The sequence below is a fragment of the Limnohabitans sp. WS1 genome (assembly GCF_003063265.1).
GTDB lineage: Bacteria > Pseudomonadota > Gammaproteobacteria > Burkholderiales > Burkholderiaceae_C > Limnohabitans_A.
The window spans coordinates 57672-114025 of record NZ_NERU01000004.1 but is presented as its reverse complement, the minus strand read 5'-3'; the positions used below and the strand labels follow the sequence as shown (position 1 = coordinate 114025).

Annotated in this window: 53 protein-coding genes and 2 pseudogenes (2 of these 55 cut by a window edge); 46 read left to right on the top strand and 9 right to left on the bottom strand. The window is 59.4% G+C overall.

The window, feature by feature from the left end; translation table 11 throughout:
- The 4 genes in view from B9Z48_RS07580 to B9Z48_RS07565 are tightly spaced (at most 56 nt apart) and all read left to right on the top strand, a layout consistent with a single transcriptional unit that may run on beyond the window.
- Window positions 1-385, top strand: partial view of an ABC transporter permease gene (locus B9Z48_RS07580; RefSeq protein ID WP_089960747.1) — the 3' end only. The gene continues 548 nt to the left of window position 1, outside the view; the window shows 385 of its 933 coding nt (coding positions 549-933); the start codon falls outside the window, past its left edge; it ends in the stop codon at window positions 383-385.
- A gap of 12 nt (window positions 386-397) precedes the next feature.
- Window positions 398-1375, top strand: coding sequence for an ABC transporter ATP-binding protein (locus tag B9Z48_RS07575; protein WP_108377701.1), 978 nt, complete (start codon window positions 398-400; stop codon window positions 1373-1375).
- A 56-nt stretch (window positions 1376-1431) separates the two neighbouring features.
- A complete protein-coding gene (locus tag B9Z48_RS07570; protein ID WP_108377800.1) occupies window positions 1432-2412 on the top strand; it encodes an ABC transporter ATP-binding protein in 981 nt (326 codons plus the stop codon).
- Window positions 2413-2416: 4 nt separating this feature from the next.
- Window positions 2417-3382, top strand: a complete 966-nt coding sequence (locus B9Z48_RS07565) for an isoaspartyl peptidase/L-asparaginase family protein (protein WP_199233475.1) — start codon at window positions 2417-2419, stop codon at window positions 3380-3382.
- Between the two features lie 519 nt (window positions 3383-3901).
- Here the strand turns inward: B9Z48_RS07565 and B9Z48_RS07555 are convergent.
- The gene (locus B9Z48_RS07555) at window positions 3902-5800 is read right to left on the bottom strand and encodes a class I SAM-dependent DNA methyltransferase (RefSeq protein ID WP_368665917.1); all 1899 of its coding nucleotides are present in this window, start codon (window positions 5798-5800) and stop codon (window positions 3902-3904) included.
- Between the two features lie 132 nt (window positions 5801-5932).
- Window positions 5933-6736: pseudogene (locus B9Z48_RS22095) on the bottom strand (type IIL restriction-modification enzyme MmeI); the annotation flags it as partial.
- A 193-nt stretch (window positions 6737-6929) separates the two neighbouring features.
- Between B9Z48_RS22095 and B9Z48_RS07550 the strand changes: the two are divergent.
- Together B9Z48_RS07550 and B9Z48_RS07545 are read left to right on the top strand one after the other, a co-directional pair.
- Window positions 6930-7196 (top strand): Arc family DNA-binding protein, encoded by a 267-nt coding sequence (locus B9Z48_RS07550; protein WP_108377700.1) that lies wholly within the window; start codon window positions 6930-6932, stop codon window positions 7194-7196.
- Window positions 7197-7198: 2 nt separating this feature from the next.
- On the top strand, window positions 7199-7612 hold the full coding sequence (locus B9Z48_RS07545) for a type II toxin-antitoxin system VapC family toxin (RefSeq protein WP_368665916.1): 414 nt from the start codon (window positions 7199-7201) through the stop codon (window positions 7610-7612).
- 81 nt (window positions 7613-7693) lie between these two features.
- Here B9Z48_RS07545 and B9Z48_RS07540 read toward each other — a convergent pair whose 3' ends face one another.
- Window positions 7694-8629, bottom strand: coding sequence for a LysR family transcriptional regulator (locus B9Z48_RS07540; RefSeq protein WP_108377698.1), 936 nt, complete (start codon window positions 8627-8629; stop codon window positions 7694-7696).
- 107 nt (window positions 8630-8736) lie between these two features.
- Between B9Z48_RS07540 and B9Z48_RS07535 the strand changes: the two genes are divergently transcribed.
- The 3 genes from B9Z48_RS07535 to B9Z48_RS07525 all read left to right on the top strand — a co-directional run bounded on the left by B9Z48_RS07535 (window position 8737) and on the right by B9Z48_RS07525 (window position 11665).
- Window positions 8737-9897: a nitroreductase family protein gene (locus tag B9Z48_RS07535; RefSeq protein ID WP_108377697.1), complete on the top strand. Its 1161-nt coding sequence runs from the start codon at window positions 8737-8739 to the stop codon at window positions 9895-9897.
- Between the two features lie 114 nt (window positions 9898-10011).
- Window positions 10012-11229 carry a CaiB/BaiF CoA-transferase family protein gene (locus B9Z48_RS07530; protein WP_108377696.1) on the top strand — a complete coding sequence of 406 codons (1218 nt, stop codon included), beginning with the start codon at window positions 10012-10014 and terminating at the stop codon, window positions 11227-11229.
- 40 nt (window positions 11230-11269) lie between these two features.
- Window positions 11270-11665, top strand: a complete 396-nt coding sequence (locus B9Z48_RS07525; RefSeq protein WP_108377695.1) for a VOC family protein — start codon at window positions 11270-11272, stop codon at window positions 11663-11665.
- Between the two features lie 194 nt (window positions 11666-11859).
- Here B9Z48_RS07525 and B9Z48_RS07520 read toward each other — a convergent pair whose 3' ends face one another.
- Entirely contained in the window at window positions 11860-12885 is a 1026-nt protein-coding gene (locus tag B9Z48_RS07520; RefSeq protein ID WP_108377694.1) for a tripartite tricarboxylate transporter substrate binding protein, read from the bottom strand.
- 193 nt (window positions 12886-13078) lie between these two features.
- Here B9Z48_RS07520 and B9Z48_RS07515 point away from each other — a divergent pair, with 193 nt between their 5' ends.
- A complete protein-coding gene (locus tag B9Z48_RS07515) occupies window positions 13079-14269 on the top strand; it encodes a YbfB/YjiJ family MFS transporter (protein WP_108377797.1) in 1191 nt (396 codons plus the stop codon).
- A gap of 30 nt (window positions 14270-14299) precedes the next feature.
- On the top strand, window positions 14300-16090 hold the full coding sequence (gene ycaO / locus B9Z48_RS07510; protein ID WP_233261048.1) for a 30S ribosomal protein S12 methylthiotransferase accessory factor YcaO: 1791 nt from the start codon (window positions 14300-14302) through the stop codon (window positions 16088-16090).
- Between the two features lie 3 nt (window positions 16091-16093).
- Here the strand turns inward: ycaO and B9Z48_RS07505 are convergent, their stop codons facing one another.
- Both B9Z48_RS07505 and B9Z48_RS07500 read right to left on the bottom strand, forming a co-directional pair.
- The gene (locus tag B9Z48_RS07505) at window positions 16094-16801 is read right to left on the bottom strand and encodes a VOC family protein (protein ID WP_108377693.1); all 708 of its coding nucleotides are present in this window, start codon (window positions 16799-16801) and stop codon (window positions 16094-16096) included.
- Entirely contained in the window at window positions 16798-17346 is a 549-nt protein-coding gene (locus B9Z48_RS07500; RefSeq protein WP_108377692.1) for a C40 family peptidase, read from the bottom strand. Before B9Z48_RS07500 ends, B9Z48_RS07505 begins: the two co-directional genes overlap by 4 nt.
- 123 nt (window positions 17347-17469) lie before the next feature.
- On the opposite strand from B9Z48_RS07500, the gene B9Z48_RS07495 reads away from it, so the two are divergent.
- The 11 genes and pseudogenes from B9Z48_RS07495 to B9Z48_RS07440 all read left to right on the top strand — a co-directional run bounded on the left by B9Z48_RS07495 (window position 17470) and on the right by B9Z48_RS07440 (window position 31037).
- Window positions 17470-18075: an isochorismatase family protein gene (locus B9Z48_RS07495; RefSeq protein WP_108377691.1), complete on the top strand. Its 606-nt coding sequence runs from the start codon at window positions 17470-17472 to the stop codon at window positions 18073-18075.
- A 583-nt stretch (window positions 18076-18658) separates the two neighbouring features.
- A pseudogene (locus B9Z48_RS07485) lies at window positions 18659-20558 on the top strand (propionate--CoA ligase).
- A 216-nt stretch (window positions 20559-20774) separates the two neighbouring features.
- The gene (locus B9Z48_RS07480) at window positions 20775-23642 is read left to right on the top strand and encodes a 2-oxoglutarate dehydrogenase E1 component (protein ID WP_108377689.1); all 2868 of its coding nucleotides are present in this window, start codon (window positions 20775-20777) and stop codon (window positions 23640-23642) included.
- Window positions 23643-23711: 69 nt separating this feature from the next.
- Complete coding sequence (gene odhB, locus B9Z48_RS07475; RefSeq protein WP_108377688.1) at window positions 23712-24965, top strand: 2-oxoglutarate dehydrogenase complex dihydrolipoyllysine-residue succinyltransferase; 1254 nt, start codon at window positions 23712-23714, stop codon at window positions 24963-24965.
- Window positions 24966-24979: 14 nt separating this feature from the next.
- Window positions 24980-25249, top strand: coding sequence for a DUF4160 domain-containing protein (locus B9Z48_RS07470; protein ID WP_108377687.1), 270 nt, complete (start codon window positions 24980-24982; stop codon window positions 25247-25249).
- On the top strand, window positions 25246-25527 hold the full coding sequence (locus B9Z48_RS07465; RefSeq protein WP_108377686.1) for a DUF2442 domain-containing protein: 282 nt from the start codon (window positions 25246-25248) through the stop codon (window positions 25525-25527). The genes B9Z48_RS07470 and B9Z48_RS07465 overlap by 4 nt, the downstream gene beginning before the upstream one ends.
- Before the next feature lie 107 nt (window positions 25528-25634).
- Window positions 25635-27062 carry a dihydrolipoyl dehydrogenase gene (gene lpdA, locus B9Z48_RS07460; protein WP_089960773.1) on the top strand — a complete coding sequence of 476 codons (1428 nt, stop codon included), beginning with the start codon at window positions 25635-25637 and terminating at the stop codon, window positions 27060-27062.
- Between the two features lie 114 nt (window positions 27063-27176).
- Window positions 27177-28274 carry a cell division protein ZapE gene (gene zapE / locus B9Z48_RS07455; protein ID WP_108377685.1) on the top strand — a complete coding sequence of 366 codons (1098 nt, stop codon included), beginning with the start codon at window positions 27177-27179 and terminating at the stop codon, window positions 28272-28274.
- Window positions 28271-28687 (top strand): hypothetical protein, encoded by a 417-nt coding sequence (locus B9Z48_RS07450; RefSeq protein ID WP_108377684.1) that lies wholly within the window; start codon window positions 28271-28273, stop codon window positions 28685-28687. The genes zapE and B9Z48_RS07450 overlap by 4 nt, the downstream gene beginning before the upstream one ends.
- Window positions 28684-28914, top strand: coding sequence for a YdcH family protein (locus B9Z48_RS07445; RefSeq protein ID WP_233261047.1), 231 nt, complete (start codon window positions 28684-28686; stop codon window positions 28912-28914). The genes B9Z48_RS07450 and B9Z48_RS07445 overlap by 4 nt, the downstream gene beginning before the upstream one ends.
- Before the next feature lie 95 nt (window positions 28915-29009).
- Complete coding sequence (locus tag B9Z48_RS07440; protein ID WP_233261061.1) at window positions 29010-31037, top strand: ATP-dependent DNA helicase; 2028 nt, start codon at window positions 29010-29012, stop codon at window positions 31035-31037.
- Here B9Z48_RS07440 and B9Z48_RS07435 read toward each other — a convergent pair.
- A complete protein-coding gene (locus tag B9Z48_RS07435) occupies window positions 31006-31812 on the bottom strand; it encodes an outer membrane protein assembly factor BamD (protein WP_108377682.1) in 807 nt (268 codons plus the stop codon). The two genes, B9Z48_RS07440 and B9Z48_RS07435, sit on opposite strands and share 32 nt — an antisense overlap.
- A 94-nt stretch (window positions 31813-31906) precedes the next feature.
- Here B9Z48_RS07435 and B9Z48_RS07430 point away from each other — a divergent pair, with 94 nt between their 5' ends.
- The 22 genes from B9Z48_RS07430 to B9Z48_RS07325 all read left to right on the top strand — a co-directional run bounded on the left by B9Z48_RS07430 (window position 31907) and on the right by B9Z48_RS07325 (window position 53302).
- A complete protein-coding gene (locus B9Z48_RS07430; protein ID WP_108377794.1) occupies window positions 31907-32860 on the top strand; it encodes an RluA family pseudouridine synthase in 954 nt (317 codons plus the stop codon).
- Window positions 32861-32993: 133 nt separating this feature from the next.
- A complete protein-coding gene (gene scpB / locus B9Z48_RS07425; protein WP_108377681.1) occupies window positions 32994-33734 on the top strand; it encodes an SMC-Scp complex subunit ScpB in 741 nt (246 codons plus the stop codon).
- A 5-nt stretch (window positions 33735-33739) separates the two neighbouring features.
- The gene (locus B9Z48_RS07420; protein ID WP_108377680.1) at window positions 33740-34939 is read left to right on the top strand and encodes a pseudouridine synthase; all 1200 of its coding nucleotides are present in this window, start codon (window positions 33740-33742) and stop codon (window positions 34937-34939) included.
- A gap of 122 nt (window positions 34940-35061) precedes the next feature.
- A complete protein-coding gene (gene ndk / locus B9Z48_RS07415) occupies window positions 35062-35487 on the top strand; it encodes a nucleoside-diphosphate kinase (protein WP_089960667.1) in 426 nt (141 codons plus the stop codon).
- A 32-nt stretch (window positions 35488-35519) separates the two neighbouring features.
- The gene (gene rlmN, locus B9Z48_RS07410; protein ID WP_108377679.1) at window positions 35520-36686 is read left to right on the top strand and encodes a 23S rRNA (adenine(2503)-C(2))-methyltransferase RlmN; all 1167 of its coding nucleotides are present in this window, start codon (window positions 35520-35522) and stop codon (window positions 36684-36686) included.
- Window positions 36664-37677 carry a helix-turn-helix domain-containing protein gene (locus tag B9Z48_RS07405; protein ID WP_158273232.1) on the top strand — a complete coding sequence of 338 codons (1014 nt, stop codon included), beginning with the start codon at window positions 36664-36666 and terminating at the stop codon, window positions 37675-37677. Before rlmN ends, B9Z48_RS07405 begins: the two co-directional genes overlap by 23 nt.
- A gap of 2 nt (window positions 37678-37679) precedes the next feature.
- Window positions 37680-38969 carry a flavodoxin-dependent (E)-4-hydroxy-3-methylbut-2-enyl-diphosphate synthase gene (ispG, locus tag B9Z48_RS07400; protein ID WP_108377677.1) on the top strand — a complete coding sequence of 430 codons (1290 nt, stop codon included), beginning with the start codon at window positions 37680-37682 and terminating at the stop codon, window positions 38967-38969.
- Window positions 38966-40303 carry a histidine--tRNA ligase gene (gene hisS, locus B9Z48_RS07395; protein ID WP_108377676.1) on the top strand — a complete coding sequence of 446 codons (1338 nt, stop codon included), beginning with the start codon at window positions 38966-38968 and terminating at the stop codon, window positions 40301-40303. Before ispG ends, hisS begins: the two co-directional genes overlap by 4 nt.
- A 24-nt stretch (window positions 40304-40327) precedes the next feature.
- The gene (locus B9Z48_RS07390) at window positions 40328-41008 is read left to right on the top strand and encodes a tetratricopeptide repeat protein (protein WP_108377675.1); all 681 of its coding nucleotides are present in this window, start codon (window positions 40328-40330) and stop codon (window positions 41006-41008) included.
- Window positions 41005-42138 carry an outer membrane protein assembly factor BamB gene (gene bamB, locus B9Z48_RS07385; RefSeq protein WP_108377674.1) on the top strand — a complete coding sequence of 378 codons (1134 nt, stop codon included), beginning with the start codon at window positions 41005-41007 and terminating at the stop codon, window positions 42136-42138. The genes B9Z48_RS07390 and bamB overlap by 4 nt, the downstream gene beginning before the upstream one ends.
- Window positions 42139-42157: 19 nt before the next feature.
- On the top strand, window positions 42158-43498 hold the full coding sequence (der, locus tag B9Z48_RS07380; RefSeq protein WP_089960645.1) for a ribosome biogenesis GTPase Der: 1341 nt from the start codon (window positions 42158-42160) through the stop codon (window positions 43496-43498).
- A gap of 69 nt (window positions 43499-43567) precedes the next feature.
- Window positions 43568-43831 carry an RNA chaperone Hfq gene (gene hfq, locus B9Z48_RS07375; protein WP_082431612.1) on the top strand — a complete coding sequence of 88 codons (264 nt, stop codon included), beginning with the start codon at window positions 43568-43570 and terminating at the stop codon, window positions 43829-43831.
- 27 nt (window positions 43832-43858) lie between these two features.
- Window positions 43859-45070: a GTPase HflX gene (gene hflX, locus B9Z48_RS07370; RefSeq protein ID WP_108377673.1), complete on the top strand. Its 1212-nt coding sequence runs from the start codon at window positions 43859-43861 to the stop codon at window positions 45068-45070.
- A gap of 56 nt (window positions 45071-45126) precedes the next feature.
- Window positions 45127-46515 (top strand): FtsH protease activity modulator HflK, encoded by a 1389-nt coding sequence (gene hflK / locus B9Z48_RS07365; RefSeq protein ID WP_108377672.1) that lies wholly within the window; start codon window positions 45127-45129, stop codon window positions 46513-46515.
- A gap of 11 nt (window positions 46516-46526) precedes the next feature.
- Window positions 46527-47426 carry a protease modulator HflC gene (hflC, locus tag B9Z48_RS07360; RefSeq protein ID WP_089960635.1) on the top strand — a complete coding sequence of 300 codons (900 nt, stop codon included), beginning with the start codon at window positions 46527-46529 and terminating at the stop codon, window positions 47424-47426.
- A 3-nt stretch (window positions 47427-47429) separates the two neighbouring features.
- Window positions 47430-47615: a DUF2065 domain-containing protein gene (locus tag B9Z48_RS07355; RefSeq protein ID WP_089960632.1), complete on the top strand. Its 186-nt coding sequence runs from the start codon at window positions 47430-47432 to the stop codon at window positions 47613-47615.
- 66 nt (window positions 47616-47681) lie between these two features.
- Window positions 47682-48842 carry an ATP phosphoribosyltransferase regulatory subunit gene (locus B9Z48_RS07350; protein ID WP_108377671.1) on the top strand — a complete coding sequence of 387 codons (1161 nt, stop codon included), beginning with the start codon at window positions 47682-47684 and terminating at the stop codon, window positions 48840-48842.
- Between the two features lie 17 nt (window positions 48843-48859).
- The gene (locus B9Z48_RS07345) at window positions 48860-50188 is read left to right on the top strand and encodes an adenylosuccinate synthase (protein ID WP_108363069.1); all 1329 of its coding nucleotides are present in this window, start codon (window positions 48860-48862) and stop codon (window positions 50186-50188) included.
- Between the two features lie 56 nt (window positions 50189-50244).
- Window positions 50245-50769 carry a phosphoribosyltransferase gene (locus tag B9Z48_RS07340; protein WP_089960622.1) on the top strand — a complete coding sequence of 175 codons (525 nt, stop codon included), beginning with the start codon at window positions 50245-50247 and terminating at the stop codon, window positions 50767-50769.
- A 72-nt stretch (window positions 50770-50841) separates the two neighbouring features.
- Complete coding sequence (locus B9Z48_RS07335) at window positions 50842-52098, top strand: PLP-dependent transferase (protein WP_108377670.1); 1257 nt, start codon at window positions 50842-50844, stop codon at window positions 52096-52098.
- Between the two features lie 180 nt (window positions 52099-52278).
- Window positions 52279-53094 (top strand): DUF2189 domain-containing protein, encoded by an 816-nt coding sequence (locus B9Z48_RS07330; RefSeq protein ID WP_108377793.1) that lies wholly within the window; start codon window positions 52279-52281, stop codon window positions 53092-53094.
- A 10-nt stretch (window positions 53095-53104) separates the two neighbouring features.
- Window positions 53105-53302, top strand: a complete 198-nt coding sequence (locus tag B9Z48_RS07325; RefSeq protein ID WP_089960617.1) for a hypothetical protein — start codon at window positions 53105-53107, stop codon at window positions 53300-53302.
- Window positions 53303-53461: 159 nt separating this feature from the next.
- On the opposite strand, the gene mnmH is transcribed toward B9Z48_RS07325, so the two are convergent.
- Window positions 53462-54538: a tRNA 2-selenouridine(34) synthase MnmH gene (gene mnmH / locus B9Z48_RS07320; protein ID WP_089960614.1), complete on the bottom strand. Its 1077-nt coding sequence runs from the start codon at window positions 54536-54538 to the stop codon at window positions 53462-53464.
- A complete protein-coding gene (locus tag B9Z48_RS07315; protein ID WP_108377669.1) occupies window positions 54535-55185 on the bottom strand; it encodes an arylesterase in 651 nt (216 codons plus the stop codon). The genes mnmH and B9Z48_RS07315 overlap by 4 nt, the downstream gene beginning before the upstream one ends.
- On the opposite strand from B9Z48_RS07315, the gene B9Z48_RS07310 reads away from it, so the two are divergent.
- Window positions 55184-55870 (top strand): ABC transporter ATP-binding protein, encoded by a 687-nt coding sequence (locus B9Z48_RS07310; RefSeq protein ID WP_089960605.1) that lies wholly within the window; start codon window positions 55184-55186, stop codon window positions 55868-55870. The two genes, B9Z48_RS07315 and B9Z48_RS07310, sit on opposite strands and share 2 nt — an antisense overlap.
- Window positions 55871-56098: 228 nt before the next feature.
- On the top strand, window positions 56099-56354 hold the beginning of the coding sequence (gene rlmB, locus B9Z48_RS07305) for a 23S rRNA (guanosine(2251)-2'-O)-methyltransferase RlmB (protein WP_089960603.1). It continues 479 nt past the right edge of the window; the window shows 256 of its 735 coding nt (coding positions 1-256); the start codon lies at window positions 56099-56101; the stop codon falls past the right edge of the window.

Here is a 56354-nt window from a genome sequence, read left to right as displayed (position 1 = left end):
GATGCCGGTGGCCCGTCTGGTGCGTGCCCAGTTCTTATCGCTGCGCGAAAAAGAGTTTGTTGAGGCCGCTCGGGCTTTGGGGGCCAGCCCCTGGCGGCAGGTCACGGTGCACATCTTGCCCAATGCCATGGGGCCGGTGATTGTGGCGGCCACCATCGACGTGGCAGCGGCCATCATTGCCGAGTCCACCTTGTCGTTTTTGGGCCTGGGTTTTCCGCCCGACATCCCGACCTGGGGCCGCATTTTGTTTGACGCCAAGGACCACATGGACATTGCGCCGCACTGGGCCTTGTTTCCTGGTTTGTTGATTTTCATCACCGTGTTGGCCATCAACTACATCGGTGACGGTCTGCGCGATGCCTACGATCCGCGCCGCGTGCTTTAAAGAGGTTGACGGATGAGCCAAGCGTTGTTGAAAGTCCAGGACCTGCAGGTGCACTTTGACACCGATGACGGTGTCTTGCATGCGGTCGATGGGGTGAGCTTTCACATCGACCGCAGCGAGACGCTGGGTGTGGTGGGCGAATCCGGTTGCGGCAAAAGCGTCACGGCCATGACCATCATGAAGCTGCTGGCCATGCCGCCGGGGCGCATTGCCAACGGTCAGATCTGGTTCGAAGGCCGTGACCTGGTGCAGGCCGATGCGCAGGCCATGCAAAAAATCCGTGCGCGAGAAATCGCCATGGTGTTTCAAGAGCCCATGACCTCGCTCAACCCGGTGCTCAGCGTGGGCGAACAAATCGGCGAGTCCTTGCGGCTGCACGAGGGCTTGACGGCCCAACAGGCCAAGGCCCGCGCCATCGAGATGCTGGGCCTGGTGAACATTCCCAAACCCGAGCAACGTGTTGACGATTACCCGCACCAGTTTTCGGGCGGCATGCGCCAGCGCGTGATGATTGCCATGGCTTTGTCGTGCAACCCCAAACTGCTGATTGCCGACGAGCCCACCACGGCGCTGGACGTGACGATTCAGGCGCAGATTCTGGATTTGCTCGATCGGCTCAAGTCGCAGATGGGCATGTCCATCTTGCTGATCACCCACGCCATGGGTGTGGTGGCCGAAACCTGCCAGCGGGTGGTGGTCATGTACGCGGGCCGTGTGGTCGAAGAAGCCTCGGTCGAAGACCTGTTTGGCGCACCCGCCCACCCCTACACCCAGGGCCTGATCCGATCCATTCCCCGGCTGGACCTGGACAGTGCGCACAAGCAGCGCCTGCACGCCATTCCCGGCTCGGTGCCCAAGTTGATCCTTCCACCCCCCGGCTGCCGCTTTGCGCCCCGGTGCCCGCACGCCAACGCCCGTTGTGCGTCCGAGATGCCCGAACTGCGCGAATTGACATCGGGTCACCGGGTGGCTTGCCACTTTGCGATATGACTTCAGACACTGCTTCCATTCCCCACGCTGTGCCCGCAACCGCTGCGCCCATCCAAATGCCCGTCCAAGCGCCCGACCTCTTGCAGGTCAAGGGCCTGACCAAATACTTCCCGATCAAAGGCGGTCTGCTCAGCCGTGAAGTGGGCCGTGTGCACGCCGTGGACGGCGTGTCGCTCAGCATTGCAGCGGGGGAGACCCTGGGCATGGTGGGCGAGTCCGGTTGTGGCAAGTCCACCACCGGGCGCTGCATTTTGCGGCTGATCGAGCCCAGCGCGGGCGAAGTGCGCTTCAATGGGCAAGACGTCACCGCCATGAACCCGCAAGCGCTGCGCGAAGTGCGGCGAGACATGCAGATCATTTTTCAGGACCCGTTCGCCTCGCTCAACCCGCGCATGACGGTCGAAGCCATCATTGGCGAGGCGTTGACCATCCATAAGCTCACCAAGTCGGCCTCTGAATACCAGGCCCGCGTGGTCGATTTGCTGGAAACCGTGGGCCTGAACGCCGACCACATGCGGCGCTTTCCGCACGAGTTTTCGGGCGGGCAACGCCAGCGCATCGGCATTGCCCGCGCCTTGGCCGTGTCGCCCAAACTGATTGTGTGTGACGAGCCGGTGTCGGCCCTCGATGTGTCGATTCAGGCGCAGGTCATCAACTTGCTCGAAGACCTGCAGGCCAAAATGGGCCTGACCTATTTGTTCATTGCGCACGATTTGTCGGTGGTCGAGCACATCAGCAACCGGGTGGCCGTGATGTACCTGGGCCGCGTGGTCGAGATCGCGCCCTCGCGTGAGCTCTACACCCATCCCAAGCACCCCTACACCGAGGCTTTGCTCTCGGCCGTGCCCATTCCGGACCCCAAGGCCAAAAAGAAGCGCATTGTGCTCACCGGCGATGTACCCAACCCCGTCAACCGGCCCACGGGCTGCCACTTTCACCCCCGCTGCCCCAAGGCCACCGAGCGCTGCAAGGTGGAAGAACCCGTGCTCAAAAACGTGGGCACGCAACACCAGGCGGCTTGCCATCTGAACGATTGATCGGATGACCATGCCAGCCCCGGTGACTTTGTTGGTGCATGGCGGTGCAGGCACCTTGACGCGTGCCAACCTGAGCCCGGCGCAAGAACTGGAATACCGCGAAGCCTTGGGTCAGGCCTTGAGGGCAGGGCAGTCACTGCTGCTGCGGGGGGCTTCGGCTGTTGATGCGGTGGTGGCAGCGGTGAGCGTGCTCGAAGACTGCCCCTTGTTCAACGCAGGCAAGGGCTCGGTCTTTACCCACGAGGGTCGCAACGAAATGGACGCCGCCGTCATGGACGGTGCCACGGGCCAAGCCGGTGCGGTGGCGGGTGTGGTGTCGGTGCGCAACCCGATTTTGGCGGCGCAGGCTGTCATGCAGCAAAGCGGCCATGTCCTGCTGATCGGCCAAGGGGCAGAAGCCTTTGCCCAGTCGCAAGGCTTGGCCATGCAAGGGCCTGAATACTTTCACACGGCGCACCGCTGGCAACAACTGCAAGCCGCGTTGGCGCACCAGCAGGTGATGCTGGACCACGACGGGCAGCACCCACAGGGCCAGCCCGAACCGATTGACCGCAAATTTGGCACCGTGGGGGCGGTGGCGCTGGATGCACACGGCCACTTGGCCGCTGCCACGTCGACAGGCGGCATGACCAACAAGATGTTTGGCCGCGTGGGCGACTCACCCCTGATTGGCGCAGGCACTTACGCTTGCGATGCGACGGCGGCGGTGTCGGCCACCGGTGCGGGCGAGTTTTTCATGCGCGGCGTGGTGGCGCACGACATCGCCGCCCGCATGGCCTACGGTGGCTTTAGCCTGGCCCAGGCCACCCAAGCCACGGTGCGCGACAAACTCGACGCCACAGGCGGGCGCGGCGGGGTGATTGCGCTGGATCGGCATGGCCACTACCAGTTGGCCTTCAACACCGAGGGCATGTACCGGGGCGTGGTGCAAGGCGATGGCGCGCCGCAAATTTCGATTTATCGGGATTGAGCGGCCCCTCGATCTGACCTTTGTAGGAGCGGCGCCCCCGCCGCGATACCCCCCCGCAGACCACCCCTTTCTTTGTAGGAGCGGCGCCCCCGCCGCGATAGCCCCCCGCAGACCACCCCTTTCTTTGTAGGAGCGGCGCCCCCGCCGCGATAGCGCCCCGCAGACCACCCCTTTCTTTGTAGGAGCGGCGCCCTCGCCGCGATGGTCATTCAAAGCTCGCCGGTTCGACCGTGTGCTTGTCCCGTGGCAAGTCCAGTTCGATGCCGCCCAGTTGTTGGCCAATCGCCACCAAAGCTGAGCCCAAGCCGATTTTTGGGGCCACGGCATTTTCCAAAATCAGGCTAATTTCGGCCTCGGTGCTTCGGCCACGCTGGGCAGCGCGCAGCTTAAGGGCTCGGTGTGTCGCCTCGGGCAAGTTTCTGACAATGACTAGATGCCATGGCCTGCGCTCCTCAAAATGGGCCTGAATGATGTCAATCCATGGATTCACGACCCATTGAGCGACGCCTTTCCATGAACTTAGCGGGCTTTGCTGCTTGTCGTTTTGCGTGGCTTTTTGGCAGGGCTGGCCGTCTCGGCGGGCTCCAGCATGGGGGCCAGGGCCAGTTTTTCGTAGAGCTTGAACAAATAGGCGACGCGGTGGGTGTCGTCGTTGCTTTCTTCGTAGCCATAGGCATCGTCCACAGCTTCGTCCACCGCGTCGTGCGCGACTTGCAGGCTTTTATTTTTGCGCAGGTTCTCTGGGTCGTACAGCCAGGCCAGGCTTTGGCCCGGGTGCTGGGCGCGGGCGTCGAGCACCGCCTGGGCAGCAGTTTCAATGGCGGCTTGCTGCGCCGGGCTGGGTGTGGGCCAAGGGTAGTTGTTGTAGACGATGCTGCTGGAGTAGCTGTAATCGCTTTTCAAACGTCCACAGGTGTAACGCATCCAGGCGTTGTGCATCGTGCTGCAAAGAACGCCAAACTGGAAAAGCGTTCCATTGGATATGGTTTGTATTTTGTTGCTCGGAATAATATTTGCACTCAAAAAACCGATGGGTATAAATGTTCGGCGTTCTGACGAAACTTCGGGAATTGCAATGAAGTCTTCTTTGGGTTGTCGAATTTCGCCAAACAAATGTGGCACTGCGGCCAGTTTTTGGGTCGGTACTTTGGGGCTGGCCAGGCGCATGGCTTTTACGCCCGCGATGCGTCTTTGCAATTCGGGCGATGCGGCCAAATCGGCGTTGGTCATGTGCGCCAGCCACAGGCAAAAGCGCGGCGTGTTGTTGATAAATTCTTCCGCGCCCAAGAAGGGCCGGATATAGCGCGCCGCAATCGGGTCGGTGTCGCGGATGGCCTGTTCGTCATCGGCGCTCAGCAGCAGGTGGCCGCCGTCGGTGGGTTGGCTGCCTTTGTTCATGGGCGACACCTTGCACAGTGGTTCACGCCGATTGGACAGAAAAATGGCCGGCGCATCCACCAAATACGCATTGATCCGCCGCGTCTTTTGCAATTGCCCGTCACCACCAATTTTCTGGCCGTAGTCCCACAAATCACACTTTTTGGGTTTGTCCAGACCAAAGCCCACGATCACGCAGTGGACCGCCGCCACGCCCGAGCCTTCGTTGCTCCACTTGAATGTGCGGTGCGCAAAGTGGATGTGCAGACCTTGGTCAAACAGCGGTTGCCACAGCACCGAGACCTGTTCGCCTTGGGTGATGCTGTTGGTGGACACAAAAGCGGCTTTGATCTGCGGGTTAAGTTTGATGAGCGCAAAGGCTTTGACGTACCAGGCGGTCACGTAGTCCAGCACGCCAGTGCCCTGGGTTTTGCCAAAGATCAGGGCCATGTCGGCTTTTTGCTCGGCGCTTTGCTGGGTGTAGCCCAAAAACGGTGGATTGCCCACGATGAAGCTGAGCTTGGAGGCCGCAATCACGGCGTTCCAGTCGAATCGCAAAGCATTGCCTTGGTGGATGTTGGCTTTGCTCACCAGCGGGATGCGTTTGTAGCCGCTGGCCCAGCGTTGGTTCATTTGGTGGTCGGTCAGCCACATGGCCACGGTGGCAATCTCGGCGGCGGTGGGGTCGATCTCGATGCCGTGAAACTGGTGCACGTTGCACAGGGGCATGGTTTGCTGTGCGCCGGGGGTGTTGTTCAGCTCCAGCAGGGTTTGCTGCTCCAGCCAGCGCAGTTCGCGGTAGGTGACCACCAAAAAGTTGCCACAACCGCAGGCGGGGTCAAAAAAGTGCAGGCTGGCCAGTTTGGTGACAAAGTTCTTGAGTTTTTTGGCGTCGCCCTTGCACAGCGCCAACTCGGCTTGCAGGGCCTCCAAAAACAGCGGATCGATGGCGCGGCGGATGTTGCGCTCGCTGGTGTAGTGGGCTCCAAAGTCACGGCGCTTTTTGGTTTTGCCTTGGGCCTCTTCGTCGTCCCAATGCATGATGTGCTGGAACAAAGTGCCAAAAATGTCAGGGCTGATCTCGGACCAGTCGATGGCGCAGCAGCCCAGCAGGGCCTGGCGCGAGGCAGCGTCGAAGTCGGGGTCTTCGATGCGCTTGGTAAAAAGGGCACCGTTCACATAAGGAAAGTCCAGCAGGTAAGCGTATTGCCCGTCCGTGCGTTGTGTGCTGGCACCGTCCTTGGCCGAAGTGTGGGGGTTGGTGTCCAGTCGCCGAAAAATGCGTTGCAGTTTGCCGCCCAAATCGTCGCCTGCGCTGTTGCTGTTTTGCACGGCCAGCTTAAAAGCGTCTTCTTTGTTGAACAGCGCGGTGTCGTCGGCAAACAGGCAAAACAACAAACGCACCAACAGGGTTTGCAGGTCTTGGCCCCGGTAGCCGGTTTGCTTGATGGCATCGTGCAGATTGCCCAGTCGGCTGGCTGCTTCGATGCTGGCGGCGGCTTGGCGGTCCTGGTAGATGCGCTCGTAGCCGAGCAAAAAGTCCAAATCGTTGACGTGGCTTTTGAAGTCGGCCAGCTTGAATTGGATGGGCGCTTGCTCGCCAGTTTCGTCGTACAGGTGCAGGTTTTGAAAGTCGCTGACCAGGATTTAGCGCGGCTGGTCTTCTTTGTTTTTGAGCTTGGGGATGTAGCCCTTGGCCTGATCATAGGCTTCGGCCAGGTCTTTGCCCTTGGATTTCATCTCCACCAAGAGCAGGCCCGGGAAAAAGCCGTCGATGCGCAAATTGCCGATTCCGCTGTCTTTGGCCACCCGCCGTTCAAAGTCCACCGAGCGCAGGTAGTTCAGCCCATACACGCCGCACAACTCACGCACAAAGTTTTGCCCTTGGCCCATTTCGTAATTGGCGTCGGCAAACTCCTTGCTGAAGGCTTCGGCTCTGTCGTTGAGCAGGTCCTGCTGTTCTTGAGGATGAATCATTTGAATCTAGCGCTCTCGTGAAAATGAATAAGGGGGTATTCATTCGATTCTAGAGGTCAGATTTATTATTTAGTTTTCAAATTTTTAAAAAGAAGACGCTTTGATGCTGCATTTGACTTGGCGATAGATGTGTCTGCCTTGACAAAAATGCTTTCATTGCTAGCATTGCTGTCAAACCCAAAGGAGGAGCTCCATGTCAACCTTGACCATCCGCAACATCGAGACCGAGATCAAGGACAAGCTGCGTTTGGCCGCAGCGGCCAACGGCCGGTCCATGGAGGAAGAGGTGCGAACCATCTTGCGCAGCGTGTTGTCGCAGCCCGCTGCGGCCAAGGGTTTGGGCAGTCGGTTGCACGCCCGGTTTGCGGCAATAGGCGGTGCGGACTTGCCACCGCCAGAACGCAGCGAGCCTGCCCGTGCGGCGGACTTTGGCAACGAGGCTTCAGGGGTCGGCCTGTGATCGTGCTGGACACGAATGTGGTCTCGGAGCTGATGCGGCCCGTACCCAACCCGGCGGTGCTGGCTTGGGTGGATGCGCAGTCGGACCGGGATTTGTGGCTGTGCAGCGTGGTGGTGTCTGAGCTGCTCTACGGACTGGCCCGTTTGCCATCTGGGGCTCGCCGGTTGCAGTTGACGCAGGCCTTTGAGGCCATGCTGGCCGAAGACTTTGCTGGCCGTGTGTTGGCCTTTGATTTACCCGCAGCGGTGGTTTATGCCGATTTGGTGGCGGCGCGGGAGCAATTGGGTCAGCCATTGGCGATGGCCGACGCGCAAATTGCGGCCACCTGCTTGGCGCACGGTGCGCGATTGGCAACGCGCAACACAAGGCATTTCGAGGGTTTGGGTTTGGTTTGGTTGAACCCCTGGCAGGCCTGAGGCGGTTTCAACCTGAGGCATTCCTGCTCGAACTGATCAAACTTCACAGGATTGGATCCATACCGATCTGGCCCGAGTCAATCAGAGAGGGCCACTCTCATTCAGGCGGGTTGGGTTGGCTGGCTGTTTTTGCAGCGCCTGCCCCACCTCATCCGCCAAAAAGTCATACACAGCCCGGATGCGGGCGCTGGTGCGCAGTTCGCGGTGCACCGTGAGCCAAACAGGCAGGGTTGGCAGGGTGAGCATGGGCAGGACGGCCTTGATGGCGGCGTCGCTTTGCATCTGGTGCTCGCTCATGAAGCCGATGCCCAGCCCGGCCCGCACGGCAGCCCATTGCACATTCATATCGTCGGTGCGCAGCCCAAAATGCAGTGCGCTGGCCGGGTAGCCCATGGCTTGAAAGCCTTGCTGGATGTCGGTGTTCGTGTCGCCCGCGATCAGGTCGTGTTCGGCCAAATTTTCGGGCACTTGCGGGGTGCCCCGGCGTTGCAAGTAGTCCTTGCTGGCACAGGCGCGCAGCCGCACCTGGCCAATTTGCCGCGCCACCAAGCTGCCTTGTTCTGGCCGCACCATGCGCAAGGCGATGTCGGCTTCGCGCAGCAGCAAGTTGCTGACCGAGTTGCTCACCACCAACTCCACCGTGACCTGAGGCAGGGTTTGACGCATGCGCGTCAGGATGGGCGGCAGCAGATGAAAAGCCACTGGCTGGCTGGCCGACAGGCGCACGCTGCCTTGCACCGATTGCCCAGCCCCCGAGGCCAGCCGAGAAAAATCGGCTGCGCCCGCGTGCATGGCGCGTGCCGCATCGGCCAGTGCCAGCGCGTGACTGGTGGCTTGCAGGCCGCGCCCGGTGCGCTCAAACAGCAGCAGGTTCAGCTGGCTTTCCAGCTCGGCGATGTGCCGCCCCAAGGTGGACTGGCTCACGCCCGTGGCGCGCGCTGCGCCCATGAGGCTGCCGTGTTCCAGGGCGGCCAAAAAGGACTGGATCAGGGCCCAGTTGAAGTTGGACTTATTCATTCATGAATGGCTGTTGCTTGAATTTATGCAATTGTGCAATAGCCACCGTCTCCAGACAATCGTCCTCAACCCTCACAAACCCTTGACGAACCCTCTGGAGAAACACCATGAACAGACGACAAATTTTGCACATTGCAGGCGGCGGCTTCATCGCCGCAGCCACCGTGACCAGCTTGACCGCTTGCGACAGCAGCATGCCCGCCGAGGCCATCGCGGCCTGGCAGCCTCCGGCCGATAACCTCGACATCCGCCGCTGGGTCTTGTCACACGCTTTGCTGGCCCCACACGCGCACAACCTGCAGTCGTGGCTGGTGGACTTGGACATGCCGGGCACCATCGTGCTGCGCATGGACATGAAGCGTTTGTTGCCCGAGACCGATCCGCTGTCGCGCCAGTTGGTGATCAGCCAGGGCACCTTCATTGAAGTGCTGGACCTGGCCGCCCGCCAGCGCGGCTACCGCACTGAGGTCACGCCTTTCCCCGAAGGCGAGTTCAGCGCCACGGCCCCCGACACCCGGCCCACCGCCCGCATACGCCTGGTGCGCGATGCGCAGGTGCGGCCCGACCCGCTGTTTGCGCAAGTCTTCAATCGCCACACGCACAAGGGCGTGTACGAAGCGCGCACGCCCGATGCCGCGGTTTTGCAGGTTGTGCGCGACAGCGTTAAAGGGTTGCCTGTCACATTGGGCCTTGTTACACGGGGAGAAGATGCGGCCATGGCCCGCCATGCGCAAATCGCCATGGATGCCTGGCGCACCGAGTTGGTCACGCCGCGCACGCTGCTGGAGTCTTACCATGTGCTGCGCATTGGCCCCAAGGAAATCGCCCAGCACCGCGACGGCATATCGCTGAACTCGCCCATGGTGCGCGCCTTGAATGCCTTGGGCTTGTTTGACCGCACCCAAGCCTCAGCGCCGGACAGCTCGGAAATCAAGGGTCAGCTGGAGCGTTTCAATGCCGCGATCGCCAGCACCCCGGCTTATTTTTGGCTGAGCACCGCGCGCAACGACCGCATCACTCAGCTGCAAACCGGGCGTGCCTATGTGCGGGCCCAACTGGCCGCCACGGCGCAGGGCTTGTCGATGCACCCCTTGTCGCAGGCCTTGCAGGAATACCCCGAGCAGGCGGCGCACTACCAGGCTGTGCATCAGTTGTTGGGCGCTGCCGAACGCGGGCACACGGTGCAGATGTGGACCCGCCTGGGTCACGGCCCCGCGATTGGCCCGGCTCCGCGACGCGGGCTGGAAGCGCATGTTCGCAAGGCGTGATGGGGCTGTCGTGGCGGTGGTCTTTGCCAAGCCGTGCATGGGCGGCGTTGGGGTTTCGTGGCACCTGTTCATTTCGATCAAGTCATGCCGTGCGCATTGCCTACACTGGAGGCCATGAACGAAGACAAAGCTTTTTCCCCCGCCACCGGCCCTTTGACCGGTCTCAAGGTCCTCGAATTGGGCCAACTGATCGCAGGCCCGTTTGCCGCCAAAACCTTGGGCGATTTTGGGGCCGATGTGGTCAAGATCGAGCCCCCCGGCGCGGGCGACCCCTTACGCCAATGGCGCTTGATGAAAGACGGCACCTCGGTCTGGTGGCAGGTGCAGTCGCGCAACAAACAGTCTTTGGCGCTGGACCTCAAGCAGCCCGCCGCGCAGGACATCGTGCGCCAGCTGGCGGCGGAGAGTGATGTGCTGATTGAAAACTTCCGCCCCGGCGCGATGGAAGGCTGGGGCCTGGGGCCTGACGATTTGCTGGCGCTCAATCCCCGCCTGATCATGCTGCGGGTGAGCGGCTACGGCCAGACCGGCCCTTACCGCGACCGCCCGGGTTTTGGCGTGGTGGGCGAGGCCATGGGCGGCATTCGCCACCTCACGGCCGAGCCCGGCCGGGTGCCGGTGCGTGTGGGCATCAGCCTGGGTGACACGCTGGCGGCTTTGCACGGCGTGATTGGCATTTTGTTGGCTTTGCACGAGCGCCGGACCTCGGGCCGGGGGCAGGTGATTGACGTGGCTTTGTACGAGGCCATGTTCAACTGCATGGAAAGCCTGCTGCCCGAGTACAGCGCTTTTGGGGCGGTGCGTGGCCCGGCGGGCAGTGCCTTGCCGGGCATTGCGCCGAGCAACGCCTACCTGTGCAAGGACGGCGGCTACGCCCTGATTGCGGGCAATGGCGACAGCATCTTCAAGCGGCTGATGGCCGAAATCGGCCGCGACGACCTAGGGCAAGACCCGGCCCTGAAGGACAACACCGGCCGTGTGGCCCGCGTGGCCGAAATCGATGGCGTGATTGGCCAGTGGACGGCGCAGCACACGGTGGACGAGGTGCTGGCGGCGCTGGACCGCGCCAGCGTGCCGGCCGGGCGCATCTACACCGTGGCCGACATCGCCCAAGACCCGCACTACCTGGCGCGAGACATGTTGCAAACCGTGCGCATGCCAGACGGCAGCGATTTGATGGTGCCCGGCATCGTGCCCAAGCTCTCGCGCACGCCTGGCGGCCACCGCCGCAACGCACCGGGCATCGGTCAGGACAGCGACGCGGTGCTCAGTAGCATGGGCCTGAGTGCCGCACAAATCCAGGCCCTGCGCGAGCAGGGCATCGTGGCCTGAGCGCTGTTGCAGACGCCGAATACACAGAGGAGTTTTTTCAATGATCGACCACCTGGACCATCTGGTGCTGACCACCTGCGACGAGGCCGCTTGCATCGACTTTTACACCCGCGTGCTGGGCATGCAGCTCGAAACTTTTGTGGGTGGCACGCCCCCGGTTCAGCGCCAGGCCTTCAAGTTTGGCCACCAGAAAATCAACCTGCATGTGCGCGGCCGGGAGTTTGAGCCCAAAGCCCATTTGCCGGTGCCAGGTGCCTTGGACCTGTGTTTCATCGCCAGCGTGCCGTTGGATGAGGTCATGGCCCGTGTGACCGAGGCCGATTGGCCCATCGTGGAAGGCCCGGTCATGCGCACCGGTGCCACCCACAAGATCCGCTCCATTTACCTCAGAGACCCCGACCTGAACCTGATCGAGATCTCTGAGTTGGTTGACTGATCCGGCCCTGTGACGTTTGAAGTGCAAGGCTTGCCTTGGGGACAGCGATCAGCGATGGGGGCATTGTGGGAGCCCCGCCCTCGGGGCGATTCTTGGTGGTCTGCGGGGCTTTATCGCGACGAGGGCATCGCTCCCACAACAAAGGCGTTCATTGACCTCAGCGAGGGGTTGCTGAGTCTTTGAAGCATGCTGCATCACTGCGCCTTGGCGCCCGAGTCCTTCACCACTTTGGCCCACTTGCTGATTTCGCTGGCCTGGTAGCGCGCCAACTCTGCAGGGCTGGAGAGCACGGGGTCGAGGCCCAGGGTCTTCAGGCGCTCTTGGACTTCAGGCAGTTTGAACACCCGCACCACTTCGGCGTTGAGCTTGTCGATCACAGGGCGGGGCACGTTGGCCGGGGCAAACATGGCAAACCAGGTGGTGGCCTCAAAGCCGGGCACCGATTCGGCCACGGTGGGCACATCGGGCGCGGCCGGTGAGCGGGTAGCGGTGGTTTGTGCCAAAGCCCGGATCTTGCCCTCTTTGGCCATGGGCAGGGCCGAGGGCATGTTGTCAAACATGACCTGGATGCTGCCGCCGATCAGGTCGGGGATGGCGAACTGACGGCCCTTGTAGGGCACATGCTCCATGGTGGTGCCGGTGAGCGACTTGAAGAGTTCGCCCGAGACGTGCACCGAGGTGCCGATGCCCGGGGAGCCAAACGAGAGCTTGTTGGGGTTGGCCTTCATGTAGGCGATCAGCTCGGGCACGTTTTTCACGGGCAGGGCGTTGTTCACCACCAGCAAGTTGGGGGCCGAGGCGATCAGCGAGATGGGGCTGAAGTCCTTGACCATGTCGTAAGGCATTTTTTCGTACAGCGCCCCGTTGATGGAATGGGTGCCCACGGTGCCCATGACCAAGGTGTGGCCGTCGCCGGGCGACTTGGCCACGTTGTCCGCGCCGATGTTGCCGCCTGCGCCGGGTCGGTTGTCCACCACCACCGGAAAGCCCAGCTGCGCTTTTTCGCTGAACAAGCGGGCCAGGATGTCGGGCGCACCGCCCGAAGGAAAGGTCACCACCAGCCGCAAGGGCTTGGTGGGAAAGGCTTGGGCCACAGCGCTGGTGGTGCTGAAGGCCCCCAAGCTCAGCAGCAAGAGGCTCAGACCAAGCTGCCGTTTGAGCGGCGAAGTCAGTTGGGTGAGGGTCGGGGTGATGCGTGAACGGAAGTGTTTGATGGGCATGGTGGGTCTCCTTGGGAGTTTTCACTTTAGGACGCGTGGCCCGTGCTGTGCAGGGTGAAAACCCTTTGGACCAGGCCCCAAGCTGTCATCTGCGTGACGCGTCAAGCGGGTGCAAGCGCCCGTGCGCTTGGTCCGTTTTTTGAATCGGGCCAGCCTCAGGCCACAATGGTGGAGATTGACCGACACCCTGCCCATGCCCTCCACACCCATCACCCGTCCCCTGCAAGCCTGGCAAGTCATGTTGGGGGGCATTTGTGGCCTGGTGCTGACCATTGGCCTGGCCCGTTTTGCCTACACGCCCTTGTTGCCCGCCTTGCAGGCACAAACCGGTTTGAACGATGCCGCTGCCGGAGGCTTGGCCGCCATCAATTACGCGGGCTACATCGTGGGGGCCTTGGTCACGGCCTGGATGGACGATGTGCGTTGGCGTCACCGTTTTTACAGTGCAGGCCTGTGGATGGCCTTGCTCACCACGGCGGCCATGGCGCTGTCGAGCTGGTTGCCCGCCTGGGGGCTGTGGCGCTTTTTGGGCGGTTTGTGTGGGGCCACCGGCATGCTGCTGGGCTCGGGGCTGGTGCTGGGCTGGCTGATGCGCCAGGGCCGCAGGCCAGAGCTGGGGGTGTTGTTCATTGGCCTGGGGCTGGGCATTGTGGTGTCGGCGCTGGGTGCTTGGGTCTTGTCGTCTATTTGGACGCTGTGGTCGGACCAGTGGTTGGCCTTTGCGGCTTTGGGGTTGGTGTTTTTTGTGCCGGCCTGGTTGTGGCGTCCGCCCGTGCCGCCCGCGCCCATCGCCGCAGCCGCCGCCCAGGCGCAGCCCCAAGTCTCACGCCGCTGGATGGCGACCATGGCGCTGAGCTATTTTGCGGCGGGCTGGGGTTTTGTCATCAGCGCGACCTTCACCGTGGCCATAGTCGAGCGCGAACCGGCTTTGGCCGGGCAGGGCGCTTTGGCTTGGGCGCTGGTGGGGCTGGCGGCCATGCCGGCCGTGTTTTTGTGGGACCGCGTGGCCCGAAGGTTGGGCGATATCCCGGCCTTGCTGTTGGCCTTTGGCCTGCAGACCGTGTCCATCGTGCTGCCCGCTTTGTCGGGTTCACTGACTGCAGCGCTGATCGGTGCTCTGGGTTATGGGGCGACTTTCATCGGCATCGTGAGCTTGACCTTGGCCTTGGTGGGGCGGCGTGCGCCCCAAAACCCGGGCAAGGCCATGGCCCGTTTGACGCTCAGCTATGGCGCCGCGCAAATGATCGCGCCCGTCGTGGCCGGTGCCATGGCGCAGACCACGGGCAGTTTCAAAGGGGCTTTGTGGCTGACGGCCGCCGTGATGGTTGTGGGCATGGCGCTGTTGACCACTTTGCCCAAAGACGCCGGGCCATCACTTGATTGAAAACGGCCCTGGCTGAGTTTGGCAGGCAAAATGCAAGCTCGTCCAGATGGACGCAACCCCGACAAGGCCCTTGCCGTGAATCCTCAAAGTTACATTCCTGGCAAAGACGCACCGCTGGAAGCCACGATCCAAACCCTGCAGGCCAAGCTGCAATCGATGGGCTTTCACATCGAAGAAAAAAACTGGCTCAACCCGGTCGAGGGCATTTGGTCGGTGCACATCCGCGACCGTGATTGCCCGATGTTGTTCACCCTGGGCAAGGGCACCAGCCGCTTGGCTTGCTTGGCCAGCGCTTTGGGGGCATTTGTTGAGCGCCTGTGGACCAACTCTTTCTGGACCCACTGTTACCTGGGGCCCGACATCGCCAACCACGATTTTGTGCATGACCCGCAAGAGCGCTGGTTCGATCTGCCCGAGGACGATGTGTGGCCCCCAGGCATCCTGAACCAAGAGCTGCATGCGTTCTACAACCCCGAGGGCAGCATTCCGGCCCGCAGTTTGGTTGACTTCAACTCGGGCCACGAAGAACGCGGCATTTGCACTCTCCCGTACGTGCGTCAGCGTGATGGCAGCACCGTGTACATGCCGGTCAACATCATGGGCAATTTGTATGCGAGCAATGGCATGTCGGCGGGCAACAGTGCGGCCGAGGCCCGCACGCAAGCCTTGTCCGAGGTGTTTGAACGCCACATCAAGGCCCGCATCATCGGTGAGGGCCTTTGTTTGCCCGACGTGCCCGAGGCCGTGATCAAGCGCTACCCGCGCATTGCCGCAGGCGTGGCCGCGTTGCGGGCGGAAGGCTTTGGCATTTTGGTCAAAGACGCTTCGCTGGGAGGGCAATACCCGGTGTTGAACATGACCTTGTTGCACCCGCAAGACCAAGGCTGTTTGACCAGTTTTGGGGCGCATCCGCGGTTTGAGGTGGCCCTTGAAAGGGCACTGACCGAGTTGCTGCAAGGCCGTGCGCTCGACAGCCTCAAGGGCTTTGCGCCACCCACTTTTGACCTGGAAGAGGCGGCCAGCGCCAGCAACATCGAGCGTCATTTTGTGGATTCAAGCGGCAAGATCCACTGGAACTTCCTGAGTGAAATTCCGCACCATGTGTTTGTGGACTGGAACTTTTCGACCACCACGACCCAAGACTATGTCTGGTTGATCAGCAAAATTCACGAGGAAGGCTTTGACATTTACATCTCGGATTTGGAGCACTTGGGTGTGTATGGCTGCCGCATTTTGGTGCCCGGCATGTCTGAGATTTACCCGGTGGATGACCTCGATTTTGAGAACAACAGCATGGCCAACCCGATGCGCGAGGCGATTTTGAACCTGAGCGATTTGGGCGATGACGAGTGCGAAGATTTGTTGGCCAGTCTGAACGAGTCAAGCCTGCCCGACCCAGGCCCGGTGGCCGCTGCCATCGGCATGGTGGCCGATGCCGGGACGTTTTGGGCCGATTTGCGGGTGGGTGAGCTCAAAACCCTGCTGGCGCTGGCCTCGGGCAATGAAGAAGCCACGCTTGAAGGCTGTGAGTGGATTCGCCATTTTGAGCTCATCGCTGCGCAGCGGCGTGCGGTCTATGCCTGTGTCGAGACCTTGATTCAGCTGTCAGACGGGGGCAACACCGGGCCTTATTTGTCCGCTTTGCGCCAGTTGTATGGGGCCTCTGCTGTGGGACAAGCCCAAGCCTTGATTGCACAAACTGACCGATTCATGGGCCTGTCGGCCCCGGGTTTGCAAATGGACGGCTGCGCCATGCACCAAAAACTGCTGCTCGCTTACAGCAAAGTGCAGTCCATGAAAGCCCAAGACCTCAGGGCCTGATGCTCACAGCCCCAGGCTTTGCAGTTGAACCAAGCCTTTGGGGGTTTGCAGGGTGGCCACGATGTTGGGGTCACCGGCTTGAACGCTGACACCTTGCAAGCCGATCGATTCGTAGGCAGCTTGCAGTTTGGTGGCGCTTGGGTGGCTCACCGTCAGGCTTTGCAAGGTCACGCCCGAGCGTGGCAGGCTGTTGCGGGGGTGCAGTCGCAGGGGTTCGGCTGCATCGGGTTTGCCCCACTGAATCAGGGTGGGCAAAGTGCCGTTGAACAAGCGCTCACCGTCATCCCGCACGGTGATTTGCCAGTTCAGGGTGCCTTTGCTGGACTTGCGGCTGGCGTGCACCACCTGACCGCGTTCGATGCCTTGGCTGCGCAACTGGTGCCTGGCGGTTTTGATGTCGTCGGTGCTGCTGACAAAATGAATCAGCCGTGGGCCTTGTTGTATGGCTTTTTGCAGCGAAACATCGTCCATGTCGAACCAGCGAGGCACTTGTGAGCGCTTGGGAATCACGGCATCGGGGTTGATGGCAATGATTTCAAAGTAGGCCAAGGGGTAGTTGGGCGTGGCGATCTTGAACAAGCGGTTGTGGGTGCCGTATTTTTCGTGTTCACCACCCGCTGCAGGGGTGATGCCCAAAGTGTCTTGGCACCACTGCACGCCAACGTCCAACGACGAGGCCATGACCACCAAGTGGTCGATTTGTGTTTTCATGGTTTTGTAGGTTCGCTGTCCAAAGGGAGCCGACGTGCCCCGTTGAAGCGTTTTTGCCAATAAGCGCTGCGCATGTCTTCGATCTTGACCGATTTGCCTGCACGGGGGGCGTGAATGAATTTGCCATCTCCGACGTACATGCCGACATGGCTGAAGGCTCGCCTCATGGTGTTGAAAAATACCAGATCACCCGGTTTGAGTTCTTCTCGCTCAATGACTTCGGTGCTGCGGGCTTGCTCTTCGGCACGACGAGGCAGCAGTTGGCCGACCGATTTTTCGTAAAGGTGGCGCACAAAACCACTGCAATCAAAGCCCGAGCTTTCGCTGGAGCCACCGCGCTTGTAGGGGACGCCCAACAAGTCCATGGCCTGCATGACCATCACAGTGGCTTTGCTGCTGGCTTTGTCTTTGGCTTGGCTCAGTTGTCCACCAAATTGGGTCACCAAACCGGTTTCAAGCGCTGCTTGCACCTCCTCATCGGACGGCGCAGACAAGGCCACGGGGCTGACCAAGCAAATAACAGTGAGGGGGATCCACCAACGCATAGTGTTCAAGCATAACTGATGTTTTTCTTTTTTTGACTCGCAAGTGGGCGACCTAGGGGATGCCCTGAATGGAAAGATGGCGGTGCTGCGACAATCCAAGCTCAAAAGCTATCGGGAAAAAACATGTTGATCAATGCAGACGAAAGCCAATTGGTGTTGGTGGATTTTCAGGCTCGCCTCAAGCCTGCAATGCTGGACGCCGATGCGGTGTGGGCCAATGCCGCTCGCTTGGCGACTTTGGCGCAGGCCTTGGAGGTGCCGACTTGGGGCACAGAGCAAAATCCGTCGCGTTTGGGTGAGATGCCCCCCGACATCCGAAGTCAATGCCGCCAGGTGCTGGCCAAAATGCAATTCAGTGCTGTTGAAGAAGGTCTGGGTGAATGGTTGCAACCCGAGCCACCCCAGGCCCCGCGTGGCAACGCCCGCAGTTTGCCGCGCCACCTGCAAAAGCCCCAAGCCGCTGCGCAGGAACGCAAAACGATTGTGTTGGCCGGTTGTGAGGCGCATATTTGCTTGATGCAAACCGCCCTGGATTTGCTGGAAGACGAGTTTGAAGTGTGGGTGGTGACCGATGCCTGCAGTTCGCGCACCGAGCGCAACCGCGATGCAGCCTATGACCGTTTGGCCGGGGCGGGGGCCGAACTGGTGACCGCTGAGATGGTGGCGTTTGAGTGGGTCCGAACGGCTGAGCATCCCGATTTCAAGCTGTTGCAATCTCTTTTCAAATGAATTGATTTGTAGGCCCGGGGTTGCAGGAGCCCGTCCCCGGGGCGATGGGCCGTGGTCTGCGAGGCTTGATCGCGACGAGGGCGTCGCTCCTACAGGTTCAGTCATTGGTCAACGGCCCCGGCATCCACTATTTATAGGGGAGCCCCGCCCCCGGGGCGATGGGCCGTGGTCTGCGAGGCTTGATCGCGACGAGGGCGTCGCTCCTACAGGTTCAGTCATTGGTCAACGGCCCCGGCATCCACTATTTGCAGGAGCCCCGCCCCAGGGGCGATGGGCCGTGGTCTGCGAGGCTTGATCGCGACGAGGGCGTCGTTTCAACAAGTTCAGTCATTGGCCAGCGACCCGGCATCGACTTTTTGTAGGAGCCCCGCCCCCGGGGCGATGGGCCGTGGTCTGCGAGGCTTGATCGCAATCAGGGTGTCGCATCGACAGGGCAGGCGTCCTTTTTAACTTCATTGGCTGGCCGTTAAAGTCAGCTTATTGCAAGTCCCTTGGCCATAATTATGAATTCAGAAGTGCAGGGTGGTGCGTGACCATCGCCCCCTTCCTCGGTTTCAACTTGGTGGGTTTTCAGGAGACATCCATGGGCAATTTCGCAGAATTTCACGCCCGGTCGATCAACGACCGTGACGCTTTTTGGGCCGAGCAGGCCAAACTGGTGGACTGGAAAGTTCAGCCGCAGCAAATCTGCGATTACAGCAATCCGCCCTTTGCCAAGTGGTTCGTGGGGGGCGAAACCAACCTGTGCCACAACGCCGTGGACCGCCATTTAGCCGATCGCGCCGACCAGCCTGCATTGATCTTCGTTTCGACCGAGACCGATCAGGAAAAAACCTACACCTACCGTGAACTGCATGCCGAAGTGCAGCGCATGGCTGCCATCTTGCAAGACCTGGGCGTGGTCAAGGGCGACCGCGTGCTGATTTACATGCCCATGATCGCCGAGGCGGCTTTTGCCATGCTGGCCTGTGTGCGCTTGGGGGCCATCCACTCGGTGGTGTTTGGTGGTTTTGCCTCGCACTCGCTGGCCACCCGCATCGAGGACGCTTCGCCAAAGGTCATCATCAGCGCCGATGCCGGTTCGCGCGGTGGTAAAGCCGTTTCCTACAAGCCGCTGCTTGACGAAGCCATCAAGCTCTCGGCCCACAAACCGGCCAACGTGGTCATGGTGGACCGCCAACTGGTTGCTTTCACGCCCGTGGCCGGCCGCGATGTGGACTACGCCACCGAGCGTGCCAAGCACATGGATGCGGTCGTGCCTTGTGTGTGGGTCGAATCCACGCACCCCAGCTACACGCTCTACACCTCGGGCACCACCGGCAAGCCCAAGGGCGTGCAGCGCGACACCGGGGGGCTACACCGTGGCCTTGGCCGCCAGCATCCCCAATGTTTTTGAAGGCAAGCCCGGCGGCACCTTTTTCTGCACCAGCGACATCGGCTGGGTGGTGGGCCACAGCTACATCATCTACGGCCCGCTGATTGGCGGCATGGCCACCATCCTCTACGAAGGCCTGCCGATTCGCCCCGACGGCGGCATCTGGTGGAGTTTGGTCGAGAAGTACAAGGTCCAGGTCATGTTCAGCGCCCCCACGGCCATCCGGGTGCTCAAAAAGCAAGACCCTGCGCTGCTCACCAAGTACGACCTGTCGAGCCTGCAGGCCTTGTTCCTGGCTGGTGAGCCGCTGGACGAGCCCACTGCCAAGTGGATTTCAGAAGGACTGAACGGCAAGGCCATCATCGACAACTACTGGCAGACCGAAACCGGTTGGCCGATCTTGAGCATCTGCAACGGCGTGGAAAAAGCGCCCAGCAAGTTCGGCTCACCCGGCAAGGCCATCTATGGCTACAACGTCAAGCTGGTCGACGATCAGACGGGCGAAGAACTCACCGGCGCCAACCAGAAGGGCGTGTTGACCATCGAGGGCCCATTGCCACCCGGCAACCTGCAAACCATCTGGGGCGACGACGAGCGTTTCGTCAAGACCTACTGGAAAACCGTCCCCAACAAGCTGGTTTACAGCACCTTCGACTGGGCGGTGCGTGACGAAGACGGCTACTTCTTCATCCTGGGCCGCACCGACGACGTGATCAACGTGGCCGGCCACCGCCTGGGCACCCGCGAGATCGAGGAAAGCATCTCCAGCCACCCCAACGTGGCTGAAGTGGCCGTGGTTGGTGTGGCCGATCAGCTCAAAGGGCAGGTGGCCATGGCGTTTGCCATTGCCAAGGACACCTCGGGCCTGACGGATGCGGCAGCACGCCTGAAGCTCGAAGGCGAAGTCATGAAAGTCGTGGACAGCCAGCTCGGTGCGGTGGCCCGTCCGTCGCGTGTGTTCTTTGTGACCGCATTGCCCAAGACCCGCAGCGGCAAACTGCTGCGCCGCGCTATTCAGGCTGTGGCCGAAGGGCGCGATCCTGGCGACCTGACCACCATGGACGATCCGGCCGCTTTGCAGCAGATCGTCGATCAGATCAAAGGCTGATGCCCTGGGCCCCGTTTTGTCGGGGCCTTTTTTTATTCTGCAAAGGTTCTCTCTAAACGCCTGTAAGTTAGACATCGGACAAGCCATGGCACAATGCGCGCTGTACTTAGGCCCTTCCCCTGCCACAGTCGCATCCGCCAACCGGTCCAGCCGTGTCGCGGAAGGTATATATCAACCAACTAATGTTTCCCAGAGGGAAACGGAGGTCAGCGAATCATGAGCGAGACAAATTCCGTCTACTCCGCCTATTCAGGCAATACCCATCTCTTCGGGGGCAACACCCCCTACGTCGAAGAGATGTATGAAAACTATTTGGCCAATCCTGGCAGCGTGCCCGATTCCTGGCGCGACTACTTTGACGCCTTGCAGCACGTTCCCGCAGTCGATGGCTCCAACGCCAAAGACGTGCCCCACCAGCCGGTCATCAATGCTTTTGCCGAACGCGCCAAAGCCGGCGGCACCAAAGTTGTCATGGCCAGCGCCGACGTTGAAATGGGCCGCAAGCGCACTGCCGTTCAGCAGCTGATCGCCGCTTACCGCAACGTGGGCCAACGCTGGGCCGACCTGGACCCGCTCAAGCGCACCGAGCGCCCCAATATTCCTGACCTCGACCCCGCTTTCTTCGGCTTCACCGATGCCGACCAGGAAACCGTGTTCGACACCAGCAACACGTTCTTCGGCAAGAACAACATGTCCTTGCGCGAGTTGCTCAACGCGCTGCGCGAGACCTATTGCGGCACCTTGGGTGCCGAGTACATGTACACCACCGACCAAGCTGAAAAGCGCTGGTGGCAGCAAAAGCTCGAGAGCATCCGCAGCAAGCCCAACTTCACATCGGACAAGAAAAAGCAGATCCTCGACCGCCTGACGGCCGCCGAAGGTCTGGAGCGTTATTTGCACACCAAATACGTCGGCCAAAAGCGTTTCTCGCTCGAAGGGGGCGAGAGCTTCATCGCCGCCATGGACGAGTTGATCCAGTCGGCAGGTGCCCAAGGCGTTCAGGAAGTCGTGATCGGCATGGCCCACCGTGGCCGCTTGAACGTTTTGGTCAACACCATGGGCAAGCTGCCGGCCGACTTGTTTGCCGAGTTCGACCACACCGCCCCGGAAGACCTGCCTGCCGGTGACGTGAAATACCACCAAGGTTTCAGCTCGGACGTGAACACCGCTGGTGGTCCTGTCCACTTGTCGCTGGCCTTTAACCCCTCGCACCTGGAAATTGTGAACCCTGTGGTCGAAGGCTCGGTGCGTGCCCGCATGGACCGCCGGGGTGACCCTCTGGGCAAGCAAGTGCTGCCCGTGTTGGTGCACGGTGATGCCGCCTTCGGTGGCCAGGGCGTGAACCAGGAAACCTTTGCATTGGCCCAAACCCGTGGTTACTCCACAGGCGGCACCGTGCACATCATCATCAACAACCAGATCGGTTTCACCACCTCTGACCCGCGCGACATGCGCTCGAGCGTGTTCTGTACCGACATCGTCAAGATGGTCGAAGCACCGGTCTTGCACGTCAACGGTGACGATCCCGAGACCGTGGTCCTGGCCACTCAGCTGGCTTTGGAATACCGCATGACGTTCCAAAAAGACGTGGTGCTGGACGTGGTGTGTTTCCGCAAACTGGGTCACAACGAGCAGGACACCCCTGCGCTGACCCAGCCGCTGATGTACAAAAAAATCGGCGCACACCCTGGCACGCGCAAACTGTTTGCCGACAAACTGGCCACACAAGGCTTGGGCGAAACCATTGGCGACGACATGGCCAAGGCCTACCGCGCGGCTTTGGACGCAGGCAAGAACACCACCGAGCCGGTGTTGACCAACTTCAAAACCAAGTTCACCGTGGACTGGGCGCCCTTCATGGGCAAGAAGTGGACCGACGCAGGCGACACCTCCATCCCCTTGGCCGACTGGAAACGTCTGGCCGAGAAAATCACCACCATCCCTGAGTCGGTCACACCGCACCAGTTGGTCAAAAAGGTGTACGACGACCGCGCAGCCATGGGCCGTGGCGACATTCCGGTCGACTGGGGCATGGGCGAACACATGGCTTTCGCCTCTTTGGTGGCCAGTGGCTACCCTGTGCGTTTGTCGGGCGAAGATTGCGGCCGAGGCACCTTCACCCACCGCCATGCCGTCATTCACGACCAAAAGCGCGAAAAGTGGGACACCGGCACCTACGTCGCCCTGCAAAACGTCTCTGACAAGCAGGCCCCCTTCACGGTGATCGACTCGATCCTGTCCGAAGAAGCGGTGCTGGGTTTTGAATACGGTTACGCCTCCAACGACCCCAACACCTTGGTGATTTGGGAAGCGCAGTTCGGCGATTTTGCCAACGGCGCTCAAGTGGTGATCGACCAGTTCATTGCGTCGGGCGAAGTCAAGTGGGGCCGTGTGAACGGCCTGACCTTGATGCTGCCGCACGGCTACGAAGGCCAGGGCCCTGAGCACAGCTCGGCCCGCGTGGAGCGCTTCATGCAGTTGGCGGCCGACACCAACATGCAGCTCGTGCAGCCCACCACGGCCAGCCAGATCTTCCATGTGCTGCGTCGCCAGATGGTGCGTGACCTGAGGAAGCCCTTGGTCATCTTCACGCCCAAGTCGCTCCTGCGCAACAAGGATGCCACCAGCCCGGTGTCCGAGTTCACCAAGGGCAGCTTCCAGACCGTGATCCCCGAGAACAAGGCGCTCAAGGCCGACAAGGTCAAGCGCGTCATTGCCTGCTCGGGCAAGGTGTACTACGACCTGGTCAAGCAACGCGAAGCCAAGGGTGCTGACGACACCGCGATCATCCGCGTGGAACAGCTCTACCCCTTCCCGCATAAGGCTTTCGCGGCCGAGATCAAGAAGTACCCCAACGCCACCGACATCGTGTGGTGCCAGGACGAGCCGCAGAACCAGGGCGCCTGGTTCTTCATTCAGCACAACATCCACGAGAACATGCTCGAAGGTCAAAAGCTCGGTTATGCCGGTCGCGCAGCGTCTGCGTCACCTGCGGTGGGTTACTCACACCTGCACCAAGACCAGCAAAAAGCACTGATCGAAGCGGCCTTCTCGAAGCTCAAGGGCTTCGTGCTGACCAAGTGAACCAGCGTCTGGCGCTGAGGGTTCAGCGCCAGACCCCTCGATAAACGACCAACGCATAACGGAAACATCATGGCCATCGTAGAAGTCAAAGTCCCCCAACTGTCCGAGTCAGTGGCTGAAGCCACCATGCTGCAGTGGAAAAAGAAAGTCGGTGAAGCGGTTGCTGCCGACGAAATCCTGATCGAAATCGAGACCGACAAGGTCGTGCTCGAAGTGCCCGCGCCCGCTGCTGGCGTGATCTCTGAAATCCTCGTGGCCGATGGCGGCACCGTGGCCGCAGAGCAATTGATTGCCCGCATCGACACTGACGGCAAGGTCGGTGCCGCCGCTGCACCCGCTGCAGCTGCCGCCCCCGCTGTGAGCGCAGCAGCCCCTGTGGCCGCCGCAGCCGCCACGGGTGGCAGCATGGCCGGTGTGGCCATGCCCGCCGCTGCCAAACTCATGGCTGACAACAGCTTGGCCGCTGGCTCGGTGGCCGGTTCTGGCAAAGACGGCCGTGTGACCAAGGGTGACGTGCTGGCCGCTGTGGCCGGTGGCGTCAAGTCCACCGCTGCCGTGATTCCTACAGGCGTGCCCACCAAGACGCTGCCTCAGGTGTCGGCCCCCGCCGTCAACCTGGGCGACCGCCCAGAGCAGCGTGTGCCCATGACACGTCTGCGTGCCCGTGTGGCCGAGCGTTTGCTGCAGTCGCAGTCGACCAACGCCATCCTGACCACCTTCAACGAAATCAACATGGCCCCGGTCATGGACATGCGCAAGCGCATGCAAGACCGTTTCGAGAAGGAACACGGTTGCAAGCTGGGCTTCATGAGCTTCTTTGTCAAAGCCGCTGTGCACGCCCTGAAGAAATTCCCTGTGCTCAACGCCTCGGTCGACGGCAACGACATCGTGTACCACGGCTACTTTGACATCGGTATCGCGGTGGGTTCCCCACGCGGTTTGGTGGTGCCGATTTTGCGCAACGCCGACCAGATGAGCTTTGCCGAGATCGAAAAGAAGATCGCCGAATTCGGCCAGAAGGCCAAGGACGGCAAGTTGGGCATCGAAGAGATGACCGGCGGTACCTTCTCCATCTCCAACGGCGGTACTTTTGGCTCGATGATGTCCACCCCCATCATCAACCCACCTCAGTCGGCCATTTTGGGCGTGCACGCGACCAAAGACCGCGCCATGGTGGAAAACGGCCAGGTTGTGGTTCGCCCCATGAACTACTTCGCCATGTCGTACGACCACCGCATCATTGACGGCCGTGAAGCTGTCTTGGGCTTGGTGGCGATGAAAGAGGCGCTGGAAGATCCAGCTCGCCTCTTGTTCGACATCTGACATCAAACCGAGGCATGCCAACCATCTCGATGTTCTATGGTGTTTTGGTGTCCATGTATTTCATGGACACCAGTGAACACCACATGCCACACATCCATGTGTACTACCAAGACTTCGAGGCGGTTTTTGCCATTCCCAGCGCGGAGCAATTGGCAGGGAACTTCCCTAAAAACAAGCGGCGCTTGGTCGAGGCCTGGATCGAAATTCATGCCGAAGAGTTGATGGCAGACTGGTCATTGGCCATTGAAGGGCGTGACCTTTTCAGGATCGATCCACTCAAATGACTGAAACCCGCCCCCTTTTGCCGCGCGTGACCAAGGTGAAGACCTTGGACAATTTTGAACTGTTGCTTGAATTCAAGGATGGCGCAGTCAAGTCCTTTGACGTCAAACCCTACTTGGAGTTTCCGGCGTTTCAACGGCTGAAAGTGGGAGGGATGTTTGCCAAGGCCCATGTCTCACACGGCACGGTGGTCTGGGATGACATGCTGGATTTAGCCCCTGAAACGCTCTATCTGAAAGGGGTGGCCCATGCCGGTCTGCCCCCAATGAATCAGACCTGAACTACACACGATCGGGACAATTTTTGTTCGGCACGAAGCCTCATGGGGCTGAGAAGCTGGCACCGGGACTGTCTCAATTCAATGAATGACTGAATAGAAAGAAACCTATGAGCAAACAATTCGACGTCGTTGTCATCGGCGGTGGCCCCGGTGGCTACATCGCAGCTATCCGCGCTGCACAACTCGGTTTCCAAGTCGCTTGCATCGACGAGTGGAAAAACGCTGCCGGTGGCCCAGCGCCTGGCGGTACCTGCACCAACGTGGGTTGCATCCCCTCCAAGGCTTTGCTGCAGTCCAGCGAGCACTTTGACCATGCCAACCACCACTTCGCCGAGCACGGCATCACTGCCACGGACGTGAAGATGGACGTGGCCAAGATGATTGCCCGCAAAGACACCGTGGTGAAGCAAAACAACGACGGTATCTTGTATTTGCTCAAGAAAAACAAGGTCACCTTCTTCCACGGTCGCGGCAGTTTTGTGGGCAAGGCCGAGGGCGGCTACACCCTCCATGTGGCGGGCAAGGCCGAAGAGGACATCACGGCCAAGCAAGTCATCATCGCCACGGGCTCCAACGCCCGTGCGCTGCCTGGTACGCCGTTTGACGAAGTCAATGTGTTGTCCAACGACGGCGCTTTGCGCGTGGGTGCTGTGCCCAAGAAGCTGGCCTTGATCGGCTCTGGCGTCATTGGCCTGGAAATGGGTTCGGTTTGGCGTCGCCTGGGTGCAGAAGTCACCATCCTCGAAGGCCTGCCCACATTTTTGGGCGCAGTGGACGAGCAAATCGCCAAAGAAGCCAAGAAGGCATTCGACAAGCAAGGCTTGAAGATCGAGCTGGGCGTGAAAGTCGGCGAGATCGTCAACGGCAAGAAGGGCGTCACGGTCAACTACACCAACGCCAAGGGCGAAGCGGTGGTTCTGGATGCCGACAAGCTGATCATTTCGATCGGCCGTGTGCCCAACACCATCGGCTTGAACACCGAAGCCGTGGGCTTGCAGCTGGACGAGCGCGGCGCGGTGGTGGTGGACGCCGATTGCAAAACCAACTTGCCCGGCGTGTGGGCGGTGGGTGACGTGGTGCGTGGCCCGATGCTGGCGCACAAAGCCGAAGAAGAGGGCGTGGCCGTGGCCGAACGCATCGCGGGCCAACATGGGCACGTCAACTTCAACACCATCCCTTGGGTCATCTACACCAGCCCCGAGATCGCTTGGGTCGGCCGCACCGAGCAGCAGCTCAAGGCCGATGGCGTGGCCTACAAGGCCGGTTCGTTCCCGTTCCTGGCCAATGGCCGTGCACGCGCCTTGGGCGACACGACCGGCATGGTGAAAATGCTGGCCGATGCCACCACCGATGAAATCCTGGGCGTGCACATCGTGGGCCCACAAGCCTCCGAGCTGATCGCCGAGGCTGTGGTGGCCATGGAATTCCGCGCCAGCGCGGAAGACATTGCCCGCATCTGCCACGCACACCCCAGCTTGAGCGAGTCCACCAAAGAGGCCGCTTTGGCGGTGGACAAGCGCAGCTTGAACTTCTAAGACCTTGACGCTCCCGACACTGCAGCGCCGGGTGAGTTGGGTTAAAGTTCTGCATCCCTGAAAACCCGGGCCTGGTCCCGGGTTTTCTCATTTGATTTGAAGAGCAAGCCATCCATGTCCGTTCGTGCAGTTTACGAAGAAGAACTCCTAAAACGCGGTTATCAAAGCGACCCTGCTCAGCTGCGAGCCATCGAAGCACTGGAGCGCTGTGCCAGCGAATGGGCGGCTTACAAATCCAAACGCTCAGGTCTGCTGGGCAAGTTTCGCAGTCGTCCTGAAATCCCCAAGGGGGTGTACATGTTTGGCGGGGTAGGGCGAGGCAAAAGCTTCTTGATGGACTGTTTTTTTGCTGCTGTGCCCATTCAGCGCAAAACCCGCCTGCACTTTCACGAGTTCATGCGCGAGGTGCACCGCGAACTGGCGGCCATTCAGGGCACCGTCAACCCCTTGGATGAGCTGGGCAAGCGCATGGCCAAGCGCTATCGCTTGATTTGTTTTGATGAGTTTCATGTGGCCGACATCACCGACGCCATGATCTTGCACCGCTTGCTGGTGGCACTGTTCGACAACGGCGTGGGTTTTGTCACCACTTCCAACTTCGAGCCGGATGGCCTGTACCCCGACGGCCTTCACCGCGACCGCATCTTGCCCGCCATCGCTTTGCTGAACCAGCGCATGCAGGTGCTCAATGTGGACAACGGCACCGACTACCGACGCCGCACCCTGGAGATGGTCAAGCTTTACCACACGCCTTTGGGTGATCAGGCTGATGCCGAGATGAACGATGCCTTCACACGGCTGGCCACTGGACCTGATGAAGAACCGGTGCTGCGCATCGAAGCGCGTGACATCACGGCCAAACGACGGTCAGGCGATGTGGTTTGGTTTGATTTCCGTGCGATCTGTGGGGGTCCTCGCTCACAAAATGATTACCTCGAAATTGCCACGCAGTACCACACCGTTTTGTTGAGCAATGTGCCGCACATGCCCGTCAGCATGGCCTCTGAAGCGCGGCGCTTTACCTGGTTGATCGACGTGTTGTATGACCGCAGGGTCAAGTTGATCATGTCAGCGGCCGTGCCACCCGAGGGCCTCTACACCAGTGGTCCCATGTCACATGAGTTTCCGCGCACGGTGTCTCGTTTGCATGAAATGCAGTCCAGCGAGTTCCTGGCACTTGAGCACCGCACAGTGGACACCCAACTGACATGATGCGCAGACTTGGCTGGTTCATGGTGATGGCGTTGTTGGTGCACACAGGCCATGCATGGGCCCAAAGTGCACGTTCCGTCAATGACACCGTGCTTGACACTCCTTTGACCGCAATGGAGCAGGCGCAGCCGGTGCCCGTTGATGACTTGCCTGAGGTCATGGCTCGCCAAAGAGCGCTTTTGCAAGGGGAGAGAGAGGCCGTCTTGGTGGTTTATGAATCGCAAAAGAAACTTTGTTGGCAAAAATTTGCGGTCAACCCTTGCCTCAACGATGCCCGTCGTCAGCGTCGGCAAGCCTTGCATCCACTGAAGGAGCAGGAGTTGTCCTTGAATGCCCAAGAGCGTTTGTGGCGCACCGAGCAGCGCAATGTGCGTTTGCAAAACAAAGCGCCAGAGCCCAAGGATCCGTCATGAGCGATGCTCGTTTTTTAGGGGTGTTGCAAGACCTGCGATCTCCCCAGCGTCAGTTGATTGAGTTGCAAATGGAGCACGCCGATCTGGACGCCCTGATCGATCAAGCGGCTTTGTCGGCCAAGCCATTGGACGATTTGAGTTTGCGCCGATTGAAAAAAAGACGCCTGGCCTTGCGTGATCACATGGCGCAATTGAAATGGCAACTCTCGCCCAAGGAGCCCGCTTGAATTTGTTGGACCAACGTGTGGCAGACACTTTGTCGGACCAGGGGGTTTTGGCCCAAGCGGTGCCTGGGTTTCAGCCGCGACAAGGGCAAACCGACATGGCCATGGCCGTCAGCCGCGTGGTTCAAGAGGGGGGGCAGTTGGTGGTGGAGGCCGGCACAGGCACGGGCAAAACATACGCTTACCTGGTGCCGGTTTTGCTCAGTGGGCAAAGGGCGTTGGTCTCGACGGCCACCAAAGCCTTGCAAGACCAATTGTTTTCTCGCGACATTCCCCGTTTGGTCCAGGCCCTGGGCTTGCCCATCCGCGTGGCGTTGCTCAAAGGACGGTCCAACTATTTGTGTCTGCACCGCATGGGTCAAGCCCGGCACAGTCCCGAGTCGGCTCAGCCAGGGGTTCAACAGGCCTTGGCCAAAATTGAACTGTGGTCCCAGTCCACCCGCACGGGCGACATGGCCGAGTTGACTGGGCTCGACGAACGTTCGGGTCTGTGGCCATGGGTCACATCGACCCGGGACAATTGTTTGGGTTCAAGCTGTCCCAGTTACCGAGCTTGCCACGTCAATTTGGCCCGCAAAGAGGCCATGGCTGCCGACGTTGTGGTGATCAACCACCATTTGTTTTTTGCAGACATGGCGGTGCGTGAGTCAGGTGTTGCCGAGCTTTTGCCCACGGTGAGGGTCACGGTGTTCGATGAGGCACACCAACTCAATGAAATCGGGGTCAACTTTTTGGGCCAACAATTGTCAACGGTGCAGTTGCACGAGCTGTGTCGCGACGTGCTGGCCGCGGGCTTGCAACTGGCGCGTGGATTGGTGGATTGGCCACTGATTTGCAGCAGCTTGGAAAAGGCGACCCGTGATTTGCGCTTGGCCGCTGGCCAGCACCGAGGTTCTGTGCGACTGCGTTGGATCGGCGCTCATCCTGAGGGTTTGGAGCCTGAGGCATGGTCTTTGGCCTTGCAAGCCCTCTCTCAGGCGCTGATGAATGTGCAACAAGGCTTGGACATGGTCACCGAGTTGGCCCCCGATTTTCAACGCTTGGCGGATCGCACCCGCGAATTGTTGGAGCGGGCCGCTTTGTTTGCGGATTTGCCCAATCCCGAAGGGGTACGTTGGGCCGAGGTCAGCTCGAGTTTGACCTTGGTGGAGTCTCCACTGGACATTTCTCAGGCTTTTGAAGCCTTGACCCGCACCCCGACGCCTCCAGTCGACACTGCTGGGGTGCACCCATCGGCTGAATGCGAGCTGGACCCACTCGACGATGCTCTTGAGGCTGGCCAAAACCCGTCGGCCGAGACCGAGGCGCCTTCCGCAGCGGCTCATCGGGCCTGGATTTTCACATCGGCCACCTTGGGGGATGAGCCGAGCCTGCGTTGGTTCACCGAGCCTTGTGGCCTGAACTCAGCTCAAGTTCTGCAGGTCGGCAGTCCTTTCGATTACGCACAGCAAGCGGCCTTGTATGTGCCCACCCATTTGCCCCGACCGGGGGACCCTGGGCATGCCCAGCAAGTGGCGGAGTTGGTTTTGGCCGCCGTGCAGATTTTGGGGGGGCGCACATTGGTGTTGACCACCACCTTGAATGCCATGCGCCAAATTGGTGAGCACCTGCAGGCCCATGGCGATGCGGCCAAGAACATCGAGGTGCTGGTACAAGGCCAAAGCCCCAAGCGTCGCTTGATGGAGCGCTTCAGGCAGGGCGGTGGCTCTGGCGATGCCCAAGGATTAGGTGGATGCGTTTTGGTGGCCTCTGCGTCTTTTTGGGAGGGTTTTGATGTGCCGGGAGATGCGCTGCAGTTGGTCATCATCGACAAGCTGCCCTTCCCACCCCCTGGTGACCCACTGTTTGAGGCCCGCAGTCAGCGCATCACACAGCAAGGCCGCAGTGCATTTGCCGACCATTCATTGCCCGAAGCGGCGGTGGCGCTCAAGCAAGGGGCAGGGCGGTTGATCCGCAGTGAGACTGATCGGGGGATTTTGGTGGTTTGCGACAAGCGCTTGGTGGGCATGTCCTACGGTCGCAGGTTGGTCAAGGGCTTGCCGCCCATGCGCCGCCTGGAGGACCATGAGTCGTTCCTCGAGGCTTTGTATCAACTCACCACAGACGCCACCCACGCGCGTTCTTGACCGCTCCTTCGGACTTGAGGTAGTCCGATTGAGGGAAGCTTTTTTCAAGCACCCGTTTGGCGTCGTTGCTCAAAGCGCTCATGCCCATGGCGTTGTAGGAGCTGACAAGGATGGCCAGGGCTTCTTCGATGGCCGGCACACCTTGGTAATCGGCAATGGCTTGTTGGGCACGGTTGATGGCGGCCACATGTGCGCCTCGGCTGGCGTAATAACGGGCCACATGCACCTCGTAGGCCGCCAGCGAATTGACAATGTGGGTCATCCGTTGACGGGCATCGGGGCTGTATTTGGATTCCGGAAAGCGTGTGCTCAACTCGCGAAAAGCCTCGAACGAGTCTTTGGCCGCCTTTTGGTCACGCTCGGACAAATCTTGCCGCGTGATGAAAGAAAAAAGGCCCAAGTTGTCGTTGAAGTTGACCAGCCCTTTGAGATAAATGGCGTAGTCGATGGCCGGGCTGGTGGGGTGCAGTCGGATGAAGCGGTCAAGCGTGGCGATGGCTTGAATTTTGTCCCCGGTTTTGTACTGTGCAAAGGCCTTGTCAATTTGGGCTTGTTGGGCCAAGGCCGTGCCTGCAGCACGCCCTTCGAGCTTTTCGTAGTAGCCGATGGCCTTGTCCCAAGCCCCGGCATTGGCTTCATCACGGGCCTCGCTGTAAATTTTTTCTGGCGACCAGCCTGCTGTAGCGTCTTTGGGGGTGTTGGCGCAGCCGCTCAGAAAGAGTCCCGCAGTCAAAGCCAAGCCGACTGGAACCATCGATAATCTGAAGCTTCGCATCTGTGACACCCTTGTACTGTTGAACCCCTTGATTATATCGACCCCCCCCACGGCAGATGAGTCCCGCAACTTGCTGGACGACGGCGAACGTGTCATGGACACCCTTGATGTGGAGGTTCGCCAGATTCAGGTGCCCATGGGGCTGCACGGGCAGCGCCTGGACCGCGCTTTTGCCACCTTGGTGCCCGAGTTTTCCCGCAGTTATTTGCAGCAATTGATCGAGCAAGGTGATGCTTTGGTCGATGAGCGCGTTACCACCAAGGTGTCCACCAAGGTGCGTTTGGGGCATCGACTGCAAATCACCTTGCGCGCCACCCCACAATCGCAGGCTTTTGTGCCCGAGGAAATGCCCATTGAGGTGGTCTACGAAGACGCACATTTGAGGGTTATCCACAAGCCTGCGGGTTTGGTGGTTCATCCTGCCCCTGGCAATTGGCGCGGCACCTTGCTCAATGGTTTGTTGGCTTTGGACCCGGGGGCCTTTGACGTGCCCAGAGCAGGCATTGTTCACCGCCTGGACAAAAACACCAGTGGATTGATGGTGGTGGCCAGGACCCGTCAGGCCATGGATGCGTTGGTGACTCAGATCGCGGCGCGAGAGGTGCGAAGGCAATACCTGGCCATCGCTCACAAAGCTTGGACGGCTCCTTCACCCTTGACGGTAGAGGCCGCCATCGGGCGTGATCCTGCCAATCGCTTGCGCATGGCGGTGGTTGATCTGGCTTTTCAACATGGCAAAACGGCCTCGACCACCATCGATTTGCTGGCGCAATCCGAGCGGGCCTGTTTGGTGGAGTGCACTTTGCATACCGGGCGCACCCACCAAATTCGTGTTCACATGGCGCATGTGGGTCACCCCTTGTTGGCCGATGAGGTGTACGGCGGAGCCGCTGCAGCGGGCATGACCCGTCAAGCCTTGCATGCTTGGCATTTGGCCTTCAAGCACCCCATCACGGGCCAGTTGATCGATTTGACCTCCAAGCTGCCCCAAGACATGCAAACTGCGGTGCAGGTTCTGGGCCTCGGTTACAATGCCGACCTTGGTTGAAACCCTTGATGTGATTCAAGTGGGTTTCATTCCTCCAAGTCTTTAGCACTTGGGGGTTTTTCAGATCGACGGCCAGCCCTGCAAGATCTGCTTTACAACGCCGTGAGGCGTTTTTTTCCGAAAGATTGACACCATGAACATGGCGCAAGCCAAGCGTGTCCTGGAAACGGCTTTGCTGACAGCGGGCCAGCCTTTGTCCTTGCGTGACATGCGCGTTTTGTTTGACGATGCCATCGGGTCTGACACCCTGAGGCAAATGCTGCAAGACCTGCAATTCGAATGGACCCACAAGGGCCTTGAATTGACCCAGGTGGCCAGTGGTTGGCGCTTCCAAAGTCGCCCGGAGTTGCGGCACCACCTGGACCGATTGCATCCCGAAAAACCGCCCAAATACACCCGGGCTGTTCTGGAGACTTTGGCCATCATCGCCTACCGTCAGCCTGTGACTCGGGGTGACATGGAAGACATTCGAGGGGTCACCATTGGGTCTCAAATCATCAAGCAACTCGAAGACAGGGGTTGGGTCGAGGTCATTGGGCACCGTGAAACGGTGGGCCGACCGAGTTTGTTTGCCACCACCCGGCAGTTTCTGGATGATCTGGGTTTGAGTTCTCTTGACCAATTGCCTTTGTTGTCACAGCCAGATGCGCAACTGCCTGATTTGGCAGGCTTGATCGATGAGGCCCCTGCACAAGCCACTTTGTCTTTGGACGATGCGCTGGCTTTGTTGCCCGATCCTGTTTTGTCGCCTGCGGTGGCGCCCACGACGCCTGAGCCGGTGGATGTGCAAGCTGCCGACCATTTGTCAACCTCCTTACCCCCTACATTGCAGACAGGCCCACTGCCTGATGCACCCTCTGATCAAGAGAATTGAACAACATGAACAAGCCCACAGTCGACTCCAAGAGCCAAGCCAAAAGCGTTTACGCTGCCCGAAAAGCCGGGTCTACGCTGATGGCTGCGACCCCCTACAAAGGCATTGACTTGTCAGACGTGATTTCGGGGCAATACGACGCTGAAGAGGCCGTCGATGCGTCCGAGTCCGAGGGGGGCAAGCGTGTCTTGGCGCCCCAGTTTGATTCGCCCAAACTGCACAAAGTGCTGGCCCAGGCGGGCATGGGTTCCCGACTTGAAATGGAAAAGCTGATCGCCGAGGGGCGCATTTCGGTGAACAACGAGTTGGCCCATGTGGGGCAACGTGTTCAACACGGTGATCAAATCAAGGTGGATGGCAAGCCGCTTCGCATTCGCATTGATCCGCCGCCTGCTCGTGTTTTGGCCTACCACAAGCCGGCAGGTGAGATCGTCAGTCACGACGATCCACAAAATCGACCTTCGGTGTTTCGAAAATTGCCCAGATTGCAAAATGGCAAATGGCAGTCGGTGGGTCGCTTGGATTTGAATACCGAAGGCTTGTTGTTGTTCACCAGTTCTGGCGAGTTGGCCAACCAGTTGATGCACCCCCGATTTGGTTTGGAGCGTGAGTATGCGGTGCGCGTTTTGGGGGCCTTGAGCAAAGACGAAAAACAAAAGTTGCTCGATGGCGTGATGCTTGACGATGGTTTGGCTCAGTTTGGCTCCATCGAAGACGGCGGGGGCGAGGGGTCCAATTGCTGGTACCGGGTGACCATTTCTGAGGGTCGTAACCGTGAAGTTCGCCGAATGATGGAGTCGGTCGGTCACGCCGTCAGTCGCTTGATTCGCATCCGCTACGGCGCCATGGTTTTGCCCCACGGTTTGCGTCGTGGCGCTTGGCTTGAATTGGACGAGGCAGACATTCGATCTTTGATGCGGGCAGCGGGGGGGGCAGAGCGGCCTCGGCCCGTCACTGAGTTGCCTTCCAGAACCAACCGCAACGATCGGCGACCACGCACCGGTGGTCAGGGCAGGGCAGGAACGGCGGTGCCCAGAGCCAAGCCCGCAGCCAAACCCAATATGTTGCCAGGGGGCTCGGGTTTGCCTTCAACCGAAAGTGCCAAGCCGTCCAAGTCTTATATTGGCGCAGAAAGCTTCAATCGTTTGAAAAAAGCGGCCAGTGCACCCGGCCGAGGTGGTCGAGGCGGTGGTCGCAGTCGCTGATGTCAGATTTCCCTAGGTTCACTTGGGGCTTGGGGTATTTGGGGCCTTGCAGAGGGTAGAATCAAAGGCTTTGCCAAATGGCAAAAATCAGCATTAAAAACATTTTAGTTACAGGAACTCACATGGCCATCGAACGCACACTCTCCATCATCAAACCCGACGCAGTTGCCAAAAACGTGATCGGTCAGATCTACGCCCGTTTTGAAGCTGCTGGCCTGAAAGTGGTCGCCGCCAAAATGGTTCACCTGTCGCGCGGCGAAGCCGAGCAGTTCTACGCTGTGCACAGCGCACGTCCTTTCTTCAAAGACTTGGTCGATTTCATGATCTCCGGCCCCGTCATGATTCAAGCCCTGCAAGGTGAGAACGCCATCGCCAAAAACCGCGATCTGATGGGCGCAACCGATCCCAAGAAGGCCGACGCAGGCACCATCCGCGCTGACTTTGCTGACAGCATCGACGCCAACGCCGTGCACGGCTCTGACGCTCCCGAAACCGCTGCCGCTGAAGTTGCCTTCTTCTTCCCCGGCATGAACGTTTACGCACGCTGATTGCGTCGCGGCTCCAGCGCGACCTCATTTGTATGACGGCCAACCTTCTCGAATTTGACCTGGAAGGTCTGGCCGTTTTTTGTGACGGATTGGGCGAAAAGCGCTTTCGAGCCACCCAGCTGTTCCGCTGGATTCACCAGCGGGGCGCTTCTGATTTCAATCAGATGAGCGATTTGGCCAAGTCCTTGCGCCAAAAGCTCCAATCTCACGCGCACGTTTCGGCGCTGCCCGTGATCAGTCAACACATTTCCTCGGACGGCACCATCAAATGGCTGTTTGATGTGGGCGATGGCAACGCCATCGAATCGGTGTTCATTCCCGAAGACGACCGGGGCACCCTGTGTGTGTCCTCCCAAGCCGGATGTGCCGTGGGCTGCCGGTTTTGTTCCACAGGACATCAAGGCTTCAGCCGCAATTTGACGACGGGCGAAATTCTGGCGCAGCTGTGGTTTGCTGAACATTTTCTGCGCAAGCACCTGAACACCGATGACCGCGTCATCTCCAATGTGGTGATGATGGGCATGGGCGAGCCTTTGCAAAACTATTCGGCCTTGGTGCCCGCCTTGCGCACCATGCTGGATGACCATGGCTATGGCTTGTCGCGCCGCCGTGTGACGGTGTCCACCTCGGGTGTGGTGCCCATGATCGAACGCCTGTCGGCCGATTGCCCAGTGGCCTTGGCCGTGTCCTTGCATGCGCCCAATGATGCCTTGCGTGACCACCTCGTGCCCCTGAACCGCAAATACCCATTGCATGAGTTGTTGCAGGCATGTGTGGCGTATCTGGCCTATGCGCCGCGAGACTTCATCACTTTTGAATATTGCATGCTGGACGGTGTCAACGATCAGGTTGAGCACTCAGAGCAATTGATCGATCTGGTCCAAAAATACGCGCGTCAAGGCCTGCGTTGCAAATTCAACTTGATTCCTTTTAATCCCTTTCCAGCCTCTGGTTTGTTGCGTTCCTCGGCCAGTCGTGTGCAGGCATTTGCCAAGATGCTTCAAGATGCGGGTTTGGTGACCACTGTGCGCAAAACCCGTGGTGATGACATCGATGCGGCCTGTGGCCAATTGGCCGGTGATGTCAAAGATCGAACCCAGGTTCAATCACGCATGGCGCAGCAACGGACCATTCCCTTGGTGCCGGTTCGTGCCGTGCGATCCGAGCAGCAAACCCATGACGACCCATCTTCCCTCTGAGCCCAACCCCACCATGGATGCCTTGGCCTCACCATCGCAAGTGTCAGCCTCAGCGGGTCAATTGCTCCAAGCTGCCCGTGAACAAGCTGGCGTGGATCTGTTTGTTCTTTCACAGACTTTGAAAGTGCCCGTCAAGCAATTGGAAGCGCTGGAGTCCGACAACATTGACCCTGCCAAGGGCATTGTGTTTTTTCGCGGATTGGCCGCTGCGGTTTGTCGTCATTTGCAAATCGATGCAGCACCTGTATTGGCGCGGATGCCTTCAACGCCATTGCGTTTAACACCCCAAAAAACGGTAGGACAATCCCCTGCACCTGTCATGCATTTGGGAACGCTTCGTTCGTCGCCCGGTCGACAAAAGCGTTCGGTCGGGGTGTGGGCAGCGGGCATGTTGGTACTGATCGCGGGACTGTTGTGGTTGCCCGCTCCGAGTCAGTGGATTTGGCTCGATGACGTGCAAGATTGGATGGTCTCGATGAGTCAAAATGATTCAACGCCTGACAGCGTCCATTTTGACAATACGGCCCAAGCCAACAAAGACAGGGCCTTGACTGATCCGCAAGCTCCCTTGGACTCTGCGGCCTTGCCTTTTGTGCTCAGCCAAGCATCCGATGCGTCTTCCCCTGCAGCGGCTCAGAACGCCTCCTCAGTCCCCCCTTCGACTGCTGTTGCATCCACACCGTTGGGTGCCAACGCCCCAGCACCCTCGGTGCTCAAGGACAACGCAGCGGTCAAGCCAGACAAATCGACTTTGGCAGAATGGGTGTTTACCGCGTCTGCTGACAGCTGGATTGAATTGCGCAAGGGCCCGTCCCAGGTCGTTTGGAGTGGTGTGGTCAAGGCAGGGCAAAGCAAGCAAGTTCAGAGTCCTGTGCCTGTGAGTGTGGTGATTGGGCGTGCTCAGGGTGTGACTGTCACATTGCGTGGACAGCCCTTTGATCTCAAACCTCACACGCAAGTGACCGTGGCCCGATTTGAAGTGAAGGAGTGAACATGTCCTCTGCCGATTTAGCCTTTTCGCAGTCAGCGATCAACATCGCACGACCTGCCCAGCGCAAAAGCCGTCAGTCCCAAGTGGTTTGGGGTTCGCGCGTCGTCACCGTTGGCGGCGGCGCCCCGGTGCGTGTGCAGTCCATGACCAACACCGACACGGTGGACGTGATTGGCACCGCCATCCAGGTCAAAGAGCTGGCGATTGCCGGCTCCGAGATGGTGCGCATCACGGTCAATACGCCGGAAGCCGCCGAAGCCGTGCCACACATCCGCGATCAGCTCGACAAAATGGGCATCGACGTGCCCCTGATCGGCGACTTCCATTACAACGGCCACCGCTTGCTGACCGACTACCCGGCGTGTGCCGAGGCGCTGTCCAAGTACCGCATCAACCCCGGCAACGTGGGCAAAGGCGACAAGCGCGATGTGCAGTTTGGTCAGATGATCGAAGCGGCCATGCGCTGGAACAAAGCCATCCGCATCGGCGTGAACTGGGGCAGCTTGGACCAGGAACTGTTGGCCGATTTGATGGACACCAACAACCAACGCGCTCAGCCTTGGGAAGCGCGTCAGGTCATGTACGAGGCGTTGATCTCGTCGGCCATCTCGTCAGCCCAGCGTGCCGAGGCCATGGGCCTCAATGGGAACCAAATCGCCTTGTCATGCAAGGTCTCGGGCGTTCAGGATTTGATTTCGGTCTACCGCGAATTGGGCCGCCGCACCGACTACGCCTTGCACCTGGGCCTGACCGAAGCGGGCATGGGCACCAAGGGCACGGTGGCCTCGGCTGCGGCCTTGTCGGTGTTGCTGCAAGAAGGCATCGGCGACACCATCCGCGTGTCCCTCACGCCCCAGCCGGGTGAAGCGCGCACACAAGAGGTGGTGATCGCGTCTGAAATTTTGCAGTCGCTGGGCTTGCGCATTTTTGTGCCCAGCGTCACCGCTTGCCCCGGTTGCGGCCGCACCACCAGCAGCACCTTCCAAGAGCTGGCCAAACAGATTGACGACTTTTTGCGTGCCCAAATGCCCGTTTGGCGCGTGCGTTACCCCGGGGTGGAAAACCTCAAGGTGGCGGTGATGGGTTGCATCGTGAACGGCCCCGGCGAGAGCAAGCACGCTGACATCGGCATCAGCTTGCCCGGCACGGGCGAGGCACCTGCTGCGCCGGTGTTCATCGATGGCGAAAAACGCCTGACTTTGCGCGGTGAAGGCATTGCGCAAGAGTTCCAGGTGCTGGTTGAAAATTACATTGAGAACCGTTTTGGTTCCGGATCTGCTGAGAAAAAATGAGCGAGTCGCTGAAAGAAATCACCCCCAAAGTCGAAAAAGTGGCCAAAGCCCAGAAGCTGGTCGGCGTCAAGGGCATGAACGACATCCTGCCGCCCGATTCGGCGCGTTGGGAGTGGCTGGAGGGCCAAGTGCGCGCTTTGATGGCGCGTTATGCCTACCGCAATGTGCGCCTGCCCATCGTCGAGCCCACAGCGCTGTTTGTGCGCGGCTTGGGTGAAGTGACCGACATCGTCGAGAAGGAGATGTACTCCTTTGAAGACCGCTTGAATGGCGAACAGCTCACCCTGCGCCCCGAAGGCACGGCCGGTTTGGTGCGCTCGGTGGTCGAGCACAACCTGCTCTACGAGGGCGGGAAGCGCCTGTATTACATGGGCCCGATGTTCCGCCACGAGCGCCCGCAGCGCGGTCGCTACCGCCAGTTTCACCAAATCGGTGCCGAGGTGCTGGGTTTTGGCGGTGCTGAGGTCGATGCCGAATTGATTTTGTTGGCCAATGACCTGTGGAAGGTCTTGGGTCTGAAAGACGTGCGCCTGGAACTCAACAGCCTGGGTCAACCGGCTGAGCGCCAAGCTCACCGAGCCGCGCTGATTGCTCACTTGGAAAAGCACAGCGATGCGCTCGACGAAGAAGCCAAGCGTCGCCTGCACAGCAACCCGCTGCGCATTCTGGACACCAAAAACCCGGCCATGCAAAGTGTGGTCGAGTCAGCCCCGCGCCTGCTCGACTTTTTGGGTGAAGCATCGCTGGCCCACTTCAACGCGGTCAAATCGATTTTGGATGCCAACGGCATGGCCTACAGCATCAACCCGCGCCTGGTGCGCGGCATGGATTACTACAACCTCACGGTGTTCGAGTTCATCACCACCAGCCTGGGCTCGCAAGGCACCATTTGTGGCGGTGGCCGCTATGACTATCTGATTGAGCAGGTCGGCGGCAAACCCGCACCCGCCGTGGGTTGGGCTCTGGGTGTTGAGCGTGTGCTCGAACTGATCAAAGAGCAGGGCGAGGCTTTGCCTGATCTGGCCCCCGATGTGTACGCCATCATTCCCGAAACCGCCGCCTTGCCGGTAGCCATGCAGGTGTTGCAAACCTTGCGTGCCTGTGGCGTGTCGGCCCAAATGCACGCCGGCACTGGAGAAGGCATGGGCAGCATGAAGTCTCAGTTCAAAAAGGCCGATGGCTCGGGGGCGCGTTTTGCCCTGGTTTTTGGGGCCGAAGAATTGACCCAGGGTCAGGTCACGGTGAAATCGCTGCGTGACGGCGAAGGGGCACAGCGCCGCGAGACCTTGAGCACTGTGGCCACTTGGGCCCACACCCTACAATCCACGCTTTGATGCGAACACAGCAGTAAAACCACCATGGCCAAAGCACTCGACCTTGAAGAACAAGAACAACTCGACCAGATCAAACATTTCTGGAAGAGATACGGCAACCTGATTTCCTGGATGCTGATTGCTGTCATGGGCAGTTACGCAGCCTGGAATGGTTACCAGTATTGGCAGCGTGACCAAGCGGGCAAGGCTTCCGTCATGTTTGACGAGGTCGAACGAGCAGTCACTTCGGGAGATTTGGCGAGGGTTGAGCGCAGTTTTGCCGACATGAAAGACAAATTTGGTGCAACCCATTACGCCCATCAAGCCGCATTGTTGGCAGCCAAAAGTTTGCAAACGCAAGGCAAGTCCGACGCCGCACGCGCAGCACTTTCATGGGTGGCTGAATCGGCCCCGGATTCGGCTTACCGCGATATTGCCCGCCTGCGCTTGTCGGCCTTGTTGTTGGATGCAGGATCCAACGATGAGGCCTTGAGCCAATTGACGCGTCCCTTCACACCAGCGATGCAAGGTTTGGCTGAAGATTTGCGGGGCGATGTTTTGAAGGCCCAAAGCAAAAACAGTGAAGCGGCAGCGGCCTACCAACTGGCTTGGCAGCAGCTGGCCGACAGCGCAGATTACCGTCGTTTGGTGGAAGCCAAGCTCAATGCTTTGGGGATGGACCCACAAACGGCCTCGTCAGCCTCTGTCAAAGGAGCTTCCAAGTGATCATCAAGTCGACCGTTGCCTTGCACCGCTGGTTCCTTGTGGCCCTGATGGGCGTTTTGTCGGCCTGTTCAAGCGCACCCGAAAAACCTCAACCATCACCACTGCCCTCGGTCAGTGGGACGCTCAAGGTGCAAAAAGTTTGGTCTGCCACAGTCGGTCCAATCAGCACGCCCTTGATGGTCTCTGTGCATGGGCAGCAAGTCGCGATCGCCTCAACTTCGGGTCAGCTGGCACTGATGGACACACAAACTGGCCGAGACGTTTGGCGTGTTTCGGTGGGCTCGTCCATCCAGGCGGGTGTAGGCGGTGATGGCCAGCGTTTTGCTGTGGTGACGCAAAACAATGAATTGGTGGTGGTGGAGGCCGGAAAGATTGTTTGGCGTCAAGTGTTGTCGGCCTTGTCGTACACCCCACCCGTGGTCGCGGGAGCCCGTGTTTTTGTGCTCACTGGTGACCGAGCGGTCACGGCATTCGATGGCGCAACGGGTCAAAAACTGTGGACACAACAACGGCCGAATGACCCGCTTGTTCTGCGTCAAGCAGGCTTGCTGATGCCCTTGGGTGACAGTTTGCTGGTGGGTTGGGGTGGTCGTTTGGCTTCTTTGAATCCCTTGACGGGCGCTCCGCGTTGGGAAACCTTGGTGGGCAGCACCCGCGGAACCAACGAGGTCGAGCGCTTGGTGGATGTGGTGGCAGGGGCCAGTCGCTTGGGCAATTCGGTGTGTGTTCGTTCATTTCAGACCTCTGTGGTGTGTTTGGATGGACTCAATGGTCGAGCAGTCTGGAGTCGTTCAGCCCAAGGCCATCAAGGTGTGGACGGCGATGATCAACTGCTGTGGGGTGTTGAATCCGACGGCAAGGTGCTGGCTTGGCAGCGACAAACGGGTACCCCCGTCTGGACACTCGAGAGCTTGCGTTTTCGTGGCTTGAGCATGCCTTTGGCTTGGAGCCGAGCTTTGGTCCTGGGTGACCAAGACGGCTGGGTTCATTTCTTGTCCAAGCAAGATGGTCAGACGCTCGCGCGTGCAGCCACCGATGGCACGGCCATCGTCGGTAAACCCGTCTGGACGGGTCAAACATGGGTCGTGGTCACACGCACCGGGGGCGTGTTCGGATTTCGCCCTGAATAATGGATCGGAAAATTTTTAAGTGAAACCTGTACTGGCCCTTGTGGGCCGCCCCAATGTGGGCAAATCCACGCTCTTTAACCGTCTCACCAAGAGCCGTGATGCGATCGTGGCCGATTTTGCGGGCCTGACCCGCGACCGCCATTACGGCAATGGCAAACAAGGCCGACAAGAATTCATTGTCATTGACACGGGTGGTTTTGAGCCCGATGCCAGCGCTGGCATTTACAAGGAAATGGCCAAGCAAACGCAGCAAGCGGTGGCCGAAGCTGACGTGGTGATTTTTGTGGTCGATGCGAGAGGCGGTTTGTCGGCGCAAGACCATGACATTGCCAAATACCTGCGAAAGATTGGCAAACCCACTTTGCTGGTGGCCAACAAAGCCGAGGGCATGCTTGAAGGCATCCAGTTGACCGAGTTCTATGAACTGGGCTTGGGTGAGGTGATTGCCATTTCGGCGGCTCATGGCCAAGGCACGCGCGGCCTGGTCGAGCTGGCATTTGAATTGCTGAACTTGCCCGATGAACCTGAAGAAACCGAAGACGATCCCTCGGTCATCAAGCTTGCCGTGGCGGGGCGTCCCAATGTAGGCAAGTCCACGCTCATCAACACCTGGTTGGGTGAAGAGCGTTTGGTGGCCTTTGACATGCCGGGTACGACGCGTGATGCGATTTCGGTGCCATTTGAAAAACAAGGTCAAAAGTTCGAGTTGATCGACACCGCGGGTTTGCGGCGCAAAGGCAAAGTGTTTGAGGCCATAGAGAAGTTCTCAGTGGTCAAAACCTTGCAAGCCATCGAGTCGGCCAATGTGGTGCTGTTGTTGCTCGATGCCGAGCAAGGTGTGACCGACCAGGATGCACACATCGCCGGTTACGCCCTCGAAAGCGGTCGTGCCATGGTTTTGGCCGTGAACAAATGGGAATCAGTGGACGAGTACCAACGCCAGTTGGTGCAGCGCTCCATCGAGACGCGATTGCCGTTTTTGAGCTTTGCCAACATGCATTTCATCTCGGCCAAAAAACGCCAAGGCTTGGGTCCGGTGTGGGCTTCCATTGTTCAGGCCCACAAGGCGGCCATGTGCAAAATGAGCACGCCCATCTTGACGCGCTTGTTGCTCGAGGCTGTTCAGTTCCAAAGTCCACAGCGCGGGGGCATGTTCCGACCCAAGTTGCGTTATGCACACCAAGGGGGCATGAACCCCCCTGTGATTGTGGTGCACGGCAACTCGCTCGAGCACGTCACCGACACCTACAAGCGATTTTTGGAAGGCCGATTCCGCAAGGCCTTTAACCTGTCCGGCACACCCTTGCGAATCGAAATGAAAACTTCGACAAATCCTTTTGCTGACAAAGAATCCAGCTGATTTCGAGGAAATCATTTTTTGGCACGGTGGCTGGCTTTGGCCTGTGGTAAGGTCACATCTTCTAAACTTCTGAACACGGAGAATATCGTGAGCAACAAAGGTCAACTTTTGCAAGACCCCTTCCTGAACGCCTTGCGCCGAGAGCATGTGCCCGTTTCAATTTATTTGGTCAACGGCATCAAACTTCAAGGTCAGATTGAATCCTTTGACCAGTATGTGGTTCTTCTTCGCAATACTGTGACTCAAATGGTTTACAAACATGCCATTTCAACCATTGTTCCTGGTCGTTCGGTGACGTTCAGCACACCCGAAACAGGTGAAATCACCGCTTGATGCGGTTATTCAAGGGTCTTGGTCTCCATGCCAAGGCCGCAGGTGCTGATATTGTCTGAAACATCTTCTCATGCCCCCGCGCCGACCTTATTGGTCGGCGTTGACTTTGGGCGAGCACATTTTGATGCCGATCTTCAAGAGCTGGGCCTGCTGGCCGAGTCTGGTGGCCTCAAGCCCGTTGCCCGTTTGACCTGCAAGCGCAAAGCGCCCGATCCTGCGTTGTTTGTGGGCAGTGGCAAAGCCGACGAAATCAAGGAGCTGGCCCTGATGCACGGCGCGGTTGAGGTCTTGTTTGACCAAGCCCTCAGCCCTGCACAGCAGCGCAATCTGGAACGCCACATTGGTTTGCCCGTGAACGACCGGACCTTGTTGATCCTTGAAATTTTTGGCCAGCGTGCGCGAAGTCATGAAGGCAAATTGCAAGTCGAATTGGCTCGTCAGCAGTATCTGAGCACCCGTTTGGTCAGGCGCTGGTCCCACCTTGAACGGCAAAGCGGCGGCATTGGCATGCGTGGTGGTCCGGGGGAAACGCAGATTGAGTTGGATCGCCGCATGATCAACGACTCGATCAAACGCATCAAAGAACGGTTGGTCAAGGTCAAGCGCCAGCGCAACACACAGCGCCGTCAGCGTGATCGCCGCGACACCTTCAACATTTCATTGGTGGGTTACACCAACGCTGGCAAATCCACTTTGTTCAATGCCCTGGTCAAGGCGCGTGCCTACGCGGCAGATCAACTTTTTGCCACCTTGGACACCACCACCCGACAGCTTTACCTGGGTGAAGCAGGGCGCTCGGTGTCCTTGTCGGACACGGTCGGGTTCATTCGCGATTTGCCGCATGGTTTGGTGGAGGCGTTTCAGGCCACCTTGCAAGAGGCCACTGACGCCGATTTGCTGCTCCATGTGGTGGACGCGGCCAACCTCGATTGGCCCGAGCAAATGGCTGAAGTGCAAAAAGTGTTGACCGAAATTGGGGCGGATGCCGTGCCGCAATTGTTGGTTTTTAACAAACTTGACGCCATTGATGCAGAACGTTACCCCCTGCAGTTGCAAGACCAATACGAAATGGACGGCATGCCCGTGCCGCGTGTATTTTTGAGCGCTCAGTCCGGAAAAGGACTTGATTTGTTGCGCACCGCCTTATCGGAAATCGTCAAAACGGCATTGCCAGCCGATGCTCTTGAAATCACAGATCCCCGTGACTTCACCCGGGAATATCCAGACGATCAGCATTGAGATGCCTTTGATTTCGGCACAATAACAACTCGTCACTCAGACAAAGACTCTTCACCATGAATTTCCACCTGCCAGCCCTGCGATGGTCTTTGCTTCCCGCAAAAATCAGAGGCATGTTCAATCTGAATGACCCACGATGGGGTCGGGATGACGATAAATCGACGACCGATTCAGGGCAAAAGCCCACAGGCGATCTGCCGCCTTCCAGCAGCTCCAAACCAGACGCTTGGCAGCAACCACCCAGTCGTGGTCCGCAGCAACAGCAAAGCGGTCCACCGGATCTTGACGAACTCTGGCGTGATTTCAACCGCAAGTTAGGTCAATTGTTCGGAGGCAAAGGGGGCCCTCAAAAACCCCAAGGCTCTGGCGGTTCGGGAGGCTCAGGCGGTCCTGGAATTCCCGTGTTTCTCAAAAACCTCGGCTTGGGCGTGATCTTGGCCGCTGCTGTGTTGGTCTGGCTTGCCACGGGATTCTTCATCGTGCAAGAGGGTCAGCAAGCGGTGATCACGCAATTCGGCAAGTACCACTCCACCGTCGGTGCGGGTTTCAATTGGCGCATGCCTTATCCCGTGCAGCGCCATGAGCTGGTGTTTGTGACCCAAATCCGCTCGGTGGACATTGGCCGCGACAACATCATCAAAGCCACAGGCCTGCGTGAATCGGCGATGTTGACCGAAGACGAGAACATTGTGGAGATCAAGTTTGCGGTGCAATACCGTTTGAACGATGCCCGCGCCTATTTGTTCGAAAGCCGCAACCCGACCGAAGCGGTGGTGCAGTCCGCCGAGACGGCCGTGCGTGAGGTGGTGGGCAAGATGAAGATGGATTCGGCCTTGGCCGAAGAACGCGACCAGATCGCCCCGCGTGTCCGTGAAAAAATGCAAACCATCCTGGACCGCTACAAAGTGGGTATTGAGGTGGTGGGCATCAATTTGCAGCAAGGTGGTGTGCGTCCACCCGAGCAGGTTCAAGCTGCGTTTGACGATGTGCTCAAAGCCGGTCAGGAGCGTGAACGCGCCAAGAACGAAGCCCAAGCTTATGCCAATGATGTGGTGCCGCGTGCCGTGGGTGCAGCGTCTCGTCTGAAGGAAGAAGCCGATGCTTACCGTGAGCGGATCGTGGCGCAAGCCGAAGGTGACGCCGAGCGTTTCAGAACGATCTTGCCGGAGTACCAAAAGTCGCCACAAGTCATGCGCGACCGCATGTACACCGACACCATGCAGCAAATTTACAGCAATGTGACCAAAGTGTTGGTGGACAGCAAGCAAGGCTCCAACCTCTTGTATTTGCCACTCGACAAAATCATGCAACAAGTCAGCAGTGTCGCGCCTCCCGCAGTGGACAGTGCAGCGGCTGTACCTGCCACAGCCAGCGGTGGCAACAATGGAGCTGTGGACACGCGTTCGCGTGACCTGCAGCGTTCGCGTGACCGCGATCCACGATAAGGAAAAACAAAATGAATCGCATTGGATTGTGGATTTCGACTTTGCTGGTGGCCTTCGTGCTGTTCAGCTCTACCGTGTTTGTGGTGGATCAGCGCCAGTTTGGCGTGGTCTATGCCTTGGGTCAGATCAAGGAAGTGATCACTGAGCCCGGCTTGCACTTCAAGCTGCCGCCCCCGCTTCAAAACGTCAACTACATCGACAAACGCCTGCTCACGCTGGACAGTCCTGACAACGAGCCCATGCTCACGGCTGAAAAGCAGCGTGTTGTGATCGACTGGTATGTGCGCTGGCGCATTGCCGATCCACAGGCTTACATTCGCAACGTGGGCTTGGACGAAAAGTCCGGCACCAACCAGCTCAACCGAGTGGTGCGCAACGCCTTCCAGGAAGAAATCAACAAGCGCACCGTCAAGGAGTTGCTGTCACTCAAACGTGAAGAGTTGATGGACGATGTCAAGGCCGCAGTGCTGCTGGTTGTCAAAGGTGCCAAGCCTTGGGGTGTGGACGTGGTCGATGTGCGCATCACCCGGGCTGACTACGTGGACACCATCACCGAGTCGGTGTATCGACGCATGGAGGCCGAGCGCAAGCGGGTGGCCAACGAGTTGCGTTCAACCGGTGGTGCCGAGGGTGAAAAAATCCGTGCCGACGCTGATCGTCAGCGTGAAGTGACGATTGCCAACGCTTACCGCGAAGCGCAAAAAATCAAAGGCCAGGGCGATGCCCAAGCGGCTCGTTTGTATGCGGACTCCTTTGGCCGTGACCCCCAATTTGCGCAGTTTTACCGCAGCCTTGAAGCCTATAAATCCAGCTTCAACAGCAAGAGTGACGTGATGGTGCTCGATCCGAGCAGTTCCGAATTCTTCAAAGGCATGCGTGGCGCAGCAGGCAACGCAGCTGCTCGAAAGTAAGTCTTGCTCGATACCCTCCTGATGGCATTGGGCCTGATGCTCATCTTGGAGGGGTTGATGCCCATGGTGTCTCCTCTTCGTTGGCGCAGCTTGTTTGAGCAACTGCTCAAGCTCGAAGATGGGCAAATTCGGTTTTTCGGCATGGTCATGGTGATTGCTGGCTTGCTCTTGTTCTGGCTTGTTTCCTGATCTGATTTCAGGAAATGGGCTTGCAACCCGGTAAAATCTCGTTTTTAACAGTCCCCCCTCATCCCCATGTCTGCTTGGGTCCTCCCGGATCACATTGCCGATGTCTTGCCCTCTGAGGCTCGCCACATCGAAGAACTCCGCCGCGAATTGCTGGACACTGCCCGTGGCTATGGCTACGAGTTGGTCATGCCGCCGCTGCTGGAGTATTTGGAATCCCTGCTCACCGGCACGGGCGAAGCGCTCGATTTGCAAACTTTCAAGTTGGTGGATCAGTTGTCAGGTCGCACCCTGGGTTTGCGGGCAGACACCACCCCCCAAGTGGCCCGCATTGATGCCCATTTGCTCGGCCGTGCTGGCCTGACCCGTCTGTGCTACTGCGGCCCTGTTCTGCACACCCGCCCAGCACGCCCGCACGCCACCCGCGAACCCCTGCAATTGGGGGCTGAAATTTACGGCCACGCCGGGCCTGAAGCCGATCTGGAAATTTTGCAATTGGCCCTCGACAGCCTTCGCGCCGCTCGTGTGGGCAATTTGCAGGTGGACCTGGCTGATGCTCGCATCGTCAACAGTTTGCTGCAGGCCGAACCCATTTCTGACGAGCTGCGCCACAACATCCATGCCGCGCTGGCCATCAAGGACGCCAGCGGCATTGCCCGTTTGACTGCTGGCTTTGCACAGGCCAACCGCGACGGTTTGATGGCTTTGGTCAATTTGTACGGGGATGCCAGTGTGCTCGACCAAGCGGCGCAATGTTTGCCTGCAACGCCAGCCATCACACAAGCCTTGAGCCAACTGCGGGCCTTGGCGGATCAAATTCCGGGTGCGGCCATCAGTTTTGATTTGGGTGATTCGCGTGGCTACGCTTATTACAGCGGCATGCGCTTTGCTATTTATGCCCAAGGTGCATCTGACGCTTTGGCGCGGGGTGGCCGTTACGACGGTGTGGGCGCTGTGTTTGGTCACCGCATCGACCGCGACCGGCCCGCTGTGGGCTTCAGCCTTGACCTGAAAGAATTGGTGTCGGCCGTCAAGCCCTTGGCTTTGCGTGCGGCCATCCGTGCGCCGTGGGGTCAAACCGCCAGCTTGCGCGAGGCGATTGCCTCATTGCGCAGCCGGGGCGAAACCGTGGTGTGTGTCTTGCCCGGGCACGAAAGTGAAATCGACGAATTCCATTGCGACCGCGAGTTGATCGAAGCGGCAGGGCAGTGGTTGGTACAGGCTCTTTGAGAAAGAACATTTCAAGCATGAACAAGTTGCAAGGCCGTAATGTGGTCGTTGTCGGCACCCAATGGGGCGACGAGGGCAAAGGCAAACTGGTCGACTGGTTGACCGAAAGTGCCCAAGGCGTGGTGCGTTTTCAGGGGGGACACAACGCGGGTCACACCTTGGTGATCAACGGCGTGAAAACCGCTTTGCACCTGATCCCCAGCGGCATCATGCGCGCTGGCGTCAAGTGTTACATCGGCAACGGCGTGGTCTTGTCGGTGCCCAAGCTGCTCGAAGAAATTGCCGGTCTCGAAAAGGCCGGTGTCGAGGTGCGTTCGCGCTTGCGCGTGAGCGAAGCTTGCCCGCTGATCTTGCCCTACCACGTGGCTTTGGATGTGGGCCGCGAAGCTGCCAAGGAAAAAGCAGGTACCGCCAAAATCGGCACCACCGGCCGTGGCATCGGCCCTGCTTACGAAGACAAAGTGGCGCGTCGCGCCCTGCGTGTGCAAGACCTCAAATACCCCGAGCGTTTCGCCACCAAGCTGCGCGAGAACTTGGCCTTGCACAACGAAATCCTGGTCAACATTCTGGGCGCTGCGCCTGTGGACTTTGACACCACCTACAACGAAGCCATGGCGTATGCCAAAGACCTGCTGCCTATGGTGGCCGACGTGTCGCGCGAGTTGAACGACGCCCATGCTGCAGGTGCCAATTTGCTGTTCGAAGGCGCACAAGGCACTTTGCTTGACGTGGACCATGGAACATACCCCTTTGTCACGTCCAGCAACTGCGTGGCGGGCAATGCCGCTGCCGGTGCAGGCGTGGGCCCGGGCATGCTGCATTACATCTTGGGCATCACCAAAGCTTATTGCACGCGTGTGGGTGGCGGCCCATTCCCCACCGAACTCGACTGGGAAACCCCCGGCACACCCGGTTACCACATGTCCACCGTGGGCGCTGAAAAAGGCGTGACCACCGGCCGTTCACGCCGTTGTGGCTGGTTTGACGCCGCCTTGCTCAAGCGCAGTGCGCAGGTCAACGGCCTGAGCGGTTTGTGCATCACCAAGCTCGATGTGCTCGACGGCTTGAAAGAGTTGTGGTTGTGCACCGGCTATGAGCTCGACGGCGAAACCATCGACATCTTGCCCATGGGCGCAGACGAAATTGCCCGCTGCAAGCCGATTTATGAAGTGATTCCCGGTTGGACCGAGACCACCGTGGGCGTGACCGAGATGGACAAACTGCCCGCCACGGCCCGTTATTACCTGGACCGAATTGCCCAAGTGACCGGCGTGCCCGTGCACGTGGTGTCCACCAGCCCCGACCGTGACCACACCATCTTGCTGCACAACCCCTTTGCGGCCTGAGCGTTTGGCTCTGCACAACACCTCGACCTCAACCCCTGATTTTTTGGAGTGACCCCATGTTGACCGAAGACGGCAAGCACCTGTACGTGAGCTACGACGAGTACCACAACCTGATCGAAAAACTCGCGATCAAAATTCACCAGTCCGGCTGGGAATTCGACAACATCCTGTGTTTGGCCCGTGGCGGCATGCGCCCTGGCGACATTCTGTCGCGCATCTTCGACAAGCCTTTGGCCATCATGTCCACCAGCTCGTACCGCGCAGAAGCCGGCACCGTGCAAGGCCACCTGGACATTGCCCGCTACATCACCACCCCCAAGGGCGAAATCGCTGGCCGCGTTTTGTTGGTCGATGATCTGGCTGACACCGGTCACACCCTGCGTGCCGTCGTGGACCAGTTGAAAAACAACTACAAGCCCGTGACCGAATTGCGCTCGGCCGTCATCTGGACCAAAGGCGTGTCGACCTTCAAGCCCGATTACTCGGTGGAAGAGTTGCCCACCAACCCCTGGATTCACCAGCCCTTCGAGCCGTATGACAACATGCGTCCCGAAAAATTGATCGAAAAGTGGAGCGTTTGAGTCGCTTCTGACTTACCCTAACTTCCGTGCAAACAGCCTCCTTCGGGAGGCTGTTTGCATTAGGATGAGCGGATGACAAACGATGCCAACACCTCCTCATTCGCGCACATCAGCACCGGGCTGATCCATCACCCCTACACCCCCCCTGCAGGTTTTGATGCGCCCCAGCCGGGCGTGTTCAAGGCCTCGACGGTGTACTTTCCCACCGTGGCCGACATGCGCCAGCGCGAGTGGAAAGACAAATCGGCCTACACCTACGGCTTGCACGGCACGCCCACCACTTATTTGCTCGAAGAGCGTTTGTGCAGCCTGGAGGGCGGCTTGCAATGCGTGTTGGTGCCCAGTGGCTTGGCGGCGCTCGCCTTGGTGGCTTTGGCGGTTTTAAAGACCGGTGACGAAGTCCTGATTCCGGACAACGCCTACGGCCCCAACAAGGCGCTGGCCGACGGCGAGTTGCGGCACTTTGGCATCACCCACCGTTTTTACGACCCGATGGACCCGCAGGATCTGTCTCGCCAGATCAACGAGCGCACGCGCCTGGTGTGGCTCGAAGCACCTGGCTCGGTGAGCATGGAGTTCCCCGATTTGCCCGAGATGGTGCGCCGCTGCCGCGAGCGTGGCGTTTTGTGCGCCCTGGACAACACATGGGGCGCGGGCCTGGCGTTCAACGCCTTTGATTTGCTGGGCGATGGCGCGGGCGGGGAGGGCAGCTTGGCGGTAGACATCAGCGCCCATGCGCTCACCAAATACCCCAGCGGCGGTGGTGACGTGCTGATGGGCAGCGTCATCACCCGCGACGCGGCCTTGCACCTGCAAATCAAGCTCTGCCACATGCGCTTGGGCTTGGGCGTGGCGGCCAACGATGCCGAAACCGTGCTGCGCTCCTTGCCCAGCATCGCGCTGCGTTATGCCGCGCATGACCAGACCGCCCGCGCTCTGGCCGCTTGGTGGCAAGTCCACCCGCAATGCGCTCAACTGATGCACCCGGCCTTTGCAGGCGCACCCGGTCACGCCCATTGGCAGGCCCTGTGTGATCGCGAGCCCGGCACGGGCCAGGCAGCGGGCTTGTTCAGCGTCATGATCGACGCGCGTTTCAGCCAAGCCCAGGTGGACGCGTTTTGCGATGGCCTGAAACTCTTCAAGATCGGCTACAGCTGGGGTGGCCCCGTCAGCTTGGTGGTGCCTTACGACATCTCTTCGATGCGCCAGGCCTGGCCCGGCCATTTGAAGCCGGGCACGTTGGTGCGTTTTTCAACCGGCCTGGAGTCTGCGCAGGACCTGATTCTTGACCTGCATCAAGCCGTGCAGGCTCATCTGCCCATGGCCTGATCACGCAAGTGACAGAGTGGGCACTTTAGTGGCCCAGAACACGCGCCCTTGGGGGTTTCCTGACTGGTCAAAACGTACCGGTGGGGGTAATCTGAAAACCTGTGTATTTTCAGATTGTCTTTCACCATGAACGCCGACACCAAGACGCTTGAAGCCGCCCAAGATTCAGACCTGCCCACCATGGCCACGCCCTATGTGCCCCCACCGCCCGTGGGGCCGCGTTCGCTCATGCGGCCCCTGGGCTTTGCCGATCCTTTTCGCTGGCTGGCACGGGGCCTGCAGGACATGCGCCATCACCCGGGCATTGCGCTGTTTTATGGCCTGTGCTTTTGGGGCATGGCGCAGGTGCTGGCCTTGGTGTTCAAGCACAAGCCCGAGTACACCTTGTCGCTGGTCTCAGGCTGCTTGCTGGTGGGGCCGTTCATGGCCATGGGCTTGTATGAGGTCAGCCGCAAGCGCGAGCGCGGCGAGCGGCCCGAGATGGCCACGTCACTCATGTGCTGGGACCAACACATCCGCAGCATGGCCATGCTGGTGTTGGTGCTGATGGTGCTGGAGCTGCTGTGGGGCAGGGCGTCGCTCGTGGTGTTTGCTGTGTTCTTCAACACCGGCATGCCCTCCACCACGGGGGTGATTGAGGCGGTGTTCAACCCGCAAAACATCGAGTTCTTGATGGTCTATCTGGCAGTCGGTGGCGTGTTTGCTGCCTTGGTCTATGGCCTGTCGGTGGTGTCCATCCCCATGATTTTGGACCGCGACACCGACGCCATTTCGGCGGTGATCACCAGCATGCGGGTGGTTTTTTCGCACCCGGGCGTGATGCTGCTGTGGGGCCTGCTGCTGAGCGTGTTGGTGCTGGCGGCCTTGTGGCCTTGGGCGCTGGGCATCATCGTGGTGGGGCCGTGGCTGGGTCATGCCAGCTGGCATGCCTACCGGGGCAGTGTCGAGTGGGAAGAAAACCCTGAAGAAGCTGTTACATTGGGCAGCTCAAATTAAAGGAGCCATCTTGGCCACACCCAACTACGGATTCGAAAAACGCCAGAAAGAACTGGCCAAGAAACGCAAAAAAGAAGACAAGCTCAAAGCCAAGTCCGACCGCAAGTCGGGCCTGTTGGCGGAAGACGGCTCTGAAATCGAGGGGGATGAGGGTGATGTCGGTACAGCAGCGCCGGGTGCGACCGAGTCACCCACGCCTGCCACCTGACACATTCGCTGAAGCCATTTGCTCTGTAGGAGCGACGCCCTCGTCGCGAAAAACCCTCGCGGACCATTTGTGTGTCTATCGCCCCGAGGGCGGGGCTCCTACAAATCTATTCCCCTTAGGGCGGGTACCTACAAATCTATCGCCCCGAGGGCGGGGCTCCTACAAAAAGTCCTGCCCTGATGAGGTTTGCACCAACTCTTTCGCCAATACCAGCATGTCCGCCATGCTGTGGCTCGCTGGGGTGATCAGGGGTGCTTGGGCGTAATGCCCAAAGTTGTGGCCCGTGGAGGTCTCGTAGCCCGGGTCGTAATGGCCTGAAAGCAACTCGGTCACCACCTCGCGCATTTCGCCCCGCTCGATGCGTTCTTGCCAGCCTTGCACCACGGCCTTGCCGCGCAGGGCCGTCAAGCGCTCCAGACGGTCGGCAAACAGGGCGCGGTCTTGTGTGAAAAACGCATAGTCTTCCAACAGCAAATTCACCCGGTTTTCCAGCGACAGGTCCACCCGCAGGCATGGGCTGGCCCGCATGGCCACCATCAACTCGGCAGGCACTGCCAAGTTGCCCACCTTCTTGCTTTCGGCTTCCACAAACACCGGGCGATCGGCGCTGAAACCGCGCAATGCGTCCCAGACCTGAGTGTCAAACGCCTTTTGTGTGGGCTGCGGCGTGCCGGGAATCAAACCCAACACCGAGCTGCGGTGGCAGGCAATGGCCTCCAGGTCCAGCACCTGCGCGCCTTCTTGCGCCAAGGCTTGCAGCAAACGCGTTTTGCCCGAACCTGTGGGCCCGCACAGCACTTTGAACTGTAGGCGTTGCGCCTGTCTGGGTGTGTCTTCCATCACCGCTTTGCGAAAAGCCTTGTAGCCACCCTCGATCAGGTGCACCTTGAAACCAATTTGCCCCAGAATCAGCGCCAGCGAGTTGCTGCGCTTGCCCCCGCGCCAGCAATACACCAGCGGCTGCCAGTTCTTGGGCTTGTCCATCACATGGGTTTCGATGTGGCTGGCGATGTTTTTAGCGACAAGCGCAGCGCCGACTTTTTGCGCCTCGAAGGGGTTGACCTGTTTGTACAGCGTGCCGACCCGGATTCGCTCTTCGTTGTTGAGAGACGGCCAGCTCAGGGCACCGGGCAAATGGTCTTCGGCGTGTTCGCCTTCCGAGCGGGCGTCGAGGATGGCATCAAACTGGTTCAGTTGGGCCATGGCTTGTTCGGCCGAGATCAGGTGAACACTCATTTCAGTTGTTTCTTCAAAGTGGGCCAGACGTTGGCCAGCATGCGCGGCTGCGCGGCTTCATTGGGGTGGATGCGGTCGGCCTGGAACCATTTGAGCGGCTCGGGGTCGTCGCCCACGCCTTTCAAAAAGAAGGGCACCAGCGCCGCCTTTTGGCTTTTGGCCACTTGGGCATAAGCCGCTTCAAACTGGCGGGCCATGTCGGGGCCGTAGTTGGGCGGCATTTGCATGCCCAGCAGCAGCACCTTGGATCCGGCCGCTTGGGCTTGTTGCGTCATGGCCAGCAAATTGCCTTGTGTCATGGCCATGGGCAGGCCGCGCAGCGCGTCGTTGCCGCCCAGCTCGATGACCACATGGCTGGGCTGGTGGCGTTTGATCAAGGCGGGCAGCCGCGAGCGCCCGCCCGAGGTGGTGTCGCCGCTGATGCTGGCGTTGATGACTTCCACGCCAGGCTTTTCTTGCGCCAATTGTTTTTGCAACAAGGCCACCCAGCCCGTGCCCCGGGCCAGGCCGTATTCGGCGCTCAGTGAGTCGCCCAGCACCAAAATGCGCTGGGCTGAAGTGGCGTGGACCGACGCGGCAAAGCCCCAGCCGACAAGGGCCAGCAGGGTCCAGTTAAAGTGACGTCGTCTCAACAAAGGTTTGTGCATGCCTGAATCCATCATTGCCGTGCGTGGCGTTTCCAAAAGTGTGCAAGATGCCAGTGGGCAGCTGGACATTTTGCGCGATATCGATTTCTCATTGAACGCAGGGGAAACAGCCGCCATTGTCGGTGCTTCTGGCTCGGGCAAAAGCACCTTGCTGGCCATTCTTGCAGGCCTGGACACACCCAGCACCGGGCAGGTGGTGCTGGCGGGGCAGTCGCTGTTCGATTTGTCCGAAGACCAACGCGCCGCCGTGCGGGCCCAGCATGTGGGTTTTGTGTTCCAGAGCTTTCAGCTCATGCCCAACCTCACCGCGCTTGAAAACGTGATGCTGCCTCTTGAGCTGGCCGATCGGCCGGATGCCCGCAATACCGCCACGGCCATGCTGCAGCGCGTGGGCCTGGGCGAGCGCCTCAAACATTTGCCCAAAGTCTTGTCGGGTGGTGAGCAGCAGCGCGTGGCCCTGGCCCGCGCATTTGTGGTGCAACCCGATCTGCTCTTGGCCGACGAGCCCACAGGCAGCCTGGACCACGCCACGGGCGAGGCCATCATGGACTTGATGTTTGCGCTCAACCGCGAGCAGGGCACCACCTTGGTCTTGGTCACGCACGACCGGCAGTTGGCCGCCAAGTGCGAGCGCAGCCTGGTGATTCAGGCCGGGCGCTTGACAGAAACTGCAGCGGGCTATTGATTCGGCCCTTTGAGGTTTTGAATGCTCAAAGAGGTCTTAGATCGGAGGCTTCAACCCCGACATGCAGCCTGAGCCGAAGGCAGCAATGTCGGGGCTGAAGCCGCCGACCTACGAGATGTCATCGCGCACACATTTCCAACATCTGTGTTTCGGATCAATAGGCCTGATACTTGGGTTCGTTTGGGTAATGGGTCCAATTTGCAGGCTGTGACCAACGATAATCCCGGCATGTCATCCCACAAAGTGCTGTTCGGCTTTCATGCCGTGGGCGTTCGCCTCAAGATCGCCCCCCAATCCGTTGTTGAAATCCATTACGAGGTCACCCGCCGCGATGCCCGCATGCGGCAGTTCATCGACAAGGCCCGTGACTCGGGCATGCGCATGATCGAGTCGGACAACGAACGTCTGGCCAAGCTGGCCGGTGGCCATGGCCACCAGGGCGTGGTGGCCGTGGTGGCACCCTTGCCACAAAACCATTCGCTGG

What these genes read in the sequence shown, in the direction of transcription:
- rlmN (WP_108377679.1), top strand. Translation starts at nt 35,520, where the DNA reads ATGACGGCCAACCTTCTCGAATTTGACCTGGAAGGTCTGGCCGTTTTT.
- B9Z48_RS07465 (WP_108377686.1), top strand. Translation starts at nt 25,246, where the DNA reads ATGACTGAAACCCGCCCCCTTTTGCCGCGCGTGACCAAGGTGAAGACC.
- B9Z48_RS07340 (WP_089960622.1), top strand. Translation starts at nt 50,245, where the DNA reads ATGTTGACCGAAGACGGCAAGCACCTGTACGTGAGCTACGACGAGTAC.
- B9Z48_RS07480 (WP_108377689.1), top strand. Translation starts at nt 20,775, where the DNA reads ATGAGCGAGACAAATTCCGTCTACTCCGCCTATTCAGGCAATACCCAT.
- B9Z48_RS07495 (WP_108377691.1), top strand. Translation starts at nt 17,470, where the DNA reads ATGTTGATCAATGCAGACGAAAGCCAATTGGTGTTGGTGGATTTTCAG.
- scpB (WP_108377681.1), top strand. Translation starts at nt 32,994, where the DNA reads ATGAACATGGCGCAAGCCAAGCGTGTCCTGGAAACGGCTTTGCTGACA.
- B9Z48_RS07345 (WP_108363069.1), top strand. Translation starts at nt 48,860, where the DNA reads ATGAACAAGTTGCAAGGCCGTAATGTGGTCGTTGTCGGCACCCAATGG.
- B9Z48_RS07565 (WP_199233475.1), top strand. Translation starts at nt 2,417, where the DNA reads ATGACCATGCCAGCCCCGGTGACTTTGTTGGTGCATGGCGGTGCAGGC.
- B9Z48_RS07520 (WP_108377694.1), bottom strand. Translation starts at nt 12,885, where the DNA reads ATGCCCATCAAACACTTCCGTTCACGCATCACCCCGACCCTCACCCAA.
- B9Z48_RS07470 (WP_108377687.1), top strand. Translation starts at nt 24,980, where the DNA reads ATGCCAACCATCTCGATGTTCTATGGTGTTTTGGTGTCCATGTATTTC.
- B9Z48_RS07315 (WP_108377669.1), bottom strand. Translation starts at nt 55,185, where the DNA reads ATGCACAAACCTTTGTTGAGACGACGTCACTTTAACTGGACCCTGCTG.
- B9Z48_RS07555 (WP_368665917.1), bottom strand. Translation starts at nt 5,800, where the DNA reads ATGCATTGGGACGACGAAGAGGCCCAAGGCAAAACCAAAAAGCGCCGT.
- ispG (WP_108377677.1), top strand. Translation starts at nt 37,680, where the DNA reads ATGTCCTCTGCCGATTTAGCCTTTTCGCAGTCAGCGATCAACATCGCA.
- B9Z48_RS07310 (WP_089960605.1), top strand. Translation starts at nt 55,184, where the DNA reads ATGCCTGAATCCATCATTGCCGTGCGTGGCGTTTCCAAAAGTGTGCAA.
- B9Z48_RS07350 (WP_108377671.1), top strand. Translation starts at nt 47,682, where the DNA reads ATGTCTGCTTGGGTCCTCCCGGATCACATTGCCGATGTCTTGCCCTCT.
- B9Z48_RS07515 (WP_108377797.1), top strand. Translation starts at nt 13,079, where the DNA reads ATGCCCTCCACACCCATCACCCGTCCCCTGCAAGCCTGGCAAGTCATG.
- B9Z48_RS07575 (WP_108377701.1), top strand. Translation starts at nt 398, where the DNA reads ATGAGCCAAGCGTTGTTGAAAGTCCAGGACCTGCAGGTGCACTTTGAC.
- B9Z48_RS07540 (WP_108377698.1), bottom strand. Translation starts at nt 8,629, where the DNA reads ATGAATAAGTCCAACTTCAACTGGGCCCTGATCCAGTCCTTTTTGGCC.
- B9Z48_RS07550 (WP_108377700.1), top strand. Translation starts at nt 6,930, where the DNA reads ATGTCAACCTTGACCATCCGCAACATCGAGACCGAGATCAAGGACAAG.
- B9Z48_RS07390 (WP_108377675.1), top strand. Translation starts at nt 40,328, where the DNA reads ATGGCCAAAGCACTCGACCTTGAAGAACAAGAACAACTCGACCAGATC.
- B9Z48_RS07440 (WP_233261061.1), top strand. Translation starts at nt 29,010, where the DNA reads ATGGCCATGGCCGTCAGCCGCGTGGTTCAAGAGGGGGGGCAGTTGGTG.
- hflX (WP_108377673.1), top strand. Translation starts at nt 43,859, where the DNA reads ATGCCAAGGCCGCAGGTGCTGATATTGTCTGAAACATCTTCTCATGCC.
- B9Z48_RS07405 (WP_158273232.1), top strand. Translation starts at nt 36,664, where the DNA reads ATGACGACCCATCTTCCCTCTGAGCCCAACCCCACCATGGATGCCTTG.
- ndk (WP_089960667.1), top strand. Translation starts at nt 35,062, where the DNA reads ATGGCCATCGAACGCACACTCTCCATCATCAAACCCGACGCAGTTGCC.
- B9Z48_RS07420 (WP_108377680.1), top strand. Translation starts at nt 33,740, where the DNA reads ATGAACAAGCCCACAGTCGACTCCAAGAGCCAAGCCAAAAGCGTTTAC.
- B9Z48_RS07525 (WP_108377695.1), top strand. Translation starts at nt 11,270, where the DNA reads ATGATCGACCACCTGGACCATCTGGTGCTGACCACCTGCGACGAGGCC.
- hflC (WP_089960635.1), top strand. Translation starts at nt 46,527, where the DNA reads ATGAATCGCATTGGATTGTGGATTTCGACTTTGCTGGTGGCCTTCGTG.
- B9Z48_RS07435 (WP_108377682.1), bottom strand. Translation starts at nt 31,812, where the DNA reads ATGCGAAGCTTCAGATTATCGATGGTTCCAGTCGGCTTGGCTTTGACT.
- ycaO (WP_233261048.1), top strand. Translation starts at nt 14,300, where the DNA reads ATGCAAGCTCGTCCAGATGGACGCAACCCCGACAAGGCCCTTGCCGTG.
- B9Z48_RS07500 (WP_108377692.1), bottom strand. Translation starts at nt 17,346, where the DNA reads ATGCGTTGGTGGATCCCCCTCACTGTTATTTGCTTGGTCAGCCCCGTG.
- B9Z48_RS07445 (WP_233261047.1), top strand. Translation starts at nt 28,684, where the DNA reads ATGAGCGATGCTCGTTTTTTAGGGGTGTTGCAAGACCTGCGATCTCCC.
- B9Z48_RS07430 (WP_108377794.1), top strand. Translation starts at nt 31,907, where the DNA reads ATGGACACCCTTGATGTGGAGGTTCGCCAGATTCAGGTGCCCATGGGG.
- hisS (WP_108377676.1), top strand. Translation starts at nt 38,966, where the DNA reads ATGAGCGAGTCGCTGAAAGAAATCACCCCCAAAGTCGAAAAAGTGGCC.
- B9Z48_RS07535 (WP_108377697.1), top strand. Translation starts at nt 8,737, where the DNA reads ATGAACAGACGACAAATTTTGCACATTGCAGGCGGCGGCTTCATCGCC.
- B9Z48_RS07330 (WP_108377793.1), top strand. Translation starts at nt 52,279, where the DNA reads ATGGCCACGCCCTATGTGCCCCCACCGCCCGTGGGGCCGCGTTCGCTC.
- B9Z48_RS07570 (WP_108377800.1), top strand. Translation starts at nt 1,432, where the DNA reads ATGCCCGTCCAAGCGCCCGACCTCTTGCAGGTCAAGGGCCTGACCAAA.
- lpdA (WP_089960773.1), top strand. Translation starts at nt 25,635, where the DNA reads ATGAGCAAACAATTCGACGTCGTTGTCATCGGCGGTGGCCCCGGTGGC.
- B9Z48_RS07530 (WP_108377696.1), top strand. Translation starts at nt 10,012, where the DNA reads ATGAACGAAGACAAAGCTTTTTCCCCCGCCACCGGCCCTTTGACCGGT.
- odhB (WP_108377688.1), top strand. Translation starts at nt 23,712, where the DNA reads ATGGCCATCGTAGAAGTCAAAGTCCCCCAACTGTCCGAGTCAGTGGCT.
- zapE (WP_108377685.1), top strand. Translation starts at nt 27,177, where the DNA reads ATGTCCGTTCGTGCAGTTTACGAAGAAGAACTCCTAAAACGCGGTTAT.
- B9Z48_RS07450 (WP_108377684.1), top strand. Translation starts at nt 28,271, where the DNA reads ATGATGCGCAGACTTGGCTGGTTCATGGTGATGGCGTTGTTGGTGCAC.
- mnmH (WP_089960614.1), bottom strand. Translation starts at nt 54,538, where the DNA reads ATGAGTGTTCACCTGATCTCGGCCGAACAAGCCATGGCCCAACTGAAC.
- B9Z48_RS07505 (WP_108377693.1), bottom strand. Translation starts at nt 16,801, where the DNA reads ATGAAAACACAAATCGACCACTTGGTGGTCATGGCCTCGTCGTTGGAC.
- B9Z48_RS07335 (WP_108377670.1), top strand. Translation starts at nt 50,842, where the DNA reads ATGACAAACGATGCCAACACCTCCTCATTCGCGCACATCAGCACCGGG.
- hflK (WP_108377672.1), top strand. Translation starts at nt 45,127, where the DNA reads ATGAATTTCCACCTGCCAGCCCTGCGATGGTCTTTGCTTCCCGCAAAA.